Origin of the sequence: Pseudomonas sp. 21, from assembly GCF_000955805.1 — a bacterium.
Taxonomy (GTDB): Bacteria; Pseudomonadota; Gammaproteobacteria; order Pseudomonadales; family Pseudomonadaceae; genus Pseudomonas.
Genome location: NZ_JYOA01000010.1, coordinates 537,345 through 594,772, shown reverse-complemented (window position 1 = coordinate 594,772; position 57,428 = coordinate 537,345). Strand labels below are relative to the sequence as shown.

Genomic DNA, 57,428 nt, shown 5'->3' with positions numbered 1-57,428 from the left:
ACGCCACCCTCGACGAGCGCTTTGCCGACAACCCGCTGGTGCTCGGCCCGCCTTACATCCGCTTCTACGCCGGGCGACCGTTGCGCGCCGGCAACGGCCAGGCCATCGGTACCCTGTGCATGGTCGACCCGCGTCCGCGCAGCATGACCGAGGCGCAGCAGACCAACTTCCGCGACCTCGCCACCCTCGCCGAGGGCTACCTGCAATTGCGCACGCTGATCCAGAGCAACCGCGACCTGCGCGTGGAAATGGACCGCGAGCAGCGCAAGGCCCTGCTCGACCCGCTGACCCAGCTGTGGAACCGTGGCGGCCTGCACACCTTCCAGGACCGCGAGTGCCGCCTGGCGCGGGAGAGCCACGTGCAGCTCGGCGTGCTCTACGCCGACCTCGACCACTTCAAGGCGATCAACGACCAGCACGGCCACGCCGCCGGCGACCTGGTGCTCTGCGAATGCGCCCGCCGCCTGCGCGCCGCGCTGCGGCCGGACGACCTGCTGGTGCGCCAGGGCGGCGAAGAGTTCGTCGCTCTGCTGAAGGTGAAGGACGGTGAGGAGCTGCAGCGCATCGCCGAGCGCGTGCGCGAGCTGATTGGCCACGAGCCGGTGCAACTCCCCTGCGGGCCGTTGCCGGTCAGCCTGAGCATCGGCTGCACCCTGCTGGCCGGCGAGGAGCCTGTCGACCAGGCACTGGAACGCGCCGACGCCGCGCTTTACAGTGCCAAGCAGGCCGGGCGCAACCGGGTGGTTTTCCACGCGTCGTTGGCCCAAGCCTGAATCCCCAATAAGAAGGCCCCATCCGAGGAAGCCTCCATGGCCCAAGCCATTGCCGCGTACCTGCACTACCTGTCGATCTTCATCCTGTTCGCCCTGCTGGTGCTGGAGCACCAGCTGTTCCGCCTGCCGCTGGACCTGTCGCGGGCGCGCAGCCTGGTCATCGTCGACCTGGCCTACGGCGCCTGCGCCGGTGTGGTGCTGCTGACCGGCGCGGCGCGGGTGGTGTGGTTCGCCAAGGGGACGGACTACTACCTGCACAACAGCCTGTTCCACGCCAAGATCGGCCTTTTCGTGCTGGTGGCGCTGCTGTCGATCCTGCCGACCATGACCTTCCTCAACTGGCGCAACGAGCTCAAGGCCGGGCGTGTGCCGGCGCCCAGCGAGCGCCAGGCGAAGCTGGTGATCATGACCATCCGCGTGGAGCTGCTGGCGCTGATGATCCTGCCGCTGCTGGCGAGCCTGATGGCACGCGGTTTCGGGATGATCGGTTGAACTGCGGATAACGCCGTCTGGTCTGCCAATTTCCTACAAGCAATGGAGACCAATCCGATTCAGGCGCCGTTCTGATCGGCGGATGCTCCTGTGCAGTTGCAACTGCTGCAGGCCCCTTACATGTTCCGTCCCCTTCTCACGCTCATCCGGCGCGCTTCATCCCCGGCCCTCTTCCTGCTTGCCACGGCCCTGGGCGGCTGCGCCAGTGACGAATTCACCCTGGAGGCCGACCTGCCCGGCGACTTCCAGCTGGCAGGCGACGCCGAGTACACCCAGTCCGCCGGCAACAGCTGCCCGGGTGCGACAGGGCAGAACCTCAGGCATCGCCTGTTCAATACCCCGGGGCATGCAGCGCGACCGCAGCGAGTGAGCTTCCAGGTGCCGCTGAGCACACGGGCCGAAGGGTGCGTCCTGCAGCTCAGCCGCATACAGATCCAGCTCGACGGCGAGTCCGCCGTCCACCCCAATGACGCCGTGCAGCCGGACCTGGCCGTCGCCATCCTGACAGTCCGGGAGCACCTGCCGGCGAGTGTCTGGGAGCCGCCGCGCAAGGGGGCAATCATCTTCGACGGCCAATGCCGCTGGCTGCTCCCGCCGACCGGGGCCGGCACCACCATCGAGCGGCGACTGCAATGCAGCGCCTCGGACCTGCAAGGCCGCTGGTTCGACGCCACGCCGGGCGGTACGCTGCGGCGCAGTGACCTCGCGGGGCGTACCGTGCGCCTGGCCATCGGTGCGGCACCCGACGTACCCGCCACTGTCACCGCCTCCGGCCAATAACCCCTCTCAACTGGTCGGCGGCAACAACTGCGCCAACCGCCTGCGCAGGGCCTCGATCTCTCCCGGCGCGGGCTGCAGGTGGAAGCGCTGGCGCAGGACTGCCAGCAGCTCATCCGCGTCAGCGATGCTGGACTGCTCGACATCACCTTCCGCCGTCCGCCGGCTGAATTGCCCGTTGAACAGTGACAGCCGCTCGCCCTCCTCGCTGAGCGCCACGCGCAGGGAGTTGCGGAACACGCTCTGCGGGTAGGTCGAGGTGTACCAGTTGCGCATGCCGTAGTCGGCCCAATGCTGCGCCTCCAGGGTGAAGCGGTACAGCGTCTGCCAGCCGGACGCCGAGCGCGTGGCCATCTCCAGCTCTTCGTCGACCGCACCGCTGATACGCCAGCCACCGGGCAGCTCTTCGTTCACCCGCAGCGGCAGGGCATTCGGCGAGGCCGGGCCGCCGAAGCCGATATCCACCAGGTGCGGCCCTTCAGGCAGGTCGATGCGCAGCAGCAGGTGCGTCTGCGGCGTCAGTGGCGCATCCGCCGGCAATCCCCAGCGCACCCGTGCCACCAGCAAGGTCACGCGGTAATCCAGGCTGGCCAGAAGGCGGGCGAACAGGCTGTTCAGCTCGAAGCAGTATCCGCCGCGTCGATGTTCGACGACCTTGGCGAACACCGCGTCCGGCTCGATCAGGATGGGCCGGTCGAGCAGCACGTCGAGGTTCTCGAAAGGCAGGTGATGCAACGCCGCGACGATCATCTGGTCGAGGTTTTCCAGCGTCGGCGCGGGACGTTCCGGCGACAGGCCGAGGCGCGCCAGGGTCGCGTCGAGCTGGGCAGCGCTGAAGGGGGTGAGCGGGGTCATGCGAATCTCCTTTCGCGAAGCATCAATGGCGGTGGCCAGCGGTCGGCTCGGGGATCACCAGCGGGCCGCAGTGCTCGTCGCTGACGATCACTGCCAGCAGGCGGGCGGGCTCGCTGGCGCTGGGGTTTGCGGCAAACAGGTGCAGCTCGCGACTGGGCTCGAACCAGCTCTGGCCCGCGCTGTAAGTCTGCGCCGGCCGGCCCTGCATCTGCGAGCGCACCTGACCACTGAGCACGATGGCGATCACCGCGCCGGGATGGCGGTGCGCCGGGGTATAGCCGTTGGGCGGGAAGTCCACCTGCAGCGTGGTCACGACCTTGCCCGGCATGTCGGCCAGGGGCTCACAGGACAGCCGCTTCACCTGGGTGCTCGGCCGCGCGCCGGCCGAAGTCCCGGCGTGGCTTTGCGCAAGGCTGGGCAGCGGCCGTGACCAGGGCTTGCAGAGCAAAGCGCCAGCGGCGATGGCCGCGACCAGCACCAGCCCGGCGCCTACCTCACGTCGCGATGCAAAAGTCACGGCGAGGCTCACGTCGGCACGCCCTCCAGGCGGAAGCCCGGCTGCCATCCCAGACGATGGCGCGCCCTCGCCGAGCTGACTTCGATGTCCTGTTCGGCAATGTTGTAGGCGCCGTGCCCGCCCCACTCCAGCGCCAGCAGCGCGGCACGGGCGGCATCGTCCACATGCACGGCCAGCCTCGGATCCGCCGCATCGGCTCCCGTACCAGGCCCGTAGAGTCGGCCGTAGCGCAACACGATGCCCTCCATCGGCCGTGCACCGAGTACCGCCTCTTCGAGCGCGGCGACACCGCCAACACTGATGGCGCGCGGGCCTTCGGCGCCCAGGTCCAGCGGTTGCTCCTCCTGCAACGGCAACTCGCCCGCCGCGTAGGCCCAGGCGATGCTCTGCGCCACCATGCGCTCGACGCCAGCGGCGAGGGCCGCCGCTACCAGGTTGGCGGTGCCTTCGCGGCGAACGCGCGCGTTGCGCGGTTGGGCGGCGGGCATCCGGGCGGGGTCGAGGCCAGCCGGCAGGTCGGTGAGCTGGTGGATCACCCAGCGCGGCTGGAACGCCAGCATGGCAGCCCTCAGGGCTTGCGCGTCGTAGACATCCAGCACCAGCGCCCGCGCCCCGGTGGCTTCCAGGGCGGCGGCTCGCTGCGCGGAGCGACTGATCGCCAGCACCTGGTAACCACGCTCCAGCAGCATCGGCAGCAGACGCTGGCCGATGGCACCGCTGGCGCCGGCGAAGAAGACTTTCATGCACATGGGAACCTCGAATCGGTTGGCAGGGACCTGTCGCCACTCTAGTGATGCGATGCCCTACCCCACAGTGCCAAGATCAGTCAGAACGACTGGGACATGATTGGCGAACCTTGATCCATGTCCACGCAATGTCACGCTCATCGTCTATAACAAACGGCTCAATACCCCGATCCTTAGGAGTCGCCATGAGCCAAGTCTTCGATGTTGCCGTTGTTGTCGGCAGCCTGCGCAAGGAATCCCTGAACCGCAAGATCGCCAAGGCATTCGCCGCCCTGGCGCCGGCCAACCTGAAGCTGGAAATCGTGGAGATCGGCGACCTGCCGCTGTACAACGAAGAGCTCGACGTGGGCACCCCGCCCGCCAGCTACAGCGCCTTCCGCGAGCGCATCGGCCGTGCCGACGCGGTGCTCTTCGTCACCCCCGAATACAACCGCTCGGTGCCCGGCGTGCTGAAGAACGCCATCGACGTCGGCTCGCGCCCCTATGGCAAGAGCGCCTGGAACGCCAAGCCCTGCGCCGTGGTCAGTGCATCGCCAGGCGCCATCGGCGGCTTCGGCGCCAACCACCACCTGCGCCAGTCGCTGGTGTTCCTCAACATGCCGGTGCTGCAGCAGCCCGAAGCCTACCTGGGCGGTGCCGGCGGCTTCTTCGACGAGGCCGGCAAGCTCTCCGAGAAGACCCAGCCCTTCCTGCAGAGCATCATCGACGCCTTCGCCGGCTGGATCGAACAGAACCAGCCGCGCTGATCGTTCACGGCGCCGGCCTGCGCCGGCGCCCTCTCCCGCCAATCTGTGCAACCGGTCGCAGGCTTCCAGGCGAGGCCCGATTACAGCCATAACAGCTGGCTGCCTCCTGCCCCGCACGCCATGGTTCAGGGCCGATTCCCATGCCTTGACCGATCATGTCGCTGCGCCTCATCGCCCTCTGTGCCTTCGCCCTGCTCGCTGCCTGCAGCTCCCCGCCGGTGAAGAAAGACGTCCACGGCGAGGATTTCAGCTCCGGCCAGTTGCTGCAGAGCGACGCCAACCGGGCCGCCAACCTGGCCATGCGCGACAACCTGGAAAGCCTGTCGCTGCTACTGGACAAGCTCTACAAGCGCAACCCACGGGAATGGAAGAAGACCGGCGCCGCCAGCCGCGATGAGGCACACAAGGCGGTGATGGACGCCATCACCGGGGACAGGCCACTGGCCGGGCTGAAAGAGCAGAAATCCGTCGCCGTGCTGCCCCTGGCTTTCGACGCCAGCTTCACGGGCGACCGCGCCGGCACGCTGATCTACGGGTTGGGCAGCATGCTGATGGAGCTCTACGGCGGCACCACGACCCAGCACCTGCTCAGCGGGCTGGACTCGCAGAAGACCGCCAATGCCGCCTGGAACATCGAGGTAGCTGCCTGGTTGCTGGCCAGCCGCGAAGACGCCCAGGGGCAGCCCCTACTGCTATCGAACGAGATCAGCGAAAAGGGCCGCAACCTGTCCTTCGAGCGCGAGTTCGGCCGCATCGCCGGACGCCTGGAGCTGCTGGCGCAGATGACCAACGAAAGCCTGCGACGCAGCGGCATCAACTATGTGCAAGGCATCCTCGCCGCGCCGATCATCGGCCTGGTGCAGTTCATCCCGCTGGATGCCGCCACGGCGGCGGCATCGCAGTAGCGGCCTAGTCTTCCAGCAGGCGCGCCAGGCGCTGGCGCAGGTAACGGTTCTCCGCGCGCAGTTCGTCGACCTCGTCCAGCAGGCGCAACGCCAGGGCGATGCCCGGCCAATCCAGCTCGAACTCGCGGCGCAGGCGCACGGCACGGCGCACCACGCTGACCGCCTGGTAATCGAAGAGCCAATGCCCGGCGCGTTGTTCGCGCGGCTCCACGATGCCCACCTCGACGATCTCGACGAGCACGTCGCGGGGGAGGTTCACCGACTGGCAGAGCTCGTCGAGGTCCACCACCATCACTGTCGTCGTCATGCGCGTTTACCCCATTCGGCACGGGGGTCGAAGGCCGCCTTGGCAGCCAGTTCTTCCCAGAGTTTGCGGGTCGCTTCGTCCGCCGTCTTCGGCATCACCACCTTGAGCACGGCGTAGAGATCGCCGGCGGCGGCATCGCCCTTGTTCGGCAGGCCCTTGCCCTTGACGCGCAGGCGCTGACCGGCCTGGCTGTTGGCCGGGATGCCGAGGTTGATCCGGCCGCCCAGGGTGGGCACTTCCACCTTGGCGCCAAGCGCCGCTTCCCACGGCGCCACCGGGACGGTGACGATGAGGTCGCGGCCATCGACATCGAACACCGGGTGCGGTACCAGGCGAATCACCAGGTACAGGTCGCCCGCCGGCCCGCCGTTGACGCCTGGCGCGCCCTGCCCCTTGAGACGGATGCGTTCGCCGTCGGCGGTGCCCACGGGGATCTTCACGTTCAGCGTCTTGTTCTGCGGCGGCAGCTTGCGACCGTACTCGTCGTAGCTGGGCAGGCTGAAGCTGATTGGCCGGCTCTCGCCGGAGAGGGTCTCCTCGAGGAACAGCGGCACTTCCATCTCGATATCCTGGCCACGGTGCTGGCGCGGTTGGCGGGCGCCACCGAAGCCGCCCTGGGGGCCGCCGGCGCGGGCGCCGAAGATCTGCTCGAAGAAGTCGCTGAAGTCCTGCTCGTGCCCTGGCGGCGGGCCATCGAAGCCGCCACGCGGCTGCCAGCCGGGCGGCGCCTCGAACTGCGGCCCCTGCGGGCCGTAGCGGCGCAGTTCGTCGTACTCGGCGCGCTTTTCCGGGCTCTTCAGCACTTCGTAGGCCTCGGAGACTTCCTTGAAATGCGTCTCGGCGTCCGGCTCCTTGCTGACGTCCGGATGGTACTTGCGCGCGAGCTTGCGGTAGGCGGTCTTGATCGCCTTGTCGTCGGCGTCGGGTTCGACCCCGAGCGCCGCGTAATAGTCCTTGAATTCCATCGGTAGCGGTCACTCCTCACATGCGTTGGACCTGTCGGCGCCTGGGACACGGGGGAATCGCACGGGCAGCCGGAGCCGCTGCGCGCACTGCGAGGCGAACAGGTGGAAAAAACAGGTTTCTGCGATAACAGATGGAGTCGCGGCACCCGCTTTTCAACACTGCCTGCAAGCCTAGACGCTGATCCTGCATCGGGTCTGCCGGGACGACTTGATGCCGGTCATGGCATAGTCACCTTCCCCACTTCCTCACCTACCCTGCAGGCCATGAGCGCGCCCACCGATTCGTTCCGCCAGCCGCTGGACCCCAGCCATGAGCTGCCGATCTATCGGCAACTCTATGAGCGCATCCGCGACGCCATCACCCGTGGTGCACTGCGGCCGGGCGAGCGCGTGCCGCCGGTGCGCGGGCTGGCCGGCGAACTGGGCGTGGCGCGCGGCACGGTGGAGCTCGCCTACCAGTTGCTGACCAGCGACGGCTATCTGCTGGCGCGCGGTCCGGCAGGCACGGTGGTCTCCCCGCAACTCGCCGGCCGCACCGAGAGCGCACCGCCCGTGGCCATCGCCCCGGCGACCGTGGAACGCAGCTTGCCCGGCCTGATTGCCCACGGCCCGGCCCTGCGGCCTTTCCAGCTCGGCGTGCCGGCGCTGGACGCCTTCCCGCGCGCGCTCTGGTCGCGCCTGTGCGCACGCCGCCTGCGCCAGCAGAGCGCATCGATGCTGGCGTACCCGGAACCCTGCGGCTATGGCCCGCTGCGCGAGGCGGTGGCGGGCTACCTGAGCATCTCCCGTGGCATCGCCTGCGACCCGGCACAGGTATTCATCTGCGCGGGTTACCAGGGTGCGCTGGACCTGATCAGCCGCACTTTGCTGGAGCCCGGCCAGCGCTTCTGGCACGAAGACCCCGGCTACCCGCGCGGCCGCGAACTGCTGCGCCGGGCCGGCGGCGTGCCGGTGCCGGTCGCGGTGGATACCGATGGCCTGCGCGTGGAGGACGGCATCGCCCGCGCGCCGGACGCGCGCTTCGCGTTGGTCACCCCCTCCCAGCAGAGTCCCACCGGCGTCGCCCTCAGCCTGCCGCGGCGCCTGGCCCTGCTGGACTGGGCTGCCAGCAGCGGCGCGTGGATAGTCGAGGACGACTACGACAGCGAGTACCGCTACGCCGGCTTCCCGCTGCCGGCGCTGAAGAGCCTCGACCGTGCCGGCCGCGTGCTCTACACCGGCACCTTCAGCAAGGTGCTCTACCCGGCGCTGCGCCTGGGCTATCTGGTGGTACCGGCGGAGCTGGTGGAAGACTTCGTGCGCGCCCAGCAGGTATTCACCTCGGGCTGCGCCGAGCTGCTGCAGGCGACCCTCTGTGACTTCATGCAGGAAGGCCATTTCGCCCGCCACCTCAAGCGCACCCGCACGCTCTACGCCCAGCGCCGCCAGTGGCTGCGCAGCGCGCTGGAGGATCGCCTCGGCGAGCGCCTGCGCTTCGCCGACACGCCCGGCGGCCTGCACCTGATCGGCGCGCTGGACCAGGATGACCTCGCCGTCGCCCGCCGCGCCCACGCGGACGGTCTCGGTTTGCAAGCGCTGAACGCCTGGTGCGTGGAGGCCAGGCGCGAGCCGGCACTGCTCATGAGTTTCACCAACGTCACCGACGAGCAGCTCGCCGGACGCCTGGCAGAGCGGTTGGCGCCATTGCTGGGCTGAAGGCTCCCCGCGTTCGGCGCGCAGTCCCGTTCGCGAGCAAGCTCGCTCCTACGCAGAGCGCGCCGGCCAGGGCTGTAGGAGCGAGCTTGCTCGCGAACCAACCGCATGCGCCTGAGACCCAGCCTGACACGTGTCACAGGGCAACTGACGCGCTTGCCGGGCGGAGTCGCACCGAGCGGCGGTCAATACCTCCGATGGCAAAAATTGACTGACAGGCGACGTTGACCGAGGTCAATTTTCCTACGGACAATACCGTTAGATTCCCACAACATCTTGTTGTCTTGAATAAGTCGAGACACAGCATGTTGTGGAATCAAGCCAATGCCCCTGACACGGACCGCCCCCCTTCCCGCCAGCCTGCGCAAGCGCAATGGCAACGCCGCAGCCTTCGACCCGAGCAAGATCGAACGCGCCATCGCCGCCGCCGGCGAGGCCAGCGGCGAGTTCTCCGCGCCCCACGCACAGGAGCTGACCCGCCGCGTGCTGGCGCGCCTGCCGGCGCAGAACGATCTCGACGTGGAACAGCTGCAGGACGTGGTCGAGCGCGCCCTGATGGAAGCCGGCCACTACCCCACCGCACGCGCCTACATCGTCTACCGCGAACGCCACGGCCGCCTGCGCCGCGAGCGCAAGACGCTGGTGGACGTCGCCGCCTCGATGAACGAATACCTGTCGCGGGAAGACTGGCGGGTGCGCGCCAACGCCAACCAGGGTTACTCCCTGGGCGGGCTGATCCTCAACGTGTCGGGCAAGGTCACCGCCAACTACTGGCTGGACGAGGTGTACAGCGAGGGCATCGCCGTCGCTCATCGCGAGGCGGACCTGCACATCCACGACCTCGACATGCTCGCCGGCTACTGCGCCGGCTGGTCGCTGCGCACCCTGCTCAGCGAAGGCCTCAACGGTGTACCGGGGCGGGTCGAGGCCGGGCCGCCGAAGCACCTGTCCAGCGCGCTGGGGCAGATGGTCAACTTCCTCGGCACGCTGCAGAACGAGTGGGCCGGCGCCCAGGCGTTCAGTTCCTTCGATACCTACCTCGCGCCCTATGTGCGCAAGGACGGCCTAAGTTACCAACAGGTGCGCCAGGCGCTGCAGGAGTTCATCTACAACCTCAACGTGCCGTCGCGCTGGGGCACCCAGACGCCCTTCACCAACCTGACCTTCGACTGGGTCTGCCCGGAAGACCTGCGCGAGCAGATTCCCTACGTCGGCGGCGTGGAAATGCCCTTCGCCTACGGCGAACTGCAGACGGAAATGGACCTGATCAACCGCGCCTACATCGAGGTGATGCAGGCCGGCGACGCCCATGGCCGGGTGTTCACCTTCCCGATCCCGACCTACAACATCACCCACGACTTCCCCTGGGACAGCGACAACGCCACGCGCCTCTTCGAGATGACCGCGCGCTACGGCCTGCCGTACTTCCAGAACTTCCTCAACTCGGACATGCAGCCCAACCAGGTGCGCTCCATGTGCTGCCGCCTGCAACTGGACGTGCGCGAGCTGCTCAAGCGCGGCAACGGGCTGTTCGGCTCGGCGGAGCAGACCGGCTCGCTGGGCGTGGTGACCCTCAACTGCGCGCGCCTGGGCTACCGCCATCGCGGTGATCTGGCCGGGCTCTACCGCCAGCTGGACTACCTGCTGGAGCTGGCCTTCGACAGCCTGGAAGTGAAGCGCAAGGTCATCCAGCAGCACATGGATGCCGGGCTTTACCCCTACACCAAGCGCTACCTCGGCACCCTGCGCAACCACTTCTCCACCATCGGCGTGAACGGCCTGCACGAGATGGTGCGCAACTTCACCGACGACCGCGAAGGCCTGCACACCGCGGCCGGCCGGCAGATCGCGCTGGAGCTGCTGGACCATGTACGGGCGCGGCTGGTGCGCTTCCAGGAAGACAGCGGCCACCTCTACAACCTCGAGGCCACGCCGGCCGAAGGCACCACCTACCGCTTCGCCCGCGAGGACCGCAAGCGCCACGCCGACATCCTCCAGGCCGGCACGCCGGACGCGCCCTACTACACCAACTCCTCGCAGTTGCCGGTGGGCCTCACCGACGATCCGTTCGAGGCGCTGGAGCTGCAGGACGCCCTGCAGTGCAAGTACACCGGCGGCACCGTGCTGCACCTGTACATGGCCGAGCGCATCTCCAGCGCCGAGGCCTGCAAGACCCTGGTGCGCACCGCCCTCGGACGCTTCCGCCTGCCCTACCTGACGGTAACGCCGACCTTCTCCATCTGCCCCGTCCACGGCTACCTCGCCGGCGAACACGAGTTCTGCCCGAAGTGCGACGAAGCCGCGTTGCAGAAAGCCGCAGCCGGGAGTTGCTGCGGCGGCTGATTACCCATTCCTTCATCCACGCAAAAGGAGCACCACCGATGACCGCCAACCAACTGCCCGAAAGCCAACGCCAGCGCTGCGAGGTGTGGACCCGCGTGATGGGTTATCACCGCCCGGTGTCGGCCTTCAACGCCGGCAAGCAATCCGAGCACCGCGAGCGCCGCCACTTCCGCGAGACGCGATGAACGCAACCCTGAGGGTCGGGGGCCTGGTGCCCCTGACCACCCTCGACTACCCCGGCCTGCTCGCCTGCGTGCTGTTCTGCCAGGGCTGCGCCTGGCGCTGCCGCTACTGCCACAACCCGGAGCTGATTGCGCCGCGCGGCGAAGAGGAAATCGGTTGGGACGACATCCTCGCCTTCCTCCGCCGTCGCCAGGGCCTGTTGCAGGCTGTGGTGTTCAGTGGCGGCGAGGCGACTCTGCAGAACGCGCTACCGGAGGCCATGGCCAGCGTGCGCGAGATGGGTTTCCGCGCTGGCCTGCACAGCGCCGGCATCCGCCCGGAGTCCTTTGCCCGAGCACTGCCCCAGGCGGACTGGGTGGGGTTCGACGTGAAGGGACTGGCCGAGGACATGGACGCCACTACCGGTGTGAAGCGCAGCGGACGAGCCAACTGGCGCAGCCTGGAGCTGTTGCTGGACAGCGGCGCGGACCACGAATGCCGGACGACCGTGCATTGGCAGTTGTTCGACCTGGAGCGCCTGCGCCGGCTGGCAACGCAGTTGCGCGGCATGGGTGTGGAAAACTTCGTCGTGCAACTGGCCCGCAGTGGGCGGCAGCTCGATCCGGAGCTGATCGCCACGCCCGCGCCCCATGGCGCACCTGATCTCTGGCGAGAGCTGCACGCGCTGTTCCCAAGCTTCGAACTGCGCGACGCGTGAACATCCGTACCTCCTGACGCTCGGCATTCCCCTGTAGGAGCAGACCACACCCGCGATCGCGCGCATGGCGCGCCCCTACGATTCAACTCCGCCTCAAGCGCTTTCGCAGGAGCAAGAAAAAAGCCCCGCCGAAGCGGGGCTTTTCATCACATCGACAGCCGATCCATCAGGACGACAGGTAAGCCGAGCGGGTCAGCCCCAGGCGCAGCGCATCAAGGTACTGGGTGCGCTCGCGAACGGTGAGCTTGGCCCCGGCGACCTTGTCGCGGTAGTGGGTCATCAGCTCCTCGGGCGACAGGTGCACGTAACGCAGCATGTCCTCGATGGTGTCGTGGGTCTCGATGCCGGCATGGTAGAAGCTGCCGTCGGCGTTCTGGTAGACGTTCACCGAGTCGGTGTCGCCGAACAGGTTGTGCATGTCGCCGAGGATTTCCTGGTAGGCGCCGACCAGGAAGGTGCCGATCAGGTAGTCCTCGCCTTCCTTCACATCGTGCACCGGCATGCTGGTCTCGATGCTCTGCTCGTCGACGTACTGGGTGATCTTGCCGTCGGAGTCGCAGGTCAGGTCCTGCAGTACCGCGCGGCGGGTCGGTTCCTCGCCCAGGCGGTGGATCGGCAGGATCGGCAGCACCTGGCCGATGGCCCAGGTGTCGGGCAGGCTCTGGAACACCGAGAAGTTGCAGATGTACTTGTCGGCCAGCTTGTCGTTCAGCTCGTCGAGCACCTGGCGGTGCGAACGCTGGTGCGCCTTGAGCTGGTTGTGCAGGCGGCGGCAGATGGCGAAGTAGCATTGCTCGGCCAGGGCCTTCTGCGCCAGGCTGATCTTGCCCTCGGCGTACTGCGCGGCGGCGTCGCTCATGTAGTGGGTGGCGCGCCAGTAGGTCTCGGTGACCATCTCGGCGTCGGTCGGGCCGAGCAGGTCGGCCAGCCACTGGACGATCTCCGGCTGTTCGGCCAGGTCGGTGATCTTCGGCACTTCGTCGTTGTGGCGCTCGACGTCGGTCACCTGGGTGATCAGCACCGCGTGGTGCGCGGTCAGTGCGCGGCCGCTCTCGGAGAAGATGTGCGGATGCGGCAGGCCCTGCGCGTCGCAGAACTCTTTCAGCATGCCGACCACCACACCGGCGTAGTCGTCGATGTCGTAGTTGATCGAGCTGGCGTTGCGCGAGTGGGTGCCGTCGTAGTCCACGCCCAGGCCGCCGCCGACGTCCACGTGGTCCACCGGCAGGCCGAGGGCACGCAGTTCGCCGTAGTAGCGGATGGCTTCCTTGAAGCCGTGCTGGTAGTCGGCCAGGTTGGCGATCTGCGAGCCCATGTGGAAGTGCAGCAGGCGCACGCCCTGGTCCAGGCCGGCGGCGCGGAAGCGCTCGACCACCGACAGCAGCTGCGCGGCGGACAGGCCGAACTTGGCCTTCTCGCCACCGGTGTCGGCCCACTTCGACGATGCCAGCGAGGACAGGCGCACGCGCAGGCCGACCTGGGGCAGCACGCCGATCACGGCGGCTTCCTCGATCACCAGCTGCACCTCGGATTCCTTCTCGATCACGATGAACACGTTGTGGCCGAGCTTCTGCCCCATCAGCGCCAGCTTGATGAACTCGCGGTCCTTGTAGCCGTTGCAGACGATGGTGCCGCCCTTGGGCGCCAGCGCCAGCACGGCCATCAGCTCGGGCTTGGAGCCGGCCTCCAGGCCGATGGAGACGTTCTGCGTGGCGATGATGCTTTCCACCACCGCTTCCTGCTGGTTCACCTTGATCGGGTACAGCGCGGTGTAGCGGCTGCTGTATTCCAGGCGCGCGATGTTGGCGTCGAAGGCACCGGTGAGCTTGCGCACGCGGTCCTGGAGGATATCCGGGAAGCGCACCAGCAGCGGCAGCGACAGGCCCGCCTCGCGCAGCTGCTCGACCAGCCCGTGCAGATCGATCGGCTGGGCATCGGCGCCCTGCGGGCGAACTTCCACGTTACCGGCGTCGTTGATGGCGTAGTAGCCAGCGCCCCAGTGGCGAATTCCGTAGATGCTGCGGCTGTCTGCCACGGTCCAGTTGCTGCCGTCGTCTTTGCGGGTCCGTCTAGCGGCCATGCGGGGTGGTCTCCTCAATTTGCGCGAATGTGTGCAGGCGCCCGCCCGGCGTGCGGGTGAGTCGTCAGGCCTGGTGGTGTAAACCTAGCCGGGCCTCGTGACGTTGCCGTGTTGACCGCCGGGGTTGGCGGTAAGTTTAGGAAAATCCGACGACACGCCCAGGGCGCGCCGATAAATCTCCCATCTAGGGAAAGGGCTTGCCGGCCATGCGCACGACGCGCATCGCCTGGAACCCGTTCTCGACAGGGGAGAGTCGCTTGCGACAGAAGACGGCTCAGCCGCCGGATTTCTTCGCCTTGAGGCCGCGCTTGGTCAGCTCTTCGAGCAGCAGGTCGACGTGGTCGCCCTGGATCTCGATGATGCCGTCCTTCAGCGCGCCACCCGTGCCGCAGCGTTTCTTCAGCGCCGTGGCCAGGTCCTTCAGCGCATCGGCCGCCAGCGGCACGCCGGTCACCGTGGTCACGGTCTTGCCACCGCGGCCCTTGGTTTCCCGACGCACGCGAGCGATGCCATCGCCGGCCGGAATCTCGGCCTGCTTGCAGATGCACGCGCCAATGGGCTGATTGCAGTCCGGGCAATGCCGGCCGGAATCAGTGGAATAGACGAGCCCGCCGAGGGCGGACAGGGAGGATGCTTTCTTGACCACCGGGCGTTTCCCCAGGATTGGCCTCTTCGGGCCAGGTCAACGAATGGCCGGCTGGCGCCGACCGCGACGCCCCACTCAGGCAGGGGCTGCGCAATTCCCGGCGGAGGACCCTGCCGGAAAGGTCGCGCAATTTAGCAGCATTGAAGGCAAATGCTAAGACCGAAAATGCGTCATTGATCGGTGGTTTGGCGACATGGGACGCGATTCGGGGTGAAGGGTTGCCTGTAGGAGCGAGCTTGCTCGCGAACAAACCCCACAGCGGGGCTCAGTTCGCGAGCAAGCTCGCTCCTACGAAAAGCAACCCGACGTCAGAAGCTGACCAGGTACTTGCGCAACGCCGCCAGCGAATCCGGGCAATACAGCGCACCCGCCCTGGCCTCGGCCAGCGCCTGGTGAGGGTCGATGAATTTCGCTTCCAGCACCTCTTCGGGCTGCAGCTTCAGCGGCGCATCGGACACGGCGGAGAACACCGCGCACCACAGGCGGTTGTCCGGCTGGTCGAAGAAGAAGGTGCCGTGGGCACGCAATTCGACGCCAGCGATGCCCAGCTCTTCTTCCAGCTCGCGGGCGGCGGACTCCGCATAGCTCTCGTCAGCCTGCACCATGCCGCCGGCGGCCGGGTCCCAGTAACCGGGGTAGACCGCCTTGCTCAGGGTGCGGCGGTGCACGCACAGCTCACCGGCGGAGTTGAACAGCAGGATGAAGGTGCCGCGGCCGATCAGCCCGCGCGCACGCAGTTCGGCGCGCGGCAGGCTGCCCAGCAACTGGTCGTCTTCGTCGACCCAGGCGATCTTCTCGGCGTCCGAAGCCGCCCGGTGGGCGGCCTCCTTGCGGCTGATGCCTTCCATCGATCAGCCCTGGGCCAGCAGCTGGCGCAGGTCGATGATCGCGGCGTTGGCGCGGGAGATGTAGTTGGCCATCACCAGCGAGTGGTTGGCCAGCACGCCGAAGCCGCTGCCGTTGAGGACCATCGGGCTCCACAGCGGCGCCTCGGCGGCCTCCAGCTCGCGGATGATCTGGCGCACGCTGACGGTGGCGTTCTTCTTCGCCAGCACGTCGGCGAAGTCCACCTCGATGGCGCGCAGGATGTGCGACAGCGCCCAGGCCTGGCCGCGGGCTTCGTAGAACACGTTGTCGATCTGCATCCAGGGAGTTTCCTGGATCACTTCCTCGACTTCCGGCGCCTGGCCGGGGGTGACCGGCTGCATCGGCGTGATGTTGGTGTTCAGCTTGACCCGACCGACGCTGGCCGAGAGGCGCTGGGACAGCGAGCCCAGGCGGGTGGAAACGTCACCCAGCCAGTTGTTCAGGCTGTCGGCGCGGGCATAGAACTGCGCGCCGGCCGGATCGGCGGAGAGACGGCCGAGGTAACGGTCCAGGGACTTGATGCCCTCGGCGTATTCCGACTCGGAGGACGGCAGCGCCCAGCTCTTGTTGTCGAAGTTGAAGCGCGGCTCGGCGCGCGCCAGGTCGGCGTCCTCGGTGGACTGCGACTGGGAGCGGGCGAAGTCCTTGCGCAGCGCGCGGGACAGGTCGCGCACCTGGACCAGGGCGCCGTATTCCCAGCTGGGCATGTTGTCCAGCCAGACGCCCGGCGGGAAGATGTCGTTGGACAGGTAGCCGCCCGGTTTGTTGAGCAGCGTGGCGACCACTTCCTTGAGGGTTTCCACCGTGGTGTAGCCCACCACCATCTGCCGGCCGGCACGTTCGGCGGCGGCCTGGGCGTTCTGCTGCACGGGGAACAGGTCCGGCTCCTGGCTCCAGTACCAGCCGATCGCGCCGCAGATCACCAGGTAGACGCCCAGCAGACCGCCGAGCACGCGGCCCAGCCAGGGGCCGCCGAAGTAGGCGCGCGCGTCGTCCACCGAGTCGTTCACGCGATCACGTACGGAGCCGCGTTTCTTCCAGTTCCACATGGCAAGTTCCTTGATGTCCCGAATTCGAAGATAGCTTGGACCCGCAACCGGCCCCAGGGTGCCGGGATTTTAGGCCTCACTGCGCAAGCATGCCGCACGCAGGCGGGTCAGCGCAGCCTACCCTGCGCATGGTGCTAGGTAATGGTGCGAATTACAAAGCTTGAGATGTTTGACCGAAGGCACTGTTATTGCCATCAAGGATTGGTAGCATAGGGCCATCAGTGTGTATCACGGCGGAAACATATTCGCCCCGCTGGCCGCCGGTACGGCCCTATAAAGAAGCGCGCGATGACCGAGCTCGACGATCCATCCCTCGACCGCCTCAAGCATCACTTCGCCCAGCGGGTGATCCACCAGGCCCGTCACCTGCTGGAAGTCTGGCAACGCCTGTCGCGCTCGGAGTGGAACAGCGCCGGTACGGCGGAACTGGCCGAGGCCTGCCTGCGCCTGCAGCGCTACGCCGAACGCTTCGAGCAGGCCGAGCACGCCGACCTGGCCAAGGCCATCGACCAGTGCCTGCGCGCCGTGCAGGACAACCGCGGGCGCCTCTCCAGCGAGCTGATCACCGAACTCAACCACCTGATGCAGCGCCTGTCGCGCACGGGCCTGCGCCACGGCGACCAGTTCGAGCAGACCCACCTGCCGCCGCTGCGCAAACCGGTCTACCTGGCCCTGCAGGATCAGGAGCGCGCCGAGCGCCTGGCCCAGCAGCTGGAGTTCTTCGGCATGGCCGCGCAGCCCTGCGAGCATGCCAACGCCTTCCGTGCCGCCATGGCGGACCGCCATCCGGCAGCCATCGTCATGGAAATCGACTTCGGGGGCGGCCAGGGCCTGGCCCTGGCCGACGAAGCCCAGGCCGGCCTCAAGCAGAAGCTGCCGGTGCTGTTCTTCAGTCACGAGGAAACCGACACCCCGACCCGCCTGGCCGCCGCCCGCGCCGGTGGCCAGGACTTCTTCAGCGGCGCCCTGGACGCCTCCGGCCTGCTGGAGAAGATCGAAACGCTGACCCGCGTGGCCCATTACGAGCCGTTCCGCGTACTGATCGTCGATGATTCCCGCGCCCAGGCCGCGCACACCGAGATGGTCCTCAACAGCGCCGGCATCGTCACCCGCGCCCTCACCGCGCCGCTGTCGGTGATGACCGAGCTGGCCGAGTTCCAGCCGGACCTGATCATCCTCGACATGTACATGCCCGAGTGCCTGGGCACCGAGCTGGCCAAGGTGATCCGCCAGCACGAGCGCTACGTCAGCGTGCCGATCATCTACCTGTCCGCCGAGGACGACCTGGACAAGCAGCTGGACGCCATGAGCGAGGGCGGCGACGACTTCCTCACCAAGCCGATCAAGCCGCGCCACCTGATCGCCACCGTGCGCAACCGCGCCGCCCGCGCGCGCAGCCTGAAGGCGCGGATGGTGCGCGACAGCCTGACCGGCCTGTACAACCACACCCATACCCTGCAGCTGCTGGATGACGCCCGCTTCCGCGCACGCCGCGAGGAGCGCCCGCTGACCTTCGCGATGCTCGACATCGACCACTTCAAGCGGGTCAACGACACCTACGGCCACCCCATGGGCGACCGGGTGATCAAGAGCCTGGCGCTGTTCCTCAAGCAGCGCCTGCGCAAGACCGATCACATCGGCCGCTACGGCGGCGAGGAATTCGCCGTGGTGCTGCCGGACACCGATGCCGCCTCGGCGCACAAGGTGCTGGAGGAAATCCGCCAGCGCTTCGCCGAGATTCATTACCCGGCGCAGCCCCACGACCTGTCCTGCACCTTCAGCTGCGGCATCGCCGAGCTGGGCGATGAGATGGACATCAAGACCCTCGCCAAGCAGGCCGACGAGGCGCTGTACACCGCCAAGCACGGCGGCCGCAATCGCGTCGAGGTCTTCAAGTAACACCCCGCAGTGGCGGCGCGGCGCTCTGCCGCGCCATTTCCCGACCGAATGCTGGCACCGTGTCATCAGCCAGTAACGAAACTGCAATAGGTTCAGGGCTCGCCGTTTTTCGCTGTCGGTCGAGACCTGCCATGCGCCTCAAGCTGCTCACCAACCTCAATACCTTCCTGCTCCTGCTCGTGTGCCTCGCGCTGGGCGCCACCCTGTGGTGGTCGCAACGCGCCCTGGAGCGCCCGTTCACCTTGATGGACCGCTACCTGGAACTTTCCCAGGGCTTCGAGCGCAAGGTCGCGCAGAACATCCAGGCGTACCTCGCCAGTGGCGACGCGCTCAAGCAGAAGGCCGCCCAGCAAGGGCTGGACGAATTGGCCCAGGAGCTGCCGCAACTGCCGGACAGCCTCGGCCAACTGCTCGGCCAGCGCCTCGACGAGCTGCGCCAGTTCAGCGGCAACCAGTTGCTCGCCGCCGGCAAGCTGGCCGGCGATCCACAGGGTCTGCTGCTGCAGGCCGAGCGCGACCTGCTGGCCGCACTGGACCAGCTCGGCACCTATGCCGACGCCAGCCAGAACCCCGCCGCCGCCGAGTACCGCACCCCGCTGCTGCAGGCCGGCCTGCACCTGACGCGCCTGGCCCACGCCCGCGCCAAGCTGGTGGAAAGCGGCAACCCGGCGCTGGCCGAGGACCTCCAGCGCGAGCTGGAAGCCCTGCGCCAGCTGGCCGAACGCATCGACGCCCTGCCGCTACTCGGCGTGCTGGAGCAGCAGGCCTCCGCCTCCGACGACTTCGCCGCGATGATGGGCCTGGAATCCCAGCCGGCCGCACAGGCGCAGAGCGAGGATCGCGGCGTCACCCTCAAGCGCGACCTCGCCAGTGTTCTGCGTCGCTACCCCGACGAACTGGACCGCACCCGCCAACTGGTCGCCCAGCGCCAGGAGCTGGCCGCCGCCACTGCCCAGCGCCTGGGCGCCGTGCAGCAGGCCCTGGCGACTCTGGAGCCGCAGGTACGCGAGGAGCGCTCGAAGATCCAGGCACAGGTACGCGTCATCCAGGGCGCGCTGATCGCCCTGATCCTCGCCACCGCGCTGCTCATCGACACCCTGCAACGCCGCCTGGCGCGCGTGCTCGGCCAACTGGTCCCGGCGCTCTCCACCTGGGCCCGTGGCGACTTCGCCAAGCCCATCGACCTAGCCACCCGTACCCGCGACCTGGTGGAGCTGCAGGAGTCGCTGAACCGTCTGCGCGACTTCCTCGGTACCCTGGTCGGCACCATCCACCAGCGCGCCGAGGAAGTGGCCGGCAGCAGCCGCGCCCTGGCCGAACTCAGCGGCGGCCTGCACGCCGGCGCGGAACGCCAGGCCAGCGACACCGGGGAAATCCGCGACGCGCTGGGCGACATGGAAGCGGCGATCCAGCAGGTGGCCGGCGACGCCAGCCAGGCCGCCTCGGCCAGCCATGCCGCCGGCATGGCCGTCGAGCAGGGCCAGCAGGTGATCGGCAACAGCCTGAACGGCATGCGCGCGCTGGTGGACGAAGTGCAGAGCAACGCGCAGGCCATCGAGAACCTGGCGGAAGAATCGGCCACCATCGGCAATGTTCTGGGAGTGATCCGCTCCATTGCCGAACAGACCAACCTGCTGGCCCTCAACGCCGCCATCGAGGCCGCCCGGGCCGGCGAGCAGGGTCGTGGCTTTGCGGTCGTCGCCGAAGAGGTCCGCTCACTGGCACTGCGCACCGCCGGTGCCACCGAGGAAATCCAGCAGCTCACCGCACGCCTGCAACAGGCCGCACGGCAGTCGGTGGAAGCGATGCGCAGCCAGGTCGAGCACGCGGAAGTGACCGCCAACCAGGCCGGTGCCGCCGAGGGCGCTCTGGACGAAGTGGTCGGTGCCATCCGCACCATCGCCAGCATGGCCGAACGCATTGCCGAGAGTTCCGCCCAGCAGAGCGGCGCGGTCAGCGAGATTCGCTCGCACAGCGAACGCATCCACGAACTGGGCAGCCAGAACCTGCGCCTGATCGGCCAGGGCCGCAGCCAGGGCGAGCAACTGCAGGAACTGGGCGGTGCGCTGCATACGGCGGTGCGGGCGTTCCGCGTCTGAGCCCGAACCTGGGGACGCAGGCGCTGGGGCGATTCGCGAGCAAGCTCGCTCCTACAGGGGCGCTCTTCGTAGGAGCGAGGGGGACGCCCAGTTCTTGCTCGCGAACGCTCTTCAGGCCGAGCTCAACGCTCGCCCAGCTTGTGCCGCGCCGCGTACAGGCAAACCATCTCCATCGCCAGGGTCGCGCCGGCCAGGGCGGTGATTTCGGCGCTGTCGTAGGGCGGCGCGACTTCCACCACGTCCATCCCCACCAGGTTGATGCCGCGCAACGCACGGAGGATTTCCAGTGCCTGGTGCGAACTCAGCCCGCCGCAGACTGGCGTGCCGGTGCCCGGTGCGAAGGCCGGGTCGAGGCAGTCGATGTCGAAGGTCAGGTACACCGGGTTGTCGCCGACCCGCGCACGGATACGCTCGGCGATGGCTTGCGGCGAGTGGCGATGGACTTCGCGGGCATCCAGCACCTGGAAGCCCATGACGTCGTCGTTGGTGGTGCGCAGGCCGACCTGCACCGAGCGCGACGGGTCCACCAATCCCTCGCGGGCCGCGTGGTAGAACATGGTGCCGTGGTCGATGCGCTGGCAGTCTTCGTCGGGCCAGGTGTCGCTGTGCGCGTCGAAGTGGATCAGCGACAGCGGGCCGTGCTTCTTCGCGTGGGCCTTGAGCAGCGGGTAGCTGATGAAGTGGTCGCCGCCCAGGGTCAGCAGCGCGCAACCGGCATCGAGGATGCGCGCGGCGTGGGCTTCGATGACCTCCGGGGTTTCCTGCGGCACGCCGTGGTCGAAGGAACAGTCGCCGTAGTCGATCACCGCCAGGTGGTCGAAGGGGTCGAACTCCCAGGGGAAGTGCCGGGCCCAGGCCATCTGCACCGAGGCGGCACGAATCGCGCGCGGCCCGAAGCGGCTGCCGGGACGGTTGGTGGTGGCGGTGTCGAACGGCACGCCGCTGACCACCAGGTCCACACCGCGCAGGTCACGGCTGTAGCGACGGCGCATGAAGCTGGTGATGCCGGCATAGGTGGATTCGGCAGCGGTGCCATACAGGCTGTCGCGGGTGATGGCCTGGTCGTTGTCGTTTGCGAGATCCATGGCGTCCTCTTGTTCGTTATCAGGTGATCACGGTATTGGGTGTAGGAGCGCGCCATGCGCGCGATCGCGGGCGTGGCGCGCTCCTACAGGGAGATTCGGGCTCAGCTACGGGTACGGAACGCCGACCACAGCCGCGTGCGGTCGCGCTGTTGCTTGAGCGTCAGCAGCTGCTCGCCGAACAGCTTCTGCCGCATGGCCGCCGGCGGGTAGATATCCGGGTCGCTGGCCACATCGGCGTTGAGCAGCGGCGTCGCCTTGAGGTTGGCGTTGGCGAAGTACAGGGTGTTGGTCAGCTCGGCGATGGAGTCCGGGCGCAGCATGAAGTCGATGAAGGCGCGGGCTTCCTGCGGGTGGGGGGCGTCCACCGGGATGGCCATGGTGTCGAACCAGATCAGCGTGCCTTCCCTGGGAATCCGGTAGATCACCTCGAACGGCTTGTTCGCCTGCTTGGCCTGCGCGGCGCCCATCAGCGCATCGCCGGTGTAGGTCAGGGCGACGCACAGCGAACCGTTGGCCAGGTCATTGATGTGCTTGCCGCTGGCGATGTAGCGCACGTTGGGTTGCAGCTTGCCCAGCAGTTCACGGACCTGGGCGAGGTCGGCCGGCTCGGTGCTGTAGGGCGACTTGCCGAGGTAGTTCAGCGCCACGCTGATGACTTCCTGGGGCGAATCGATCAGCGAGATGCCGCAGTCGGCCAGGCGGCTGGCGTACTCGGGCTTGAACAGCAGGTCGAGGCTGTCCAGCGGCGCATCGGGAATGCGCTTGAGCACTTCGTCCTTGTTGATCGCCAGGCCCACGGTGCCCCAGGTGTAGGGCACGCCGAAGCGATTGCCCGGATCGATGGCGGCGAGTTTTGCCAGCAGTTCCGGATCGAGGTTGGCGAAGTTCTTCAGTTGCGCATCGCCCACCGGCTGCACGGCCTTGGCCTGGATGGCGCGGGCCAGCCCGCTGCTGGCGGGGAAGACGACGTCGTAGCCGCTGCGGCCGGTCATCAGCTTGCTGTCGAGTACTTCGGCGCTGTCGAAGGTGTCGTATTTGACGCGGATGCCGGTTTCCTTCTGGAAGCGCTGCAGCGCGTCGGCGCCGACGTAATCCGCCCAGTTGTAAAGGTTGAGCACCCGCTCCTGCGCCTGCAGGGGCACGGCCAGCGCCACGGCCAGCGCCGCGAGAGTCGCCCGGAAGAACACACGCATGATCATCGCCTCGGAGTTGTTGTGGTTATGGGGCGAGCATGGGGCGGGCTTTACTTTGTAAAAATACAAAGTTAATTACTTTGGCATTTCATCAGAACAATGTTTGAGGACGACCATGCTCAGCCAATTGCGCGATCTCGACCTGCAGCTGCTGCGCCTGTTCGTCACGGTGGTCGAATGCGGCGGCTTCAGCGCCGCACAGGGCGAGCTGGGATTGAGCCAGCCGAGCATCAGCATCCAGATGGCCAAGCTGGAGACGCGCCTGGGCTACCGCCTGTGCGAACGCGGCAAGGGCGGCTTCCGCCTGACGCCCAAGGGCGAGCACCTGTTGCAGGCGACGCGGCGGCTGTTCCTGTCCATAGAGGACTTCCGCGACGAGGCGCGCGGGGTGGCCGACAAACTGCTCGGCGAGGTGCGCATCGGCCTGTCGGAAAGCCTCGAAGAGAGCGTGCTGGCGCGGCTGTCCGATGCCATCCGGCGCTTCCGCCAGCGCAACGAGGCGGTCACCCTGGACCTGCTCACCGCCACGCCCGCCGAACTGGAGCGCCTGCTGCTGCAGGACCGGCTGCACCTGGCGGTCGGCTACTTCGCCGGAACCCAGGCCGCGTTGCAGCACACCACCCTGTTCATCGAACCGCAGGGACTGTACTGCGGCGCCGGCCACCCGGCCTTCAAGGAAAGGAAGCCGACCCGTGACTCGCTGGCCGACGCCGACCAGGTGCTGCACCCCTACCGCTTCATCGCCGCCGACGAACCGTTGCAGACCAGCCGCAGCAGCGCACGCTGCGAGCAGGTGGACGGCAGCCTGGCCTTCATCCTCTCCGGCGCGCACATCGGCTATCTGCCCCGGCACGTCGCCCAGCCCTGGATCGAACGCGGCCAATTGCGCGAACTGCTGCCCGGCGAGTTGGGCTTCGACGTAGCCTTCAGCCTGACGCGACATCGCGGTCGCCATCCCGGCGACGCCGAACAGGCTTTCGTCAGCGACCTGCTGGCAGCCTTCGGCCAGCACGCGGCAGATTGACGCAGGAGCAGCAGGGGAACCCGACCGCTCTGGCGCAGTCCCAAGCGGCCGATCACTTCTTGTGACAGCTCGTCGGGCATCGCCTCGGGCTGCGCCGGAAGCTTTCCGCTATCATGCCCGCCACCCCTGTAGTCCGCGAGATGTCCATGCGCCGCCTGCTCACCCTGCTCCTGCTCCTCGTCGCCCTGCCCGCCTCCGCCGGCCTGTTCGACAAACCCGCCGACAAGGGCGGCTTCGCCGTCGGGCAACCGGCCAAGGGCGACTTCCTGCCGGTGGCCGAGGCCTTCCGCGTCAGCGTCGAGGACAGCGACAGCCAGCAGGTGAAACTGCGCTTCATCAATGCCGACGGCTACTACCTCTACCAGCACCGCTTCAGCTTCAAGGTCGAGCCCGCCGACAGCGGCGTGAGCGTCGGCGAAGTGAAGCTGCCGCCGGGCAAGCAGCACCACGACGACTACTTCGGCGACACGGTGGTCTACTACGCCATCACCGACATCGACGTGCCGCTGGTCAACCCGCAGCACAAGCCCTTCACCCTGGTGGTCAGCTACCAGGGCTGCGCCGACAAGGGCCTGTGCTACGCGCCGGAAACCACCCGCCTGCAGATCGCCGACGGCCAGGCCGCCAGCGTCGTGACCGGCCCTGCCTCTTCTGCCGCCAAGTCCGCCACCGCATCCGGCAACCCGCTGGCCAGCCTGCTGGGCGACCACGAGCCGGGCAAGATCAAGAAGCTCGGCCGCGCGCTGGCGATCTTCTTCCTGCTGGGCTTGGCGCTGACCTTCACCCCCTGCGTGCTGCCGATGCTGCCGATCCTCTCCGGCGTGGTCCTGCGCGGCCGTCCGGGCGGCATGCGTGGCCTGGCGCTATCGCTGGCCTACGTGCTGCCAATGGCGGCCTGCTACGCGGTGCTCGGCACCCTGATGGGCCTGTTCGGCGCCAAGCTCAACCTGCAGGCGATGCTGCAGTCGCCCTGGGTGCTGATCCCCTTCGCGGCGTTCTTCGTGGTCTTCGCCGTGGCCATGTTCGGCGTGTTCGAGATGCGCCTGCCGGGCTTCCTGCGTGAACGCCTGGACAACATGGCGAACAACACCCGCGGCGGCTCCATCGCCGGCGCGGCGACCCTCGGCGTGCTCTCCAGCCTGCTGGTGTCGCCCTGCGTCACCGCCCCGCTGGCCGGCCTGCTGCTCTATATCAGCAGCACCGGCGACGCGGTGGGCGGCGGCCTGCTGCTGTTCTCCCTGGGCCTGGGCATGGGCACGCCGCTGGTGATCTTCGCCGTCGGCGGCGGGGCACTGCTGCCCAAGAGCGGCGCCTGGATGAACGGCGTGCGCAACGTCTTCGGCGTGATGCTGCTGGCCGTGGCCATCTGGATGCTCGAACGACTGGTCTCCGGCCCGGTGGCGCTGACCCTCTGGGGCACCCTGGCCGGCGGCGTCGCCCTGGCCATCGGCACCCTCGAACTGGGGCCGAAGAAGCCGCTGCAGCGCCTCGGCCAGCTGTTCGGCCTGATGCTGCTGGTCTACGCCGTGTCCGCCTGGACCGGCGCCCTGCAAGGCGAATCCGACCCACTGCACCCGCTGGGTCGAAGCGGGCAACGCGTCCACGCCGGCCCGCCCAGTTCCACGCCCGGCGACTGGCAGAACATCACCACCACGGCGCAGCTCAACGCCGCGCTGGCCAGCGCCCAGGCCGCCGGTCGCCCGGTGCTGCTGGACTGGTACGCCGACTGGTGCATCAGCTGCAAGATCATCGAGCGCCAGGTGCTGCCGGCGCCGGAAGTCCAGTCGCAACTGCCCGGCTTCGTGCTGCTGCGTTTCGACATGACCGCCAGCACCGAGGAGCAGCGCGCCCTGCTCGACCGCTACAACCTGTTCGGTCCGCCGGCGCTGCTGTTCTTCTCGCCCAAAGGCGACGAATGGTCGGACCTGCGCATCATCGGCGAGACCGACGCCGCCACCCTCGCCGACCGCCTGAAACAGGCGGGAACGCGCTCCTGATCACAGTTTGATTGCAATGGTTTTGCCGTAATCAGCTGGCAACATGCTGACATCTACGGCAAAACCCGCATGACTGGACAGTCACGCCGGCTTTCCGGCATAGTCCCGCCCTATCTTTATCCCGCCAAGAACAAGGACTACAGCATCCAGATGGCGACCTTACTGGTACTGCACGGGCCCAACCTCAACCTGCTGGGCACCCGCGAGCCCGACAAGTACGGCTCCGTCACCCTTGAGCAGATCAACCAGGACCTGGAGCGCCGCGCCCGCGAGGCCGGCCACCACCTGATGCACCTGCAGAGCAACGCCGAGTACGAACTGATCGACCGGATCCACGCCGCACGCAACGAAGGCGTGGACTTCATCCTGATCAATCCGGCCGCTTTCACGCATACAAGTGTCGCTCTACGTGACGCATTGCTCGCAGTGAGCATCCCATTCATCGAAGTGCACCTCTCCAACGTGCACAAACGTGAACCTTTCCGGCATCACTCCTACTTCTCCGACGTGGCGGTAGGGGTGATCTGCGGTCTGGGCGCCACAGGCTATCGCCTGGCCCTGGAATCCGCCCTCGAACAACTTGAACGCCCGTGACCTCACCTGGGAGAGCGAACACTGATGGACATCCGTAAAGTCAAGAAACTGATCGAACTGCTCGAAGAATCCGGTATCGACGAACTGGAGATCAAAGAGGGCGAAGAGTCCGTACGCATCAGCCGTCACAGCAAGACCGCCGCCCAGCCGATCTACGCTGCTGCCCCGGCCTACGCCCCGGCCCCGGCCGCCGCTCCGGTCGCTGCCGCTGCCACTGCTGCCCCGGCCGCTGAAGCCGCCCCGGCTGCCCAGAACCTCGCCGGAGCCGTGCGCTCGCCGATGGTCGGCACCTTCTACCGCGCGGCCTCGCCGACCTCCGCCAACTTCGTCGAAGTCGGCCAGAGCGTGAAGAAAGGCGACATCCTCTGCATCGTCGAAGCCATGAAGATGATGAACCACATCGAGGCCGAGACCAGCGGCGTGATCGGTCAGATCCTCGTGGAGAACGGTCAGCCGGTCGAATTCGACCAGCCCCTGTTCACCATCGTTTAAAGCGCGGGGAGCCTGCGATGTTGGAAAAAGTACTGATCGCCAACCGCGGCGAAATTGCGCTGCGCATCCTGCGCGCGTGCAAGGAGCTGGGCATCAAGACAGTGGCCGTGCACTCGACCGCCGACCGTGAGCTGATGCACCTGTCGCTGGCCGACGAAGCGGTCTGCATCGGTCCGGCCCCGGCCGCGCAGTCCTACCTGCACATCCCGGCGATCATCGCCGCGGCCGAGGTCACCGGCGCCGTGGGTATCCACCCCGGCTACGGCTTCCTCGCCGAGAACGCCGACTTCGCCGAGCAGGTCGAACGCTCCGGCTTCACCTTCATCGGCCCGAGCGCCGACGTCATCCGCCTGATGGGTGACAAGGTGTCCGCCAAGGACGCCATGAAGAAAGCCGGCGTACCGACCGTACCGGGCTCCGACGGCCCGCTGCCCGAAGACGAAGAAACCGCGCTGGCCATCGCCCGCGAGGTTGGCTATCCGGTGATCATCAAGGCCGCCGGTGGCGGTGGTGGTCGCGGCATGCGCGTCGTGCACAAGGAAGAAGACCTGATCAAGTCCGCCAAGCTGACCCGCACCGAAGCGGGCGCGGCCTTCGGCAACTCGATGGTCTACCTGGAGAAGTTCCTGACCAACCCGCGTCACGTGGAAGTCCAGGTCCTCTCCGACGGCCAGGGCAACGCCATCCACCTGGGCGACCGCGACTGCTCCCTGCAGCGCCGTCACCAGAAGGTGCTGGAAGAAGCTCCAGCCCCGGGCATCGACGAGAAGGCCCGCGCCGAAGTGCTGGCCCGCTGCGTCCAGGCCTGCGTGGAAATCGGCTACCGTGGCGCCGGCACCTTCGAGTTCCTCTACGAGAACGGCCGCTTCTACTTCATCGAGATGAACACCCGCGTGCAGGTGGAGCATCCGGTGTCGGAGATGGTCACCGGTATCGACATCGTCAAGGAGATGCTCAGCATCGCCTCGGGCAACAAGCTGTCGATCAAGCAGGAAGACGTGGTCATCCGTGGCCATGCACTGGAATGCCGGATCAACGCCGAAGACCCGAAGACCTTCATGCCGAGCCCCGGCAAGGTGAAGCACTTCCACGCACCGGGCGGTAACGGCGTGCGTGTGGATTCGCACCTGTACAGCGGCTACGCCGTACCGCCGAACTATGACTCGCTGGTGGGCAAGATCATCACCTACGGCAAGGACCGCGATGAAGCCATGGCGCGCATGCGCAATGCGCTGGACGAGCTGATCGTCGATGGCATCAAGACCAACACCGAGCTGCACAAGGAGCTGGTCCGCGACAAGGAGTTCTGCAAGGGTGGCGTGAATATCCACTACCTGGAGAAGAAGCTGGGCATGGACAAGCACTAAGTCCTGCCTTGCCTCGCTCCACCACAAGGGCTGCCTCTGGGCGGCCCTTGTGCTTTGCGGCCCCTGCCCGCTGGCATGGCAAGGTGCCGTGCAGTAAGCTTGCCGCCTTTATCTGCGGGCCGCCCAGGCGGTCCGTTGTCTTTTCCAGCTCCATCCCGGCACGATCGAGGTACCGCCCCATGCCCTGGCTTCAAGTCCGACTCGCCATCACCCCGGATCAGGCGGAAACCTATGAAGATGCGTTGCTGGAAGTCGGCGCCGTCTCCGTGACCTTCATGGACGCCGAAGACCAGCCGATCTTCGAGCCGGACCTGGGCACCACCCCGCTGTGGAGCCACACCCACCTGCTCGCGCTGTTCGAGGCCGACACCGACGAGACGGCGCTGATCGCCCACCTGTCCCTGCTCACCGGCGGCGAACTGCCGGAGCACCAGATCGAGCGCATCGAGGACCAGGACTGGGAACGCAGCTGGATGGACAACTTCAAGCCGATGCGCTTCGGCCGCCGCCTGTGGATCGTCCCCAGCTGGCACGACGCCCCGGAACCGGAAGCGGTGAACCTGCTGCTCGACCCGGGCCTGGCCTTCGGCACCGGCACCCACCCGACCACCGCGCTGTGCCTGGAATGGCTCGACGGCCAGGAACTGGCCGGCCAGCAGGTGCTCGATTTCGGCTGCGGCTCGGGCATCCTCGCCATCGCCGCACTGCTGCTGGGCGCCGAACAGGCGGTGGGCACCGATATCGACCCGCAGGCGCTGGAAGCCTCGCGCGACAACGCCTCGCGCAACGGCATCGACCCGGCGAAATTCCCCGTTTACCTGCCCGCTGATCTGCCGAAGGAACAAGCGGACGTCCTGGTGGCGAACATTCTGGCCGGTCCGCTGGTCACATTGGCAGAACAGCTCACCGGCCTGGTGAAATCCGGCGGGCTGCTGGCCCTCTCCGGCATCCTCGCCGAACAGGCCGAGGAAGTGCGCGCCGCCTATGCCGGCGCCTTCGACCTTGACCCGACCGCCGAGCGTGAAGGCTGGATCCGTATCACGGGCCGCCGCCGCTGACTGCCCGCCACCAAGGGCTTGGGTTAGACTAACCGCCAGTTTTTTCCGCCGGACCGCCGCATGAGCGACAGCTTCATCACACAGTGCCCCCATTGCCAGACCCGTTTCCGCGTCAACTCGGCGCAACTGGGCGCGGCCAGCGGTGCTGTGCGCTGCGGAACCTGCCTGAAGGTCTTCAGTGCGCCGCAGAACATGGTCGGCGAACCGACCCAGGTTCCAGTGCCGGCTGTCACGGCGGCACCGCCCGCCGAAGCACCGAATCCGGCCCCGGAGCCAGTCGAGCCACCGGCGCCGCCGAAGGCCCCGGAGCCCATCGCCGTGGCGCCAGTTCCCGCGCCGGCCTTCAACACCTTTTCCCCTGAAAAGCCCGCCGCACCGAGCACCCCCGGTACCGCCACCCTCGGCTGGCCGCTGGCCCCCCATGCCGCGCGGCACTCCAGCGATGTAGCGGAAAAGCCCGCCTTCACTGAGTCGAAACCGGCACCGGTTGCCGAAGCCGCTCCGGCCGTCGCCGCGACCACGGTGATCGCCCCGGCGGCGACCGTGACCAGCGAGCCCCCCAAACCCCTGCCTGCGCCGGCGGCCGGAAAAAAAGACGAGACGCTGTGGATCCATGACGATCTCGATCTGGACAGCCTCAACCTCGACGAGGAACTGGCCAAGCTCGACGAGTTCGAGCTCTCCCAGGAATTCCTCAGCATCGACCGCGCGCCGCGCCCCAGCGAGGCCCTGCAGACCCGCCAGGAAGAGAAGCGCGACCCGCACGACGAGCGCTGGGCCGAAGCCCTGATCGAAGAAGAACAGAAAGGCACCAGCCGCGCGTCTCGCCAGGAACCCAGCCTCGGCCAGTTGCCCGCCGACGAGCCGGAAGAGCCCCCTGCCAGCGCACGCCTGGTGGCCGACAAGGAATCCGAGCCGGAGCAGCCCGAGGAAGAGCCCGCGCACGAACCGCGCATCGACCCGGCCCCCCTTCGCGTTGAGCGCGACGACGAAACACTGCCCGCCTTCAGCGCCCGCCGCGATGACGACGAACCCGACGCCGAAGACGATGAGGACGAGGAGCCGCCGCTGGCCGACCCGCGCGGCGACAACCGCCGCGCCGAACCCGGCCTGCACGATGGCGGCCTGCACGACCTGAGCGACGAACCGCTGCAACTGGACTGGCAGAAACCCAAGAGCCACTGGGGCCGTCGCCTGTTCTGGCTGCTGCTGGTATTGCTGGCACTGGCCGGTCTCGCCGGCCAGTACATCGCCTATCACTTCGACGAACTGGCCCGCCAGGACCAGTACCGCCCCTGGTTTGCCCAGGCCTGCCCGGAGCTGGGTTGCACCCTGCCGTCCAAGGTCGACGTGGAGCAGATCCGCAGCAGCAACCTGGTGGTGCGCAGCCACCCGGACTTCAGCGGCGCGCTGGTGGTGGACGCGATCATCTACAACCGCGCGAACTTCTCCCAGCCCTTCCCGCTGCTGGAAATGCGCTTCGCCGACCTGAACGGCCAACTGATCGCCAGCCGCCGCTTCAAGCCCAGCGAATACCTCTCCGGCGAGCTCGCCGGGCAGAGCGAGATGCCGCCGCAGACGCCGATCCACATCTCCCTGGACATCCTCGATCCGGGCCCGAAAGCGGTGAACTACAGCCTGAGCTTCCACTCGCCGGAATGACCCGGCGAGTAGCTCAAAGCGCCTGAGAGCGCCAGTTCCGCTCGTCTTCCTACCTTGGGTGCTAAGCCCGAAGCTGTTCAGAATTTATCCAAAATCGCCTTTATCCGGTCATCGAGAGCGGGTATCATGCCCTCCCTTTTTTGCTAGCACCGGTGGCAGGCCCCGAAACGCATCCGCGAGTGGTACAACGCGCGGCGCCTCGGTGTTCCCGCCCCATTGACCATGGAAATCCAGTCGGTGGTACGCATCGGCTCCTACACACTGCCCAACAGACTGATCCTGGCCCCGATGGCCGGCGTCACCGATCGTCCGTTCCGCCAGCTGTGCCGCCGCCTTGGCGCCGGCATGGTGGTATCGGAGATGGTCACCAGTGACGTCCGCCTGTGGAACAGCCGCAAGTCGCGCCTGCGCCTGCAGCACGACAACGAAGATCAGCCGCGTTCGGTGCAGATCGCCGGCGGCGACCCGCAGATGCTCGCGGAAGCTGCCCAGCGCAATGTGGAGCTCGGCGCCCAGATCATCGACATCAACATGGGCTGTCCGGCGAAGAAGGTTTGCAACAAGGCCGCGGGTTCGGCGCTGATGAAGGATGAACGGCTGGTGGCCGACATCCTCGAGGCGGTGGTCGCGGCGGTAGAGGTTCCCGTCACCCTGAAGATTCGCACCGGTTGGGACCGGTCGAACAAGAACGGTGTGACGGTGGCGCGGATCGCCGAGCAGTCGGGCATCCAGGCGCTGGCGGTACACGGCAGGACCCGTGCCGACCTCTACACGGGCGAAGCGGAGTACGAAACCATCGCGGCGATCAAGCAGGCGGTTTCGATTCCGGTCTTCGCCAACGGTGATATCGATTCACCGCGCAAGGCACGGCAGGTATTCGAACAGACGGGCGTGGACGCCCTGCTGATCGGCCGCGCCGCCCAGGGCAATCCCTGGATCTTCCGCGAGATCGATCATTACCTGAGCACCGGCGAGCTATTGCCGGCGCCGAGTCTGCACGAAGTGCAGAGCATCCTGCTCGAACACCTCGCTGCATTGCATGCGTTTTATGGGGAGGAAATGGGTGTGCGCATTGCCCGCAAGCATGTGGGCTGGTACCTCGCAACCCAACCGGGCGCGGCGGAGTTCCGCGCCCAGTTCAATCGTTTGCAGGACACGGATGCACAGAGCGCCAGCGTCAGGCAGTTCTTCGCCGAGCGCCACAATAACGGAGATGGGGTGGCCGCATGACAACGATGACCGAGACATTAGTGAGTGGAATGACACCCGTGAGCGACAACGCCAACCTTAAACAGCACCTGACCACTCCGACGCAGGAGGGCCAGACCCTCCGCGACAGCGTGGAAAAGGCACTGCATAACTATTTCGCCCATCTCGAAGGGCAGCCGGTCACGGACGTGTACAACATGGTGCTTTGCGAAGTCGAAGCGCCGCTGCTGGAAACCGTCATGAACCACGTGAAGGGTAACCAGACCAAAGCCTCCGAACTGCTGGGGCTGAACCGCGGGACCCTGCGCAAGAAACTCAAGCAGTACGATCTTCTCTGACAGGTGGCAGGCGCGGGCCCGCGACCGCAAGGTCAGCCGGGCCCACGCCTGACACGCGAAAAGCCCGAAGCCTTTGTGGAAGCCGTTATGACCGACCAAACCACCCGCCTGCCCGTCCGCCGTGCGCTGATCAGCGTTTCCGACAAGACCGGCGTCGTCGATTTCGCCCGTGAGCTGGCAGCCCTCGGCGTGGAGATCCTCTCCACCGGCGGCACCTACAAGCTGCTCAAGGACAACGCCATCGCCGCCGTGGAAGTGGCCGACTACACCGGCTTCCCGGAAATGATGGACGGCCGCGTGAAGACCCTGCACCCGAAGATCCACGGTGGCATCCTCGGCCGTCGTGACCTCGACGGCGCGGTCATGCAAGAGCACGGCATCAAGCCGATCGACCTGGTGGCGGTCAACCTGTACCCGTTCGAGGCGACCGTGGCCAAGGCCGACTGCGACCTGCCGACCGCCATCGAGAACATCGACATCGGCGGCCCGACCATGGTCCGCAGCGCGGCGAAGAACCACAAGGACGTCGCCATCGTGGTCAACGCCGCTGACTACGCCGGCATCGTCGGCGCCCTGAAGGCCGGCGGCCTGACCTATGCCCAGCGCTTCGACCTGGCCCTGAAGGCCTTCGAGCACACCTCGGCCTACGACGGCATGATCGCCAACTACCTGGGCACCATCGACCAGGCGCGCGACACCCTGTCCACCGAAGACCGCGGCGCCTTCCCGCGCACCTTCAACAGCCAGTTCATCAAGGCGCAGGAAATGCGCTACGGCGAGAACCCGCACCAGAGCGCGGCGTTCTACGTCGAGGCGAAGAAGGGCGAGGCCAGCGTCTCCACCGCCATCCAGCTGCAGGGCAAGGAACTGTCGTTCAACAACGTGGCCGACACCGACGCCGCGCTGGAGTGCGTGAAGAGCTTCGTCAAGCCGGCCTGCGTCATCGTCAAGCACGCCAACCCGTGCGGCGTGGCCGTGGTTCCGGAAAACGAAGGCGGCATCCGCAAGGCCTACGACCTGGCCTACGCCACCGACACCGAGTCGGCCTTCGGCGGCATCATCGCCTTCAACCGCGAGCTGGACGGCGAGACCGCCCAGGCCATCGTCGAGCGTCAGTTCGTCGAAGTGATCATCGCCCCGAAAATCTCCGAAGCCGCCCGTGCCGTGGTCGCTGCCAAGGCCAACGTGCGCCTGCTGGAGTGCGGCGAGTGGCCGGCCGAGCGTGCGCCGGGCTGGGACTTCAAGCGCGTCAACGGCGGCCTGCTGGTACAGAGCCGCGACATCGGCATGATCACCGCCGATGACCTGAAGATCGTCACCCAGCGCGCCCCGAGCGAGCAGGAAATCCATGACCTGATCTTCGCCTGGAAAGTCGCCAAGTTCGTCAAGTCCAACGCCATCGTCTACGCCAAGGCGCGCCAGACCGTCGGCGTCGGCGCCGGCCAGATGAGCCGCGTGAACTCCGCCCGCATCGCCGCCATCAAGGCCGAGCACGCCGGCCTGGAAGTGAAGGGCGCGGTCATGGCTTCCGACGCCTTCTTCCCGTTCCGCGATGGCATCGACAATGCGGCCAAGGCCGGTATCACCGCGGTGATCCAGCCGGGTGGTTCGATGCGTGATAACGAAGTGATCGCCGCTGCCGACGAAGCCGGCATTGCCATGGTCTTCACCGGCATGCGCCACTTCCGCCATTAAGGTGGGTCGGACGCGCTGAAGCAGGCATCTGCTGCGTTGCCCGAACGTTCCCCAATGCTCATTGCCAGTAGGCAACTCCGCTTGGTGAACGCTCGGGCGCCTTGCATCTACCCGCTTCACCGCGCCCCTTGAGATCGGTTCGTGAAGAGCGAACCGGTCATAAAGAATTCGTAGCCTGGGTCGGGCGGCGCTCCGCGAGCGAAGCGATACCTGGGAATCCGGCAGGTCCGGAACTGTTCAGGAGAACTCCAATGAACGTACTCATCATCGGTAGCGGCGGTCGCGAGCACGCGCTGGCCTGGAAGGTCGCGCAGGATTCGCGCGTGCAGAAGGTCTTCGTCGCGCCGGGCAACGCCGGCACCGCCACCGAAGCCAAGTGCGAGAACGTCGCCATCGACGTGCTGGCCCTGGAAGAGCTGGCCGATTTCGCCGCGAAGAATGTGCAACTGACCATCGTCGGCCCCGAGGCGCCGCTGGTCAAAGGCGTGGTCGACCTGTTCCGCGCGCGTGGCCTGGACATCTTCGGCCCCACCGCTGGCGCTGCCCAGCTGGAAGGTTCCAAGGCCTTCACCAAGGACTTCCTCGCGCGCCACCAGATCCCCACCGCCGACTACCAGAACTTCACCGAAGTCGAGCCGGCGCTGGCCTACCTGAAAGAGAAAGGCGCGCCCATCGTGATCAAGGCCGACGGCCTGGCCGCGGGCAAGGGCGTGATCGTCGCCATGACCCTGGCCGAAGCCGAGGAAGCCGTGCGCGACATGCTCGCCGGCAACGCCTTCGGTGACGCCGGCTCGCGCGTGGTGATCGAAGAGTTCCTCGACGGCGAGGAAGCCAGCTTCATCGTCATGGTCGACGGCCAGAACGTGCTGCCCATGGCCACCAGCCAGGACCACAAGCGCGTCGGCGACGGCGACAGCGGCCCGAACACCGGCGGCATGGGCGCGTACTCCCCCGCTCCGGTGGTGACCGCCGACGTGCACCAGCGCGTGATGGACGAAGTGATCTACCCGACCGTGCGCGGCATGGCCGAGGAAGGCAACGTCTACACCGGCTTCCTGTATGCCGGCCTGATGATCGACAAGAGCGGCAAGCCGAAGGTCATCGAGTTCAACTGCCGCTTCGGCGACCCGGAAACCCAGCCGATCATGGTGCGCCTGGAAAGCTCCCTGGTGCTGCTGGTCGAGGCCGCCCTGGCCAAGGCGCTGGACAAGGTCGAAGCCACCTGGGACCCGCGTCCCACCGTGGGCGTGGTGATCGCCGCGGGCGGCTACCCGGGCGACTACGCCAAGGGTGACGTCATCGAAGGCCTGGACGAAGCCGCCAAGCTCGACGGCAAGGTGTTCCACGCCGGCACTGCGCTCAAGGACGGCCAGATCGTCACCGCTGGCGGCCGCGTGCTCTGCGCCACCGCCATCGGCCCGACCGTCTCGTCGGCCCAGGAACAGGCTTACCGCCTGGCCGAGAAGATCCGCTGGAACGGCAGCTTCTACCGCACGGACATCGGTTATCGCGCCATCGCTCGCGAGCGCGGCGAAGGCTGATCCGACGGGCGGAGGCGTCCCTCGTCGGACGCCTCCGCCGCACCGGTCCCCGCGTGCACGGGTGGATTACGGCCTTCAGCACACTTGGCTATAATCCGCCCACTCACTACCGAAGGGACTTCGCCGTGCGTCGGCTCTGGACTGCCACAGGACTCCTCGTCAGCTTGCTGCTGGCCGCTCTGGTCTGTCTTCCGACCTACGCGGCAAGCCAGGATCCCGGCTGGTCCCAGCTCCACGACAGTGACGCCCGCCTGCAGCTGCAGGACGTGATCTCCCCGCGCTACCGCACCCTCTTCAGCCCCCTCGACATCAACGACCTGCACGCCCCCGCCGGCCCCGGCGCGACCTGGCTGCACTTCCGCCTTCCCGCCAACGACGAGCCCCAGCAGCTGCGCCTGTTCGCGCCGAGCCTGGACAGCTTCGAGATGTTCATCCTCGACGGGCAGAAGGTCCTCGAGCAGAAGAGCGCCGGCAACCTCTCCCCGGTACAGCGCCCGTTGCTCAACAGCGACCTGGTGATCCCGCTGCGCACCGCCGCCGAGCCGCTGGACCTCTACCTGCGCCTCGCCTCGACGATGCCGCTGCGGCCGAACATCAGCATCGAGTCCGCCGGCCAGCCGAGCAACGACCAGCGCCCGCTGCACTTCGGCGTGCTGATCGGCTGCCTGGCCATGCTGCTGCTCTACAACCTCGTGCGCTTCGCCTATACCCGCGTGGCCAGCGGACTGTGGCTGGCCGGCGTACACGCCAGCCTGCTGCTGGCCTGCCTCAACCTGTTCGGCCTGCTCAGCCCCTGGTACGGCAACAGCCAGTCGCTGCAACCGATGGCCGCCCTGGCCTGCCTGGTGGTGACGCTGTTCTGCGCGCTGGGCTATACCGCCAGCTTCTTCTCAGGCCTCAGCCCGCGCCTGCCGCTCAGGCGCCTGCTGCTGGGCGGCACCGCCGCGCTCGTGGTGCTGGGCGTCACGCTCAACCTGCTGTTCTCCCTGTCCGTCAGCAGCCTGGTCTACGGGCTGATCACCCTGGTGACCCTGGGCATGCTCGGCGTCGCGGTCTACTACTGGATCCACGCCTACCGGCCGGCGCGCCTGTTCGCTATCGGCATGGGGCTCTTCGTCGTGATCTGGTGCCTGTGCCTGCCGTCGCTGCTGGGCTACGTGGCGACCCGTGCCGAATGGCTTGGCAGCGGCCTGCTGGGGCTTTCGGCGGTGGTCGGCTTCCTGCTCAGCCTGGCCCTGGCCGAACGCCAGCGGAAAATCCAGAACGACCATTTCGCCGCCAGCCGCGTGCGCGCCGCCAACGTCGCCGAACTCAAGGCCAAGGGCGACTTCCTGGCCAAGATCAGCCACGAGATCCGCACCCCCATGAACGGCGTGCTGGGCATGACCGAGCTGCTGCTCGGTACCCCGCTCTCGGCCAAGCAGCGCGACTACGTACAGACCATCCACAGTGCGGGCAACGAGTTGCTCTCGCTGATCAACGAGATCCTCGACATCTCCAAGCTGGAGTCCGGTCAGATCGAGCTGGACGAGGTGCAGTTCGACCTCGGCGCGCTGATCGAGGACTGCCTGGCGATCTTCCGCGCCAAGGCCGAACAGCAGAAGGTCGAGCTGATCAGCTTCACCCAGCCGCAGGTGCCGCGCATCGTCAGCGGCGACCCGACGCGCCTGCGCCAGGCGGTACTGAGCCTGCTGGACAACGCCTTCAAGCAGACCGACGAGGGCGAGATCCTTCTCGTCGTCGCCCTCGACGGCCCGGCCGAGCGCCCGCGCCTGCGCATCGCCGTGCAGGACAGCGGCAGGCCCCTGGACAGCGCCGACCGCCAGGCGCTGCTCACCGCCGAATTGCACAGCCGCGACTTCCTCTCCGCCACCCGCATGAGCAGCCGTCTCGGCCTGATCATCGCCCGCCAGCTGATCCGCCTGATGTCGGGCGATTTTGGAATAGAGAGCGGCATCGAGAGCGGCACCAGCGCCGAAGGCGCGGGCAACCTGCTGTGGCTCAGCCTGCCGCTGGACCCGCAGCAGATCGACCAGGCCGGCGCCGATCTCGACAGCCCGCTGCAGGGCGCACGCCTGCTGGTGGTGGACGACAACCAGACCTGCCGCAAGGTGGTGGTGCAGCAGTGCAGCGCCTGGGGCATGAACGTCAGCGCGGTGTCCTCGGGCAAGGAAGCGCTGGCCCAGTTGCGTACCAAGGCGCACCTGCGCGAGTACTTCGACGTGGTCCTGCTGGACCAGGACATGCCCGGCATGACCGGTATGCAACTGGCCACCAAGATCCAGGAAGACCCCAATCTCAACCATGACATCCTGCTGATCATGCTCACCGGCATCAGCAACGCGCCGAGCAAGATCATCGCGCGCAACGCGGGGATCAAGCGCATCCTGGCCAAGCCGGTGGCCGGCTATACGCTCAAGGCGACCCTCGCCGAGGAGCTGTCGCAGCGCGGCCCGAGCGGCGTGAGCAACTACCTCTCGCCGACCAGCGAGCCGGTGTCCAACGTGCCGCCAAGCGACTTCCGCATCCTCGTCGCCGAGGACAACAGCATCTCCACCAAGGTCATCCGCGGCATGCTGAGCAAGCTCAACCTGCAACCGGATACCGCCAGCAATGGCGAGGAAGCCCTGGCCGCGATGAAGGCCACGCAGTACGACCTGGTGCTGATGGACTGCGAGATGCCGGTACTCGACGGCTTCTCCGCCACCGAGCGCCTGCGCGCCTGGGAAGCCAGCGAACACCGCCCGCACACACCGGTGGTGGCGCTCACCGCGCACATCCTCAGCGAGCACAAGGAGCGCGCGCGGCTGGTGGGCATGGACGGCCACATGGCCAAGCCGGTGGAGCTGTCGCAACTGCGCGAACTGGTGGCCTACTGGGTCGGCGAACGTGATCGCCGCCTGCGCCAGCAGCAGAGCGACGCGCTGCCCTCCTGACTCCGGTATTTCGCACGGTTTATCCCTTGGCGTAGGAGCGGACTCCGTCCGCGATTGGCCCCCGGTGCGATGCGGAATCGATCGCGGACAGAGTCCGCTCCTACCCATGAATCAAACACCGTGCCGGGTTGCCAGATAGCCTTGTAGGAGCGAGCTTGCTCGCGAACCCGCTCAACTCTGATGCCGCCGGCAAGTCCGTTCGCGAGCAATGACGATGGCGTCCCCCTCGTTCCTGCAGGCACGGATCAAATCTGAGCGTCCGCGATTGGTCCCCGGTGCGATGCGGAATCGATCGCGGACAGAGTCCGCTCCCACGTAACCTGATGGGCCGGACGGGCAATTGCCCCGCCGCAATGCCACCCACCGTCCCACCCGCTATGCTTTGCCCAGCCGCGCCCTCTCAATCCGGACGAGTCGTTCCCATGCAAGCGATGTTCAGCGTGTACCTGAAGATGCTGGTGCTCTATAGCCCCTTCTTCGTGCTCTCCTGCTTCATCAGCCTGAACCGCGGCTTCGCCCCGCGCGACCGCAAGCGCATGGCCTGGCGCGTGGCCCTGGCGGCGCTGATCGCCAGCGTGCTGCTGTACCTGTTCGGCCGCTACATCTTCACCCTGTTCGGCATCACCGCCGACGCCTTCCGCATCGGCGCCGGCTCCGTGCTGTTCATCTCCGCGCTGGGCATGGCGCAAGGACGCTCGGCAGTGCAGGCGGACAACGTGCAGCAGGATGTCACCATCGTCCCGCTGACCATTCCGATCACCGTCGGCCCCGGCACCATCGGTGCGCTGCTGGTGATGGGCGTGAACCAGGACTGGGAGCACAAGCTGCTGGCCCTGGCGGCGATCTTCCTGGCCTGCCTGACCGTCGGTGTGACGCTCTACCTTTCCGACAAGATCGAGAAGGTCCTCGGCGAGCAGGGCCTGATGATCGTCAGTCGCCTGATGGGGCTGTTCGTCTGCGCCCTCGCCGCGCAGATCATCATGACCGGCGTGCGCGGCTACTTCATCCCGCAATGACGCGCCCCTTTGGGGAGCGCCGCGCACCATTTGGCGTTTGGCGCACCAAAGCTGCGCACTGAAAAACCTCACCGATACGACAGAAAATCGCGTGCACCCCATCTGCGCCGAGGCTTTTGCCTGTTTGGCACGGATGCTGCGATGGCAGCTTCGATCCCGCCCAGGGATCGCCCCATTTCCGGGGAAGCTGCCGCCGACGGCAACTCCCCGCCCCTGGATAGCCAAGGAGGCTGCCGCGATGAAACGTCGTCCGCTGTTGAAAAGTACGCTGGCCGTGAGTGCCCTGCTGCTCACCGGTCTGTTCCCGTTCAGCACCCAGGCTGCCGAGACCATCAAGGTCGGCATCCTGCATTCGCTGTCCGGCACCATGGCGATCTCCGAGACCTCGCTCAAGGACATGGCACTGATGACCATCGACGAGATCAACGCCAAGGGCGGGGTAAACGGCAAGAAGCTCGAAGCCGTGGTGGTCGACCCGGCCTCCAACTGGCCGCTGTTCGCCGAGAAGGCGCGCCAGCTGCTGACCCAGGACAAGGTCGCGGTGGTGTTCGGCTGCTGGACCAGCGTGTCGCGCAAGTCCGTGCTGCCGGTGTTCGAGGAACTCAACGGCCTGCTGTTCTACCCGGTGCAGTACGAGGGTGAGGAAATGTCGCCCAACGTCTTCTACACCGGCGCCGCGCCGAACCAGCAGGCGATCCCGGCGGTGGAATACCTGATGAGCGAGGACGGCGGCGCCGCCAAGCGCTTCTTCCTGCTCGGCACCGACTACGTCTACCCGCGCACCACCAACAAGATCCTGCGCGCCTTCCTGCACAGCAAGGGCGTGGCCGACAAGGACATCCAGGAGGTCTACACGCCGTTCGGCCACAGCGACTACCAGACCATCGTCGCCGACATCAAGAAGTTCTCCGCCGGCGGCAAGACCGCGGTGATCTCCACCGTCAACGGCGACTCCAACGTACCGTTCTACAAGGAACTGGCCAACCAGGGCCTGGAAGCCACCGACGTGCCGGTGGTGGCGTTCTCCGTGGGCGAGGAAGAACTGCGCGGCATCGACACCAAGCCGCTGGTGGGCAACCTCGCCGCGTGGAACTACTTCGAGTCGGTGAAGAACCCGGAAAACACCAAGTTCGTCGCTGACTGGAAGGCCTACGCCAAGGCCAGGAACCTGCCCAACTACAGCACCGCCGTGACCAACGACCCGATGGAGGCCACCTACGTCGGCATCCACATGTGGGCGCAGGCCGTGCAGAAGGCCGGCAGCACCGACGTCGACAAGGTCCGCGAGGCCATGGGCGGGCAGACCTTCAAGGCGCCGTCAGGCTTCACCCTGACCATGGACAAGACCAACCACCACCTGCACAAGCCGGTGATGATCGGCGAGATCGAGGACAACGGTCAGTTCAACGTGGTCTGGAAGACCCCTGAGCCGATCCGCGCCCAGCCGTGGAGCCCGTTCATTCCGGGCAACGACAAGAAGCCGGATTACGCGGTGCGTAGTAACTGAGTGCCAGTCCGCAAAGTCCCTCTCCCCAACCCTCTCCCTGAAGGGAGAGGGAGCCGTTCGGCGCGTAGCCGATAGCACGGCGCGACCGGCCACTCCCGAGGCCGGCGGAACGTCCCCTCTCCCTTCAAGGAGAGGGGCAGGGAGAGGGCAAAACGCCCACACGGCTGCCCAGGGAATACGCCAATGCCCACTGCCTTGCTTCACCTTTTCCGTCACATCGCCATTGCAATGGCCACGCTGCTTCCACAGCTGGCCTTCGCCGGCCCCGCGCAGGACTTCGCCAGCGCCGACAACGACAGCCGCGCCAGACTGCTCGAACAATGGGCCGCCGCGCCCGATGCCGACCGCCTGCCATTGCTGGAAGCCATCCAGTCCGGCCGCCTCGCCGTCGATGCGCAGGGCCGTGCCTTCCTCCTCGGTGACGCCGGGCAATACCACCCCGCCGAGGGCGGTGCCGCACCGGTCGGCGAGCCTGACAAGCTGCGCCTGAACAACCGCCTGCGCGGCCTGGTGAACACCGCCATGGCCAGCCACCAACTGGTCGCCGACAGCGCCGAGGTACGCCTGGAAGCCGCGCGGCAACTGCAGAAAAGCGCCCGCCCGGCGCAGCGCACGCTGCTCGAATACCGCCTCAACGAAGAATCCGACGACAGCGTCAAGGCCGCGCTGCAACTGGCCCTGGCCAACCTGCAGCTGGCCGATCCGGCTCCGGCGGTACGTCTCTCCGCCGTGCGCCTGCTGGGCGAATCCGGCGATCCGCAGGCGCGCACGCGCCTGGAAAACCTGCTCGATCCCGCCGTCGAACCCGACGACTCGGTACGCACCGCCGCCGCCACCAGCCTCGGCCAGGTCAAGCGCCGGCTGCTGATGGGCGATCTGTTCGGCCAGGCCTTCAGCGGCCTGTCGCTGGGTTCGATCCTGCTGCTCGCCGCCCTGGGCCTGGCGATCACCTACGGGCTGCTCGGGGTGATCAACATGGCCCACGGCGAGATGCTGATGCTCGGCGCCTACTCCACCTACGTCGTGCAGCTGCTCTGCCAGCGTTACGCGCCCGGGCTGCTGGAGCTGTATCCGCTGCTGGCCTTGCCGGTGGCCTTCCTGGTCACCGCGTGCATCGGCATGGCACTGGAGCGCACGGTGATCCGCCACCTTTACGGCCGCCCGCTGGAGACCCTGCTCGCCACCTGGGGCATCAGCCTGGTGCTGATCCAGCTGGTGCGCGTGCTGTTCGGCGCGCAGAACGTCGAGGTGGCCAACCCGGCCTGGTTGTCCGGTGGCATCCAGGTGCTGCCCAACCTCGTGCTGCCGTGGAACCGCATCGTCATCATCGGCTTCGCGCTGTTCGTGCTGGCGCTCACCTGGCTGCTGCTCAACCGCACGCGGCTGGGTCTGAACGTGCGCGCCGTCACCCAGAATCGCAACATGGCCGCCTGCTGCGGCGTGCCCACCGGCCGCGTGGACATGCTCGCCTTCGGCCTCGGCTCGGGCATCGCCGGCCTCGGTGGCGTGGCGCTGTCGCAGGTCGGCAACGTCGGCCCGGACCTGGGCCAGAGCTACATCATCGACTCCTTCCTGGTGGTGGTGCTCGGCGGTGTCGGCCAACTCGCCGGCAGCGTGTTCGCCGCCTTCGGCCTGGGCGTGGCCAACAAGATCCTCGAGCCGCAGATCGGCGCGGTGCTGGGCAAGATCCTGATCCTCGCGCTGATCATCCTGTTCATCCAGAAACGTCCGCAGGGGCTCTTCGCTCTGAAAGGGAGGGTCATCGATTGATGAAAACACTCCTCTTCGATACGTCCGCTTGTCGTAGGAGCGAGCTCGCTCGCGAACCCGCCCAGCTTCAAGGCCGCCGGAAAATCCGTTCGCGAGCAATAACGATGGCGTCCCCCTCGTTCCTACAAGAAGCCGGGGAGATTTACTCGTGAACCAGCCACTCACCGTGACGGCCGCGCAGAAGGCCGGCCCGAAACTCACCGCCGGCCTGGTCGGCGCCGCACTCGTCGCGCTGCTGATCCTGCCGCTGCTGCACCTGCTGCCGGAAAGCAACGCGCTGCACCTGTCCGCCTACGGGCTGACGCTCACCGGCAAGATCCTCTGCTACGCCATCGTCGCGCTGGCGCTGGACCTGGTCTGGGGCTACGCCGGCCTGCTGTCCCTCGGGCACGGGTTGTTCTTCGCACTGGGGGGCTACGCCATGGGCATGTACCTGATGCGCGAGGCGGCGGGCGACCAGTTGCCCGCCTTCATGACCTTCCTCTCCTGGACGGAGCTGCCCTGGTACTGGGCCGGCACCCAGCACTTCCTCTGGGCGCTGTGCCTGGTGGTGCTGGCGCCCGGCCTGCTGGCGCTGGTGTTCGGCTTCTTCGCCTTCCGCTCGCGGATCAAGGGCGTGTACTTCTCGATCATGACCCAGGCGCTGACCTTCGCCGGCATGCTGCTGTTCTTCCGCAACGAGACGGGCTTCGGCGGCAACAACGGCTTCACCAACTTCCGCAGCATCCTCGGCTTTCCGATCACCGCGCCGGGCACGCGGGTGGCGCTGTTCATCGCCATCGTCGTGCTGCTGGCGGCGAGCCTGGCCATCGGCTTCGCCCTGGCGCGCAGCAAGTTCGGTCGGGTACTCACCGCCCTGCGCGACGCGGAGAATCGCCTGATGTTCTGCGGCTACGACCCGCGCGGCTACAAGCTGTTCGTCTGGACCCTGAGCGCCGTGCTCTGCGGCCTGGCCGGCGCGTTGTTCGTACCGCTGGTGGGCATCATCAACCCCAGCGAGATGTCGCCGACCAACTCCATCGAAGCCGCCGTCTGGGTCGCCCTGGGCGGGCGCGGCACGCTGATCGGCCCGCTGCTCGGCGCCGGCGTGGTGAACGGCGCGAAGAGCTGGTTCACCGTGGCCTTCCCCGAGTACTGGCTGTTCTTCCTCGGCGCGCTGTTCATCGTCGTCACCCTGTACCTGCCGCGCGGCATCCTCGGCCTGATCAAGCGGGAGAAAGAGCAATGAGAGCGGTCCCCCACCTGATGCTGGAACCGGCCTACGACCCCAACCGCGATCCGGGCGCCAGCCGCGATGCCATCGGCCTCGGGTCGAGCGCCAACGGCCAGCTGGACGTGCGCCACGGCACCATCCTGACCCTGGAAGACATCAACGTCAGCTTCGACGGCTTCAAGGCACTGCGTAACCTTACGCTCTACATCGGCGTCGGCGAGCTGCGCTGCATCATCGGCCCCAACGGCGCGGGCAAGACCACGCTGATGGACGTGATCACCGGCAAGACCCGCCCGGACAACGGCAAGGCGTACTTCGGCGAAACCCTCGACCTGACCCGCATGAGCGAGGTGGAAATCGCCCAGGCCGGCATCGGCCGCAAGTTCCAGAAACCCACGGTGTTCGAGGCGCTTTCGGTGTTCGAGAACCTGGAGCTCGCGCAAAAGACCGACAAATCGGTGTGGGCCAGCCTGAAGGCGAAGCTGTCCGGCGAGCAAAAGGATCGCATCGAGGAAGTCCTCACCACCATCCGCCTGCGCGAGTCGCGCAACCGCCCCGCCGGGCTGCTCTCCCACGGGCAGAAGCAGTTCCTGGAGATCGGCATGCTGCTGGTGCAGGAGCCGCAACTCCTGCTGCTGGACGAACCGGTAGCGGGCATGACCGACGCCGAGACCGAGTTCACCGCCGAGCTGTTCAAGTCCCTCGCCGGCCAGCATTCGCTGATGGTGGTGGAGCACGACATGGGCTTCGTCGGCAGCATCGCCGACCACGTCAGCGTGCTGCACCAGGGGCATGTGCTGGCCGAGGGTTCGCTGGAAGAAGTGCAGGCGAACGAGCAGGTGATCGAGGTCTATCTGGGGCGTTAGCCAGACGGCGGATGAAGCGTTCCGCTTCATCCGCCCTGCACCAGAGCCAACCCTAGGGCGCATAACGCGCAGCGTTATCCGCCGCAGCCGAATGCAAAGGAAACTCCCATGCTGCAAGTCGACAAGCTCCACCAATACTACGGCGGCAGCCACATCCTCCGTGGCCTGTCGTTCGACGCGAAAATCGGTGAGGTCACCTGCCTGCTCGGCCGCAACGGCGTGGGCAAGACCACCCTGCTGCGCTGCCTGATGGGCCTGGTGCCGGCCAAGGAAGGCAAGGTCAGCTGGGAGGGCAAGCCGATCACCGGCTTCAAGCCGCACCAGCGCGTACACGCCGGCATCGCCTACGTGCCGCAGGGGCGGGAGATCTTTCCGCGTCTCACCGTGGAGGAAAACCTGCTGATGGGGCTGTCGCGATTCAGTGCTGGCGAAGCCAAGGCCGTGCCCGAGTTCATCTACGAGCTGTTCCCGGTGCTGCGGGAGATGAAGCAGCGCCGCGGCGGCGACCTCTCCGGCGGCCAGCAGCAACAGCTCGCCATCGGCCGCGCACTGGCCAGCAAGCCGCGCCTGCTGATCCTCGACGAGCCCACCGAAGGCATCCAGCCCTCGGTGATCAAGGAGATCGGCGCGGTGATCCGCAAGCTCGCCCAGCGCGGCGACATGGCCATCCTGCTGGTGGAGCAGTTCTATGACTTCGCCGCCGAACTGGCCGACCAGTACCTGGTGATGTCGCGCGGGGAAATCGTCCAGCAGGGGCGCGGCGTGGACATGGAAGCCGAGGGCGTGCGAGGGCTGGTGACCATCTGAGGCGACGGCATTCTGCGCCGGTTCGCGAGCAAGCTCGCTCCTACAGGTCGGGCCTGCATGCTCTTTGTAGGAGCGAGCTTGTGACCCACAGGGATGTGGGGAATGCCGTTATCCGTAGGGAACGAATTCGGCCTCGCGAACCACGCCCGACGCCGAGACGACCTGTCACTGGCGCATGACGGCGGCCGGTGGCAAGCTGCCAGGCCCCGTATTCGTTTTTTCCGGAGTTCGACATGCCCCTCGTCCTGCGTCCCGCCGTCAATGACGACGCCGGATTCGCCGCAGTCTGCGTGGCCGCCGCCTATGCACAGTGGATTCCCAAGCTCGGCCGCAAGCCGGGGCCGATGCTGGATGACTACCACGCGATCATCGCCGAGGACCGCGTACTGATTGCCGAGCAGGGCGGCGTCCCCGTCGGCCTGCTGGTGATGCGCGAGACCGACGAAGGCTTCCTCCTCGACAACATTGCCGTGCTGCCCGAGTGCGCCGGCCAGGGCATCGGCCGCACCTTGCTGATCCATGCCGAGGAAACCGCCGCGCAATTGGGTTACGCGTCGTTGTACCTCTATACCAACGAGCGGATGACCGAGAACATCGAGCTGTACGCGAAGAACGGCTACCAGGAATACGCGCGCAAGGTCGAGAACGGTTTCCGCCGGGTGTACATGCGCAAGCAGCTGGGCTGAGCCGCGGCTCTCTGTAGGAGCGAGCTTGCTCGCGAACCATCGGTTTGACCGATGGTTCCAGCGTTAGCCTGATCATCCGTTCGCGAGCAAGCTCGCTCCTACAGTCGACGCACCGACATGGTGCGCAATGGTCGATAACGCACCGCAACCGCGCCGATACCTGACCGAACGGACAATCGCCTCCGTCAGCGCCAATCCCGTGCCATGCCTGAGCTGCACAAAGCCAGGCAGTGGCCGCGCACTATCCTGGCGCATTCCGGCACGCTGATTGCTCTGTCGTGTGCATCCTTCGTTTCGAAGCTGCCCATGAACGCACCGGCCACTCTCTTCCACCCTGCCTGGCACGCGGAGCTCGAGCTGGCCTATGCCTGCGTCGGCGACTGCACGCGCCCGGTCACGCGAAGGCATCGCGGCCCGTTGCGGGTGCAGAAGCACCTGTACGCGGAAGGGCCGCAAGTCTGCCAGCACATCGTCGTGCACCCGCCCGGCGGCATCGCCGGCGGCGACACGCTGACCCTCGATATCCACGCCAATCAGGACAGCTGGGTGCAACTCACCAGCCCCGGTGCCGCCAAGTGGTACCGCGCCGGCTGCCCGGCGAAGCAGCACCTCGGCATCCGCGTGGCGGCAGGCGCCACGCTGGAATGGCTGCCGCAGGAAACCATCGTCTATTCCGGCGCCCAGGCGGAGCTGACTACCTGCATCGATCTCGAAAACGACGCCCGGCTGTTCTACTGGGACATCGTCGCCCTCGGCCGCCCGGCCAGTGGCGAGCGCTTCGACGACGGCCACTTCGCCGCCGCGCTGGACATCCGCCGTGACGGCCAGCGCCTGTGGCACGAGCGCCAGCGCGTGACCGGTAGCGACCGCCTGCTCGACTCGCCCATCGGCCTCGCCGGCCATCCGGTGATGGCCACGCTGATCGCCAGCGGGCAGATCGACGCGGCGCTCATCGAAGCCTGCCGCGCCGTCCCCTGCCAGGGCCGCGGCAACCTCACCCAACTGCCCGGCCTGGTGGTCGCCCGCTGCCTTGCCCATGAGGCGCTGCACGCCCGCGCCTGGCTCACCGAACTCTGGCGCCGGCTGCGGCCCGCGCTGCTCGGCCGCGAGGCCGTTCCTCCCCGAATCTGGAGCACCTGAGATGGATTTGACCCCTCGCGAGAAGGACAAGCTGCTGATCTTCACCGCCGGCCTGGTCGCCGAGCGCCGCCTCGCCCGCGGGGTGAAACTCAACTACCCGGAAGCCATCGCGCTGATCTCCGCCGCGCTGCTCGAAGGCGCGCGGGATGGCCAGACGGTCGCCGACCTGATGCACTACGGCACCACGCTGCTGACCCGTGAACAGGTGATGGAAGGCGTGCCGGAGATGATCCCGGAGATCCAGGTGGAAGCGACCTTCCCCGACGGGACCAAACTGGTCACCGTGCACCAACCCATTGCCTGATCGCCCGCCCCGTGACCCAGGGGGCGGCGACAATGGCGGAGGAAGCGTTGCGCTTCATTCGCCCCACGAACCTGAGGAACCAACATGCTCATCCGCGACGCCAGCCAAGCCGACCTCGGCAGTCTGCGCGACATCTACAACGACGCCGTGCTCAACACCACCGCGATCTGGAACGAGATCGCCATCGACCTGGAGAACCGCCGCGAGTGGCTTGCGCTACGTGCGCAGCAAGGCTTCCCGGTGCTGGTGGCCGAGGACGGCGGCGAAGTGGTGGGCTACGCCAGCTACGGCCCGTGGCGCGCCTTCGACGGCTTCCGCGAGACGGTCGAGCATTCGGTCTACGTGCGCGCCGACCAGCGCGGCAAGGGCCTCGGTCCGATCCTGATGCAGGCGCTGATCGAGCGTGCCCGCGCCCAGGGCCTGCACGTGATGGTCGCGGCCATCGAAAGCGGCAACACAGCGTCGATCCGCCTGCACGAACGCCTGGGCTTCGTCACCAGCGGGCAGATGCCACAGGTGGGCCAGAAGTTCGGCCGCTGGCTGGACCTGACCTTCATGCAACTGATCCTCGACCCACGGAGCTCCCCATGATCCCTGGCGAATACGACATCCAGCCCGGCGAGATCGAACTCAACGCCGGCCGCCGCACGCTGGGCCTGACGGTGGCCAACAGCGGCGACCGGCCGATCCAGGTCGGCTCGCACTACCACTTCTTCGAGACCAACGACGCGCTACTGTTCGACCGCGACGCGGCTCGCGGCATGCGCCTGAATATCCCGGCCGGCACCGCGGTGCGCTTCGAGCCGGGGCAGAGCCGCGAGGTGGAGTTGGTGGAGCTGGCGGGCGAGCGGAAGGTTTACGGATTTGCCGGGCGGGTGATGGGGGCGCTCTGAGCTGAGTGCCACATAGAGCCCCTCTCCCCCGCCCTGGCTGCGCGCCCCGCTCTGAAGGGAGAGGGAGAAAGCAGCCCCAGCAATGAGTCAGCACAGTGCACCGATCAGCCCCCTCTCCCTTCAGGGAGAGGGTTGGGGAGAGGGCAAACCAGCGCAAGGACCGACCAAGGAGCCCCGATGAAGATCAGCAGACAAGCCTACGCCGACATGTTCGGCCCCACCGTCGGCGACCGCGTGCGCCTGGCCGATACCGACCTGTGGGTCGAGGTGGAAAAGGACTTCACCGTCTACGGCGAGGAAGTGAAGTTCGGCGGCGGCAAGGTCATCCGCGATGGCATGGGCCAGAGCCAGCTGTGCGCCGCGCAGGTCGTCGACACGGTAATCACCAACGCGCTGATCCTCGACCACTGGGGCATCGTCAAGGCCGACGTGGGGCTCAAGCACGGGCGCATCGCCGCCATCGGCAAGGCCGGCAACCCGGACATCCAGCCCGGCGTCACCATCGCCCTGGGCGCCAGCACCGAAGTGATCGCCGGCGAGGGCATGATCCTCACCGCCGGCGGCATCGACACGCACATCCACTTCATCTGCCCGCAGCAGATCGAAGAGGCGCTGATGAGCGGAGTGACCACCATGATCGGTGGCGGCACCGGGCCGGCCACCGGCACCAATGCCACCACCTGCACCTCCGGCCCGTGGCACATGGCGCGCATGCTCCAGGCCGCCGACGCCTTCCCGATGAACATCGGCTTCACCGGCAAGGGCAACGCCAGCCTGCCGCTGCCGCTGGAAGAACAGGTGCGCGCCGGCGCCATCGGCCTGAAGCTGCACGAGGACTGGGGCACCACCCCGGCGGCGATCGACAACTGCCTGTCCGTGGCCGACCGCCTCGACGTGCAGGTGGCGATCCACACCGACACCCTCAACGAATCCGGCTTCGTCGAAACCACCCTCGCCGCGTTCAAGGGCCGCACCATCCACACCTACCACACCGAAGGCGCCGGAGGCGGCCACGCGCCGGACATCATCAAGGCCTGCGGCTTCGCCAACGTGCTGCCCAGCTCGACCAACCCGACCCGGCCCTTCACCCGCAACACCATCGACGAACACCTGGACATGCTCATGGTCTGCCACCACCTGGATCCGAGCATCGCCGAGGACGTGGCCTTCGCCGAGTCGCGCATTCGCCGCGAGACCATTGCCGCCGAGGACATCCTCCATGACCTCGGCGCCTTCAGCATGATCAGCTCCGACAGCCAGGCCATGGGCCGCGTCGGCGAAGTGATCACGCGCACCTGGCAGACCGCCGACAAGATGAAGAAGCAGCGCGGCGCGCTGGACGGCGATGGCGCACGCAACGACAACTTCCGCGCCAGGCGCTACATCGCCAAGTACACCATCAACCCGGCGATCACCCATGGCGTGGCCCATGAAGTGGGCAGCATCGAAGTGGGCAAGCTGGCCGACCTGGTGCTCTGGCGCCCGGCCTTCTTCGGGGTGAAGCCGAGCCTGATCCTCAAGGGCGGCGCCATCGCCGCGAGCCTGATGGGCGACGCCAACGCCTCGATCCCGACGCCGCAGCCGGTGCACTACCGACCGATGTTCGCCAGCTACGCCGGCAGCCGCCACGCTACCTGCCTGACCTTCATCAGCCAGGCCGCGTTCGACCTCGGCGTGCACCACGAACTGGGCCTGCGCAAGGCCATCGGCGTGGTGCAGGGTTGCCGCAGCGTGCAGAAGACCGACCTGATCCACAACGCCTACCTGCCGCACATCGAGGTGGACGCGCAGAACTATCAGGTGCGTGCGGACGGTCAGTTGCTCTGGTGCGAACCGGCCGACGTGCTGCCGATGGCGCAGCGCTACTTTCTCTTCTGAAGAGCGGCTGTTCCGAGAACTGCGTCAGCTTGGCGGCTTCCATGATGGCCTCGTGATAGCTACCCTGCGTGCCCCCGGAAAAGAAGTCCGGGGCATATCTCAGGAGAGTCACGTGAAGTTCACCCGTATTGCCGCCGCCCTGCTCGCCACCGTCGCCATCGCCGGCTGCACCGGCACCCCGATGAAAACCCGGAGCTACACCCCCGATCAGTACACCGTGATCGGCCACAGTGAAGGCAAGGCCACCGGCATCATGCTGTTCAACGTGATCCCGATCCAGCAGAACACCCGCTTCATCCGCGCGCAGAATGCCGCGATCCAGGCCAAGGGTGGCGATGCGCTGATCAACACCCAGGTGCAGGAAAAATGGTTCTGGGCCTGGGTCCTGAATGGCTACACCACTACCGTTTCCGGTGACGTGATCAAGCTGAACAAGTAAGGCTCTGCCTGCTTGCGGACCGGTGTGCAATGCCCGGTCCGGCTCCTGCCCTTGCCATAAATCAAACTTTTCTCTGTCCCCCTCCCCACCGCGTGCCGATTGAGATTCGTCTTATTCGGCTGACTGAACGCCAGCTGAACAATGTGCCCACTGATCCAGAAAAGCCCTCACCGGCCGAGGATCCGGCGTGGCGCGACAGCTCGTGGCCATGCCGCCCCCAAGCAACTTCCAGTGACAGCAGGATACCGATCCGGAACGCTCCGATCTCCCGCCAGGACAGGCTTACACAGGCGCTGGAAACCCGCCCCGCATCGCGACATGGCGACGGGCGCAAGGAGGTTTGCAATGCGCTTTACCAAGACCCTTCTGGCCACGCATGTGGCCCTGGCCATCGCTCTTTTCGGACAGAGCCAGGCCGCACTGGCCGGCTGCACGACGACAGGAACGGAAACGACCTGCGACTCCACCACCTGGGACCCTCCTCCCAGCGGCACCACCAGCCTGGTAATCAACACCGGGACCACGGAGGGCAAGCTGGCGCCCATGCAAGGTTTCGGCATCTACGGCAACAACTCCGGAACCCGGTTCAACCTGATCGATGCGACCACGTCCATCACCACCGGCGGCAGCAAGGCCGACGCCATCCAGGTGAACAACGGCACCAACCACATGACCTTCGGCCAGCTCAACATCGTTACGACCGGGTCCTCCGCCGAAGGTATCAACGTCACGCGCAACACCAACGGCTCGAGCGTGACCGTGGGCGACAATGCAGTGATCACCACCCAGGGCATGGGCGTGAGGGCGAACTCCTCGCCCGGCGCGGGCTATACCAACAGCATCGTCATCGGTGAAGGGGCCACCATTACCAGCGCCGGGAATGGCGCCAACACCGAGTTCACCCTGGGCTCGACGGTCTATGAATACGGCGACGGCTATGCCGTCTATGCGGGCAACACCAACACCAAGGCCCTGGGCGGCGCGTCGGTGACCATCGGCGACAACAGCGTCATCACCTCCACCGGCAAGGACGCTCACGCGGTCTTCGCCAACAAGGGCGGTGTGATCACCCTGGGCAGCACCACCATCAGCACCATCAACGCCACCGAATCCACCAAGGGCAACGGCTACGGCATCTATGCCGAGGCCGGTGCCTATGGCGATGGGACGCGGGGCAGTCAGGTCTACCTGCAGGGTGACACCCAGGTCACGGTCAAGGACGGCAACTATGCGATCTACGCCAAGGGCGCCGATTCCAGCGTCGTGTCCGACAGCGCCAGGGTCTATGTCCTCGACAGCAACGCCGATGCGAACACCGTGAATCGCAAGGGTGTAGCCCTGTTCGCGGAGACCCAGGGCAAGCTCGACCTGAAGATGGCTGCCGGCTCCTACCTCAACGGCACCACCAGCACCGTCACCGATGGCGTGATCGACCTCGCCATGGACGGAGCCGCCAGCCAGTGGTTCATGACCGGCAACTCCAACCTCACCAACCTCTCGCTCACCGACGGCGCGCAACTGATCTACGATCGCCACGACGAGCACGGTGCCTACACCTACAAGACGCTGACCGTGGATGGCGACTTCAGCGGCGGCGGTCACCTGGTGATGAACACCTACCTGGGCGGCGACACCTCGGAAACCGACAAGCTGGCCGTCACCGGCAGCACCTCGGGCGAGACCCGCGTCACCGTCAACAACACCGACGGCCCCGGCGCCGAAACCCTGGAAGGCATCCAGATGATCACCGTCGGCGGCACCTCGGCCGGCGAATTCAAGTCAGACCGTGTCACCGAGGGCGGCTACGAATACGTGCTGCGTCGCGGCGGCAGCTTCGTCGGTTCCACCGGCCTGGATAGCGACTGGTACCTGACCTCGTACAAACCGACTGATCCCGATCCGGAGGATCCGCCGCCGGTTGATCCACCGCCAGTCGATCCACCGCCAGTCGATCCGCCGCCAGTTGACCCGCCACCGGTTGATCCGCCGCCAGTCGATCCGCCGGGCCAGGTCGACCCGACCCCGGAAGACCCCGATCCGGTCGATCCCGCACCGGAACAACCAGGCCCCGTGGACCCAGCGCCGAAGCCAAGCGACAGCGACCGCGTACGCCAGCCCGAAGGTGGCAGCTACACCGCCAACATCGCAGCGGCCAACACGATGTTCCTGCATCGCCTGCATGACCGGACCGGCAACCTGACCTACGTCGACCCGGATACCGGCAAGCAAGTCACCTCCATGCTGTGGATGCGCAACGTCGATGGCTCGACCCGCTGGGAAGACAGCACCGGCCAGCTCAAGACCGAGTCCAACCGCTACGTGCTGCAACTGGGCAGCGACCTGTACCGCAAGCAGACCGACAACGGTGACTGGGTACTGGGCGTGATGGCCGGCTACGCCAACGGCAACTCCACCACCCAGTCGCGCATCACCGGCTACCGCTCGCGCGGCGAGATCGACGGCTACAGCCTGGGCGTCTACGGCACCTGGTACGAGAACAAGGAAGACGAGAACGGCGCCTACGTCGACAGCTGGATTCTCTACAACGAATTCGACGCCGACGTGAAAGGCGACCAACTGGCCAAGGAGAGCTACGACCTCAAGGGCATCACCGCCTCCATCGAGGCCGGCAAGACCTTCGAAGTCGCCAAGACCGACAGCGCCACCTACTACGTGCAGCCCCAGGCACAGATCGTCTACATGGGCGTGAAGGCCGACAGCCACCGCGAGGCCAATGGCACCAAGGTCACCGGCAAGGGTGACGGCAACATCATGACCCGCCTGGGTGCCCGCGCCGCCGTGCGCAGCAACGAGGCTGGCGGCTTCGCCAACACCTACGGCGTGGAGCCCTATGTGGAGACCAACTGGATCCACAACTCCAAGGACTTCGGCGCGAAGATGGGCAGCACCAGGTTCGAGATGGACGGAGCCAGCGACATCTTCGAAGTGAAGCTCGGCGCCACCAGCAAGGTGAACAGCCGGGTCAATGTCTGGGGTGAGGTAGGCCACCAGTTCGGCGACAACGGCTACCGCGACCAGGCGGTGACCGTAGGCTTCAAGATCAACTTCTGATCCTGCCGTAAACCCGGGCCGCCGCACGCAACGTGCGGCGGCCTTCGGCATCCCCCTGCAGGAGCGGGCCAGGCCCGCGATCGCGCGCACGGCGCGCTCCTACAATTCTGGCCCGGCGCTGAACCTGGCAATTCGATCAACTTCTTCTCATCTGCCCGACCACCAAGCTCGAACTGCTATGCTCTTCAGCTCGATGAAAAAGGTGGACCCGCGATGACGGCGATGACTTCGCGACCGAACGAACGCCCGGGCATCTCGCCCGCGCTGGCTGCGTTGCGCGCCGCTACCCAAGAGCTGCATGCCGACCTCGACAGCCGCTCCCCGCTCACTTCCGCACTGACCCAGGCCGACTACCTCGACCACGCTGCCCGCGTGCTGGGCTGGATGCGCCCGCTGGAGCAGGCACTCTGGCCGCTCTGGCCGGACGCAGAAGATGCAGCCCTGCGCCAGGGCAAGAGCCAGTGGCTGGAAGACGACCTGCTGGCCGGCGCCCACGCCGAAGACCCCGTGGTCGACTGCCCCTGCGTACCCAAGCCGGTCTGCCTGGCCGAAGCCTTCGGCATCGCCTACGTCGCCGAAGGCGCGACCCTCGGCGGACGTGTGCTCTACAAGCGCCTCAAGACCTCCCTCGATCCCCTGCCACTGCGCTGGCTGCATGGCTACGGCGAGCAAACGGGCGAGCGCTGGGGCAGCTTCCAGCGCCTGCTGGCCGAGCACGTCACCACTGCCGAAGATATCTCCCGCGCTCAGGCTGCCGCCGTGTGCGCCTTCACCTCGTTCCGCGACTGGGTGATCGACGCCACACCCGCCCGGACGGTCCCGGCATGAGCGAGCAGGCCGTCACCCTCGCCAACTGCGAGGACGAACCCATCCATGTGCCGGGCGCGATCCAGCCCCACGGCGCGCTGATCGCCCTCGACGGGCAGGGCAACGTGCTCGGCTTCAGCGACAACCTCGGCACCCTGCTGGGCATCGCCCCGACGCTGGGCGAACCGCTGGCAGAAGCCGACGTCGGCCCGGGCGTGCTGGCGATGCTCGCCGAAGGGCTGGGCGAGGAAGGCCCCTGGGTCAACAGCGTGGAGGCGCGGATCAACCGGCGCTTCTTCGACGTGATCGGCCACAGCCACGACGGCGTGCGCTACCTGGAATTCGAGCGACGCGCCGCCGGCACCGCGTCCTTCACCACCTTCGCCCTCAACGCCCAGCGCCTGGTCAGCCAGCTGCAGTTGCGCAACGACGTCGAGAGCCTGCTGGTCAGTGTCACCGAGGAAGTGCGGCGGATGACCGGCTACGACCGCGTCATGGCCTACCGCTTCAACGAGGACGACTCCGGCGAGGTGGTCGCCGAATCCCGCCGCGAGGACCTGGAAAGCTACCTCGGCCAACGCTACCCGGCCTCGGACATTCCTGCCCAGGCGCGGCGCCTGTACCTGCAGAACCCGGTGCGGCTGATCGGCGATGCGGCCTACCAGCCGGTGGCCGTGCGACCCACGCTGAACCCGCGCAGCGGCAAGCCGTTCGACCTGAGTTTCAGCACCCTGCGCAGCGTCTCGCCGATCCACTGCGAATACCTCGCGAACATGGGCGTGCGCGCCTCGATGAGCATTTCCATCGTGGTCGGCGGGCGCCTCTGGGGACTGTTCTCCTGCCACCACATGAGCCCGAAGGTGGTGCCCTACCCGATCCGCATGTCCTTCCAGGTGTTCTCCCAGGTGTGCAGCGCCATGGTCGAACGCCTGGAACAGAGCCGCGTCAGCGAACTGCTGCGCCAGGCCTCCGAGCGCCAGCAGGCGCTACTGCGCCGCACCCGCGACTCCGATGACCTGCTCAGCGCCCTGTCGCGCCCCGGCGCCAGCATTGCCGACCTGCTGCCGTGCGACGGCGCAGTGGTGATGCTTGGCGGGCGCGCCAGCAGCATCGGCGGCGACTTCGAGGATCTGGCAGTGGCCATGGTCGCCCAGTTGCAACAGGACGACGAGCTGGACCTGTTCCACAGCGACCATCGCCTGGAACTGCCCGACGGCACGTACGACCCACGCTACTGCGGCGTCATGGCGATCCGTTTCCATCGCCAGGAGTCGGGCTGGATCGTCTGGCTGCGCCTGGAGCAGGTGCACCGCATCCGCTGGGGCGGCAAGCCGGAGAAGATCGTCAAGACCGGCCCCTCCGGAGCGCGCCTGACTCCGCGCGGCTCATTCGAAGCCTGGGAGGAAGTGGTGCGCGGGCGCTCCATGCCCTGGACCGGCATCGACCTGAGCATCGCCGAGAAGCTGCGCACCGAACTGGTGGAGCTGTGCCTGAACCGCGCCGGCGAGATCGACCGCATGCGCCAGCGCCTGATCGCCGTACTCGGCCACGACCTGCGCAACCCGCTTCAGTCGATCTCCATGGCTGCCGCGATGCTGTCCTCCAGCGACGTGCGCAACGCCGAACTGCGCCAGCACATCACCTACTCCAGCAGCCGCATGGAGCGGCTGATCAGCCAGATCCTGGAAATGAGCCGCCTGCAGAGCGGCGCGGGCATGACCGTGAAACCGGTGGCCGCCGACCTTTCGCGGCTGGTGCGCGATATCGTCCAGGAAACCGACGTGGCCTATCCGGGCTTGTCCATCGAGACCGCCATCGAGGAGGGCGTGCAGGCGCAGGTCGACCCGGACCGCTACCTGCAGGTGGTCGCCAACCTGCTGAGCAATGCCCGCCACCACGGCCGCCCCGGCCGCCCGGTGCTGGTGGAGCTGCGCCACCAGGGCGAGCAGGCGCGGCTGAGCATTCTCAACGAAGCCGAGGCGCTGGACGAGGCGCGCCTGGCCAACCTCTTCGAGCCGTTCAAGCAGGACGCTGGCGGCCATGGCCGCAACAAGAGCGGACTGGGCATCGGCCTGTACATCTCCCAGGCCATCGTCAGCGCCCACGGCGGCCGCATCGAAGTGGAACAGGCCGACGGCATCATCACCTTCAGCGTGCTGGTGCCGCTCAGGCCGAACGTGCCCTTGTAGGAGCGCGCCATG

General features: G+C 66.9%; 50 protein-coding genes (1 of these 50 only partly in view). 39 read left to right on the top strand and 11 right to left on the bottom strand.

What is annotated here, in order from left to right:
- The 3 genes from UB43_RS24580 to UB43_RS24570 all read left to right on the top strand — a co-directional run.
- Positions 1-773, top strand: partial view of a sensor domain-containing diguanylate cyclase gene (locus UB43_RS24580; protein WP_045216460.1) — the 3' portion only. The gene continues 271 nt to the left of window position 1, outside the view; 773 of the gene's 1,044 nt are visible here — the last part of the coding sequence; its start codon lies beyond the left edge, outside the window; its stop codon occupies positions 771-773.
- Positions 774-809: 36 nt separating this feature from the next.
- Positions 810-1,265 carry a DUF2214 family protein gene (locus UB43_RS24575; protein WP_045216457.1) on the top strand — a complete coding sequence of 152 codons (456 nt, stop codon included), beginning with the start codon at positions 810-812 and terminating at the stop codon, positions 1,263-1,265.
- Positions 1,266-1,385: 120 nt separating this feature from the next.
- On the top strand, positions 1,386-2,045 hold the full coding sequence (locus UB43_RS24570; protein WP_156160484.1) for a hypothetical protein: 660 nt from the start codon (positions 1,386-1,388) through the stop codon (positions 2,043-2,045).
- A 6-nt stretch (positions 2,046-2,051) separates the two neighbouring features.
- Here the strand turns inward: UB43_RS24570 and UB43_RS24565 are convergent, their stop codons facing one another.
- From UB43_RS24565 to UB43_RS24555, 3 genes are read right to left on the bottom strand one after another with little or no spacing between them, the layout of a single operon-like run.
- On the bottom strand, positions 2,052-2,897 hold the full coding sequence (locus UB43_RS24565) for an arylamine N-acetyltransferase (protein ID WP_045216452.1): 846 nt from the start codon (positions 2,895-2,897) through the stop codon (positions 2,052-2,054).
- 22 nt (positions 2,898-2,919) lie between these two features.
- A complete protein-coding gene (locus UB43_RS24560; RefSeq protein ID WP_256205305.1) occupies positions 2,920-3,426 on the bottom strand; it encodes a cupin domain-containing protein in 507 nt (168 codons plus the stop codon).
- Positions 3,423-4,163, bottom strand: coding sequence for an NAD(P)-dependent oxidoreductase (locus UB43_RS24555; RefSeq protein WP_045216449.1), 741 nt, complete (start codon positions 4,161-4,163; stop codon positions 3,423-3,425). The genes UB43_RS24560 and UB43_RS24555 overlap by 4 nt, the downstream gene beginning before the upstream one ends.
- 182 nt (positions 4,164-4,345) lie before the next feature.
- On the opposite strand from UB43_RS24555, the gene UB43_RS24550 reads away from it, so the two are divergent.
- Positions 4,346-4,906 carry an NADPH-dependent FMN reductase gene (locus UB43_RS24550; RefSeq protein ID WP_045216446.1) on the top strand — a complete coding sequence of 187 codons (561 nt, stop codon included), beginning with the start codon at positions 4,346-4,348 and terminating at the stop codon, positions 4,904-4,906.
- Between the two features lie 155 nt (positions 4,907-5,061).
- On the top strand, positions 5,062-5,811 hold the full coding sequence (locus UB43_RS24545; protein ID WP_045216444.1) for a hypothetical protein: 750 nt from the start codon (positions 5,062-5,064) through the stop codon (positions 5,809-5,811).
- 4 nt (positions 5,812-5,815) lie between these two features.
- Here UB43_RS24545 and UB43_RS24540 read toward each other — a convergent pair whose 3' ends face one another.
- Positions 5,816-6,118: a chaperone modulator CbpM gene (locus UB43_RS24540; protein WP_045216441.1), complete on the bottom strand. Its 303-nt coding sequence runs from the start codon at positions 6,116-6,118 to the stop codon at positions 5,816-5,818.
- Positions 6,115-7,083 carry a curved DNA-binding protein gene (gene cbpA / locus UB43_RS24535; RefSeq protein WP_045216439.1) on the bottom strand — a complete coding sequence of 323 codons (969 nt, stop codon included), beginning with the start codon at positions 7,081-7,083 and terminating at the stop codon, positions 6,115-6,117. Before cbpA ends, UB43_RS24540 begins: the two co-directional genes overlap by 4 nt.
- 264 nt (positions 7,084-7,347) lie before the next feature.
- Between cbpA and UB43_RS24530 the strand changes: the two genes are divergently transcribed.
- The 4 genes from UB43_RS24530 (at position 7,348) to UB43_RS24515 (ending at position 11,998) form a co-directional block, all read left to right on the top strand.
- Positions 7,348-8,778, top strand: a complete 1,431-nt coding sequence (locus UB43_RS24530) for a PLP-dependent aminotransferase family protein (RefSeq protein ID WP_045216436.1) — start codon at positions 7,348-7,350, stop codon at positions 8,776-8,778.
- A gap of 321 nt (positions 8,779-9,099) precedes the next feature.
- Positions 9,100-11,118: a ribonucleoside triphosphate reductase gene (locus UB43_RS24525; protein ID WP_045216434.1), complete on the top strand. Its 2,019-nt coding sequence runs from the start codon at positions 9,100-9,102 to the stop codon at positions 11,116-11,118.
- Between the two features lie 38 nt (positions 11,119-11,156).
- Positions 11,157-11,303 carry an anaerobic ribonucleoside-triphosphate reductase gene (gene nrdD, locus UB43_RS24520; protein ID WP_024766965.1) on the top strand — a complete coding sequence of 49 codons (147 nt, stop codon included), beginning with the start codon at positions 11,157-11,159 and terminating at the stop codon, positions 11,301-11,303.
- Positions 11,300-11,998 (top strand): anaerobic ribonucleoside-triphosphate reductase activating protein, encoded by a 699-nt coding sequence (locus tag UB43_RS24515; protein WP_045216429.1) that lies wholly within the window; start codon positions 11,300-11,302, stop codon positions 11,996-11,998. The genes nrdD and UB43_RS24515 overlap by 4 nt, the downstream gene beginning before the upstream one ends.
- 166 nt (positions 11,999-12,164) lie before the next feature.
- On the opposite strand, the gene speA is transcribed toward UB43_RS24515, so the two are convergent.
- From speA to UB43_RS24495, 4 genes are all read right to left on the bottom strand, one after another.
- The gene (gene speA, locus UB43_RS24510) at positions 12,165-14,078 is read right to left on the bottom strand and encodes an arginine decarboxylase (protein WP_045216427.1); all 1,914 of its coding nucleotides are present in this window, start codon (positions 14,076-14,078) and stop codon (positions 12,165-12,167) included.
- 274 nt (positions 14,079-14,352) lie between these two features.
- Positions 14,353-14,724 (bottom strand): translation initiation factor Sui1, encoded by a 372-nt coding sequence (locus UB43_RS24505; protein WP_015479046.1) that lies wholly within the window; start codon positions 14,722-14,724, stop codon positions 14,353-14,355.
- Positions 14,725-15,032: 308 nt separating this feature from the next.
- Positions 15,033-15,572: an NUDIX hydrolase gene (locus UB43_RS24500; RefSeq protein ID WP_045216425.1), complete on the bottom strand. Its 540-nt coding sequence runs from the start codon at positions 15,570-15,572 to the stop codon at positions 15,033-15,035.
- A gap of 3 nt (positions 15,573-15,575) precedes the next feature.
- The gene (locus tag UB43_RS24495) at positions 15,576-16,640 is read right to left on the bottom strand and encodes a DUF2333 family protein (protein WP_045216423.1); all 1,065 of its coding nucleotides are present in this window, start codon (positions 16,638-16,640) and stop codon (positions 15,576-15,578) included.
- Between the two features lie 288 nt (positions 16,641-16,928).
- On the opposite strand from UB43_RS24495, the gene UB43_RS24490 reads away from it, so the two are divergent.
- Positions 16,929-18,539, top strand: coding sequence for a PleD family two-component system response regulator (locus UB43_RS24490; protein WP_045216422.1), 1,611 nt, complete (start codon positions 16,929-16,931; stop codon positions 18,537-18,539).
- Between the two features lie 131 nt (positions 18,540-18,670).
- Positions 18,671-20,638 (top strand): methyl-accepting chemotaxis protein, encoded by a 1,968-nt coding sequence (locus UB43_RS24485; RefSeq protein ID WP_045216421.1) that lies wholly within the window; start codon positions 18,671-18,673, stop codon positions 20,636-20,638.
- A 122-nt stretch (positions 20,639-20,760) separates the two neighbouring features.
- On the opposite strand, the gene speB is transcribed toward UB43_RS24485, so the two are convergent.
- Positions 20,761-21,723 (bottom strand): agmatinase, encoded by a 963-nt coding sequence (gene speB, locus UB43_RS24480; RefSeq protein ID WP_045216419.1) that lies wholly within the window; start codon positions 21,721-21,723, stop codon positions 20,761-20,763.
- A gap of 101 nt (positions 21,724-21,824) precedes the next feature.
- On the bottom strand, positions 21,825-22,916 hold the full coding sequence (locus UB43_RS24475) for a polyamine ABC transporter substrate-binding protein (protein ID WP_045216921.1): 1,092 nt from the start codon (positions 22,914-22,916) through the stop codon (positions 21,825-21,827).
- 115 nt (positions 22,917-23,031) lie between these two features.
- Here UB43_RS24475 and UB43_RS24470 point away from each other — a divergent pair, with 115 nt between their 5' ends.
- The 28 genes from UB43_RS24470 to UB43_RS24335 all read left to right on the top strand — a co-directional run bounded on the left by UB43_RS24470 (position 23,032) and on the right by UB43_RS24335 (position 57,416).
- Positions 23,032-23,940: a LysR family transcriptional regulator gene (locus tag UB43_RS24470; protein ID WP_045216417.1), complete on the top strand. Its 909-nt coding sequence runs from the start codon at positions 23,032-23,034 to the stop codon at positions 23,938-23,940.
- A gap of 146 nt (positions 23,941-24,086) precedes the next feature.
- Positions 24,087-25,937 carry a protein-disulfide reductase DsbD gene (locus UB43_RS24465; RefSeq protein WP_045216416.1) on the top strand — a complete coding sequence of 617 codons (1,851 nt, stop codon included), beginning with the start codon at positions 24,087-24,089 and terminating at the stop codon, positions 25,935-25,937.
- A gap of 150 nt (positions 25,938-26,087) precedes the next feature.
- Positions 26,088-26,531, top strand: a complete 444-nt coding sequence (gene aroQ, locus UB43_RS24460; RefSeq protein ID WP_015479055.1) for a type II 3-dehydroquinate dehydratase — start codon at positions 26,088-26,090, stop codon at positions 26,529-26,531.
- 24 nt (positions 26,532-26,555) lie between these two features.
- Positions 26,556-27,023 (top strand): acetyl-CoA carboxylase biotin carboxyl carrier protein, encoded by a 468-nt coding sequence (gene accB, locus UB43_RS24455; protein WP_045216410.1) that lies wholly within the window; start codon positions 26,556-26,558, stop codon positions 27,021-27,023.
- Positions 27,024-27,040: 17 nt separating this feature from the next.
- Positions 27,041-28,390, top strand: coding sequence for an acetyl-CoA carboxylase biotin carboxylase subunit (gene accC / locus UB43_RS24450; RefSeq protein WP_045216407.1), 1,350 nt, complete (start codon positions 27,041-27,043; stop codon positions 28,388-28,390).
- A gap of 179 nt (positions 28,391-28,569) precedes the next feature.
- Positions 28,570-29,448 (top strand): 50S ribosomal protein L11 methyltransferase, encoded by an 879-nt coding sequence (gene prmA / locus UB43_RS24445; protein ID WP_045216401.1) that lies wholly within the window; start codon positions 28,570-28,572, stop codon positions 29,446-29,448.
- Between the two features lie 60 nt (positions 29,449-29,508).
- On the top strand, positions 29,509-31,110 hold the full coding sequence (locus UB43_RS24440) for a DUF3426 domain-containing protein (protein WP_045216398.1): 1,602 nt from the start codon (positions 29,509-29,511) through the stop codon (positions 31,108-31,110).
- Positions 31,111-31,332: 222 nt separating this feature from the next.
- A complete protein-coding gene (dusB, locus tag UB43_RS24435) occupies positions 31,333-32,340 on the top strand; it encodes a tRNA dihydrouridine synthase DusB (protein WP_045216396.1) in 1,008 nt (335 codons plus the stop codon).
- Positions 32,337-32,657: a DNA-binding transcriptional regulator Fis gene (fis, locus tag UB43_RS24430; RefSeq protein WP_024766365.1), complete on the top strand. Its 321-nt coding sequence runs from the start codon at positions 32,337-32,339 to the stop codon at positions 32,655-32,657. The genes dusB and fis overlap by 4 nt, the downstream gene beginning before the upstream one ends.
- 87 nt (positions 32,658-32,744) lie before the next feature.
- Positions 32,745-34,352 carry a bifunctional phosphoribosylaminoimidazolecarboxamide formyltransferase/IMP cyclohydrolase gene (gene purH / locus UB43_RS24425; protein WP_045216393.1) on the top strand — a complete coding sequence of 536 codons (1,608 nt, stop codon included), beginning with the start codon at positions 32,745-32,747 and terminating at the stop codon, positions 34,350-34,352.
- A gap of 251 nt (positions 34,353-34,603) precedes the next feature.
- Positions 34,604-35,893, top strand: a complete 1,290-nt coding sequence (gene purD, locus UB43_RS24420) for a phosphoribosylamine--glycine ligase (RefSeq protein WP_045216391.1) — start codon at positions 34,604-34,606, stop codon at positions 35,891-35,893.
- Between the two features lie 125 nt (positions 35,894-36,018).
- Positions 36,019-38,829 carry a hybrid sensor histidine kinase/response regulator gene (locus UB43_RS24415; protein WP_045216389.1) on the top strand — a complete coding sequence of 937 codons (2,811 nt, stop codon included), beginning with the start codon at positions 36,019-36,021 and terminating at the stop codon, positions 38,827-38,829.
- A gap of 422 nt (positions 38,830-39,251) precedes the next feature.
- Complete coding sequence (locus tag UB43_RS24410) at positions 39,252-39,845, top strand: MarC family protein (RefSeq protein ID WP_045216386.1); 594 nt, start codon at positions 39,252-39,254, stop codon at positions 39,843-39,845.
- A 238-nt stretch (positions 39,846-40,083) separates the two neighbouring features.
- Positions 40,084-41,352 (top strand): urea ABC transporter substrate-binding protein, encoded by a 1,269-nt coding sequence (gene urtA / locus UB43_RS24405; RefSeq protein WP_045216384.1) that lies wholly within the window; start codon positions 40,084-40,086, stop codon positions 41,350-41,352.
- Between the two features lie 183 nt (positions 41,353-41,535).
- Complete coding sequence (urtB, locus tag UB43_RS24400; protein WP_045216381.1) at positions 41,536-43,122, top strand: urea ABC transporter permease subunit UrtB; 1,587 nt, start codon at positions 41,536-41,538, stop codon at positions 43,120-43,122.
- 148 nt (positions 43,123-43,270) lie between these two features.
- Positions 43,271-44,350 carry an urea ABC transporter permease subunit UrtC gene (gene urtC / locus UB43_RS24395; RefSeq protein WP_045216379.1) on the top strand — a complete coding sequence of 360 codons (1,080 nt, stop codon included), beginning with the start codon at positions 43,271-43,273 and terminating at the stop codon, positions 44,348-44,350.
- Positions 44,347-45,201: an urea ABC transporter ATP-binding protein UrtD gene (gene urtD / locus UB43_RS24390; RefSeq protein WP_156160482.1), complete on the top strand. Its 855-nt coding sequence runs from the start codon at positions 44,347-44,349 to the stop codon at positions 45,199-45,201. Before urtC ends, urtD begins: the two co-directional genes overlap by 4 nt.
- A 108-nt stretch (positions 45,202-45,309) precedes the next feature.
- On the top strand, positions 45,310-46,008 hold the full coding sequence (gene urtE, locus UB43_RS24385; protein WP_045216375.1) for an urea ABC transporter ATP-binding subunit UrtE: 699 nt from the start codon (positions 45,310-45,312) through the stop codon (positions 46,006-46,008).
- A gap of 233 nt (positions 46,009-46,241) precedes the next feature.
- Complete coding sequence (locus UB43_RS24380; protein ID WP_045216373.1) at positions 46,242-46,694, top strand: GNAT family N-acetyltransferase; 453 nt, start codon at positions 46,242-46,244, stop codon at positions 46,692-46,694.
- Positions 46,695-47,000: 306 nt separating this feature from the next.
- Complete coding sequence (locus UB43_RS24375) at positions 47,001-47,834, top strand: urease accessory protein UreD (RefSeq protein ID WP_045216371.1); 834 nt, start codon at positions 47,001-47,003, stop codon at positions 47,832-47,834.
- A gap of 1 nt (position 47,835) precedes the next feature.
- A complete protein-coding gene (locus UB43_RS24370) occupies positions 47,836-48,138 on the top strand; it encodes an urease subunit gamma (RefSeq protein ID WP_045216369.1) in 303 nt (100 codons plus the stop codon).
- 84 nt (positions 48,139-48,222) lie between these two features.
- Positions 48,223-48,729, top strand: coding sequence for a GNAT family N-acetyltransferase (locus UB43_RS24365; RefSeq protein ID WP_045216368.1), 507 nt, complete (start codon positions 48,223-48,225; stop codon positions 48,727-48,729).
- Positions 48,726-49,031: an urease subunit beta gene (locus UB43_RS24360; protein ID WP_045216366.1), complete on the top strand. Its 306-nt coding sequence runs from the start codon at positions 48,726-48,728 to the stop codon at positions 49,029-49,031. Before UB43_RS24365 ends, UB43_RS24360 begins: the two co-directional genes overlap by 4 nt.
- 177 nt (positions 49,032-49,208) lie before the next feature.
- A complete protein-coding gene (ureC, locus tag UB43_RS24355) occupies positions 49,209-50,909 on the top strand; it encodes an urease subunit alpha (RefSeq protein WP_045216364.1) in 1,701 nt (566 codons plus the stop codon).
- A 112-nt stretch (positions 50,910-51,021) separates the two neighbouring features.
- Entirely contained in the window at positions 51,022-51,348 is a 327-nt protein-coding gene (locus UB43_RS24350) for a hypothetical protein (RefSeq protein ID WP_045216361.1), read from the top strand.
- Between the two features lie 345 nt (positions 51,349-51,693).
- Entirely contained in the window at positions 51,694-54,420 is a 2,727-nt protein-coding gene (locus UB43_RS24345; protein ID WP_045216359.1) for an autotransporter outer membrane beta-barrel domain-containing protein, read from the top strand.
- Between the two features lie 222 nt (positions 54,421-54,642).
- Complete coding sequence (locus UB43_RS24340; protein ID WP_045216919.1) at positions 54,643-55,248, top strand: biliverdin-producing heme oxygenase; 606 nt, start codon at positions 54,643-54,645, stop codon at positions 55,246-55,248.
- Complete coding sequence (locus UB43_RS24335; RefSeq protein WP_045216356.1) at positions 55,245-57,416, top strand: ATP-binding protein; 2,172 nt, start codon at positions 55,245-55,247, stop codon at positions 57,414-57,416. The genes UB43_RS24340 and UB43_RS24335 overlap by 4 nt, the downstream gene beginning before the upstream one ends.
- Positions 57,417-57,428: the final 12 nt, after the last annotated feature.

Bases quoted from the DNA above. Each gene is read 5' to 3' on its own strand.
- urtB (WP_045216381.1), top strand. From the start codon at position 41,536: ATGCCCACTGCCTTGCTTCACCTTTTCCGTCACATCGCCATTGCAATG.
- accB (WP_045216410.1), top strand. From the start codon at position 26,556: ATGGACATCCGTAAAGTCAAGAAACTGATCGAACTGCTCGAAGAATCC.
- purD (WP_045216391.1), top strand. From the start codon at position 34,604: ATGAACGTACTCATCATCGGTAGCGGCGGTCGCGAGCACGCGCTGGCC.
- UB43_RS24440 (WP_045216398.1), top strand. From the start codon at position 29,509: ATGAGCGACAGCTTCATCACACAGTGCCCCCATTGCCAGACCCGTTTC.
- UB43_RS24335 (WP_045216356.1), top strand. From the start codon at position 55,245: ATGAGCGAGCAGGCCGTCACCCTCGCCAACTGCGAGGACGAACCCATC.
- UB43_RS24380 (WP_045216373.1), top strand. From the start codon at position 46,242: ATGCCCCTCGTCCTGCGTCCCGCCGTCAATGACGACGCCGGATTCGCC.
- UB43_RS24370 (WP_045216369.1), top strand. From the start codon at position 47,836: ATGGATTTGACCCCTCGCGAGAAGGACAAGCTGCTGATCTTCACCGCC.
- UB43_RS24550 (WP_045216446.1), top strand. From the start codon at position 4,346: ATGAGCCAAGTCTTCGATGTTGCCGTTGTTGTCGGCAGCCTGCGCAAG.
- UB43_RS24465 (WP_045216416.1), top strand. From the start codon at position 24,087: ATGCGCCGCCTGCTCACCCTGCTCCTGCTCCTCGTCGCCCTGCCCGCC.
- UB43_RS24360 (WP_045216366.1), top strand. From the start codon at position 48,726: ATGATCCCTGGCGAATACGACATCCAGCCCGGCGAGATCGAACTCAAC.
- UB43_RS24490 (WP_045216422.1), top strand. From the start codon at position 16,929: ATGACCGAGCTCGACGATCCATCCCTCGACCGCCTCAAGCATCACTTC.
- UB43_RS24530 (WP_045216436.1), top strand. From the start codon at position 7,348: ATGAGCGCGCCCACCGATTCGTTCCGCCAGCCGCTGGACCCCAGCCAT.
- aroQ (WP_015479055.1), top strand. From the start codon at position 26,088: ATGGCGACCTTACTGGTACTGCACGGGCCCAACCTCAACCTGCTGGGC.
- purH (WP_045216393.1), top strand. From the start codon at position 32,745: ATGACCGACCAAACCACCCGCCTGCCCGTCCGCCGTGCGCTGATCAGC.
- speA (WP_045216427.1), bottom strand. From the start codon at position 14,078: ATGGCCGCTAGACGGACCCGCAAAGACGACGGCAGCAACTGGACCGTG.
- fis (WP_024766365.1), top strand. From the start codon at position 32,337: ATGACAACGATGACCGAGACATTAGTGAGTGGAATGACACCCGTGAGC.
- nrdD (WP_024766965.1), top strand. From the start codon at position 11,157: ATGACCGCCAACCAACTGCCCGAAAGCCAACGCCAGCGCTGCGAGGTG.
- UB43_RS24555 (WP_045216449.1), bottom strand. From the start codon at position 4,163: ATGTGCATGAAAGTCTTCTTCGCCGGCGCCAGCGGTGCCATCGGCCAG.
- UB43_RS24525 (WP_045216434.1), top strand. From the start codon at position 9,100: ATGCCCCTGACACGGACCGCCCCCCTTCCCGCCAGCCTGCGCAAGCGC.
- UB43_RS24365 (WP_045216368.1), top strand. From the start codon at position 48,223: ATGCTCATCCGCGACGCCAGCCAAGCCGACCTCGGCAGTCTGCGCGAC.
- UB43_RS24575 (WP_045216457.1), top strand. From the start codon at position 810: ATGGCCCAAGCCATTGCCGCGTACCTGCACTACCTGTCGATCTTCATC.
- urtE (WP_045216375.1), top strand. From the start codon at position 45,310: ATGCTGCAAGTCGACAAGCTCCACCAATACTACGGCGGCAGCCACATC.
- UB43_RS24515 (WP_045216429.1), top strand. From the start codon at position 11,300: ATGAACGCAACCCTGAGGGTCGGGGGCCTGGTGCCCCTGACCACCCTC.
- UB43_RS24495 (WP_045216423.1), bottom strand. From the start codon at position 16,640: ATGTGGAACTGGAAGAAACGCGGCTCCGTACGTGATCGCGTGAACGAC.
- UB43_RS24545 (WP_045216444.1), top strand. From the start codon at position 5,062: ATGTCGCTGCGCCTCATCGCCCTCTGTGCCTTCGCCCTGCTCGCTGCC.
- accC (WP_045216407.1), top strand. From the start codon at position 27,041: ATGTTGGAAAAAGTACTGATCGCCAACCGCGGCGAAATTGCGCTGCGC.
- UB43_RS24375 (WP_045216371.1), top strand. From the start codon at position 47,001: ATGAACGCACCGGCCACTCTCTTCCACCCTGCCTGGCACGCGGAGCTC.
- UB43_RS24565 (WP_045216452.1), bottom strand. From the start codon at position 2,897: ATGACCCCGCTCACCCCCTTCAGCGCTGCCCAGCTCGACGCGACCCTG.
- urtD (WP_156160482.1), top strand. From the start codon at position 44,347: ATGAGAGCGGTCCCCCACCTGATGCTGGAACCGGCCTACGACCCCAAC.
- cbpA (WP_045216439.1), bottom strand. From the start codon at position 7,083: ATGGAATTCAAGGACTATTACGCGGCGCTCGGGGTCGAACCCGACGCC.
- UB43_RS24500 (WP_045216425.1), bottom strand. From the start codon at position 15,572: ATGGAAGGCATCAGCCGCAAGGAGGCCGCCCACCGGGCGGCTTCGGAC.
- UB43_RS24485 (WP_045216421.1), top strand. From the start codon at position 18,671: ATGCGCCTCAAGCTGCTCACCAACCTCAATACCTTCCTGCTCCTGCTC.
- UB43_RS24540 (WP_045216441.1), bottom strand. From the start codon at position 6,118: ATGACGACGACAGTGATGGTGGTGGACCTCGACGAGCTCTGCCAGTCG.
- UB43_RS24410 (WP_045216386.1), top strand. From the start codon at position 39,252: ATGCAAGCGATGTTCAGCGTGTACCTGAAGATGCTGGTGCTCTATAGC.
- UB43_RS24570 (WP_156160484.1), top strand. From the start codon at position 1,386: ATGTTCCGTCCCCTTCTCACGCTCATCCGGCGCGCTTCATCCCCGGCC.
- ureC (WP_045216364.1), top strand. From the start codon at position 49,209: ATGAAGATCAGCAGACAAGCCTACGCCGACATGTTCGGCCCCACCGTC.
- dusB (WP_045216396.1), top strand. From the start codon at position 31,333: ATGGAAATCCAGTCGGTGGTACGCATCGGCTCCTACACACTGCCCAAC.
- prmA (WP_045216401.1), top strand. From the start codon at position 28,570: ATGCCCTGGCTTCAAGTCCGACTCGCCATCACCCCGGATCAGGCGGAA.
- UB43_RS24340 (WP_045216919.1), top strand. From the start codon at position 54,643: ATGACTTCGCGACCGAACGAACGCCCGGGCATCTCGCCCGCGCTGGCT.
- speB (WP_045216419.1), bottom strand. From the start codon at position 21,723: ATGGATCTCGCAAACGACAACGACCAGGCCATCACCCGCGACAGCCTG.
- urtA (WP_045216384.1), top strand. From the start codon at position 40,084: ATGAAACGTCGTCCGCTGTTGAAAAGTACGCTGGCCGTGAGTGCCCTG.
- UB43_RS24345 (WP_045216359.1), top strand. From the start codon at position 51,694: ATGCGCTTTACCAAGACCCTTCTGGCCACGCATGTGGCCCTGGCCATC.
- UB43_RS24475 (WP_045216921.1), bottom strand. From the start codon at position 22,916: ATGCGTGTGTTCTTCCGGGCGACTCTCGCGGCGCTGGCCGTGGCGCTG.
- UB43_RS24470 (WP_045216417.1), top strand. From the start codon at position 23,032: ATGCTCAGCCAATTGCGCGATCTCGACCTGCAGCTGCTGCGCCTGTTC.